General features: G+C 65.5%; 57 protein-coding genes and 2 tRNA genes (1 of these 59 only partly in view). 40 read left to right on the forward strand and 19 right to left on the reverse strand.

The genetic code is table 11. The features are described 5' to 3' along the window. Positions 1-147: 147 nt before the first annotated feature. Positions 148-1,935, reverse strand: coding sequence for an ATP-binding protein (locus NK214_RS14140; protein ID WP_253314804.1), 1,788 nt, complete (start codon positions 1,933-1,935; stop codon positions 148-150). A gap of 94 nt (positions 1,936-2,029) precedes the next feature. After that, positions 2,030-3,370: a CDP-diacylglycerol--serine O-phosphatidyltransferase gene (gene pssA / locus NK214_RS14145; RefSeq protein ID WP_253314805.1), complete on the reverse strand. Its 1,341-nt coding sequence runs from the start codon at positions 3,368-3,370 to the stop codon at positions 2,030-2,032. A 198-nt stretch (positions 3,371-3,568) separates the two neighbouring features. Between pssA and NK214_RS14150 the strand changes: the two genes are divergently transcribed. The 3 genes from NK214_RS14150 (at position 3,569) to NK214_RS14160 (ending at position 7,025) form a co-directional block, all read left to right on the forward strand. Continuing rightward, positions 3,569-4,096 carry an RNA pyrophosphohydrolase gene (locus NK214_RS14150; RefSeq protein ID WP_019103838.1) on the forward strand — a complete coding sequence of 176 codons (528 nt, stop codon included), beginning with the start codon at positions 3,569-3,571 and terminating at the stop codon, positions 4,094-4,096. A gap of 131 nt (positions 4,097-4,227) precedes the next feature. Beyond that, positions 4,228-6,192: a DNA topoisomerase IV subunit B gene (gene parE / locus NK214_RS14155; RefSeq protein ID WP_107800332.1), complete on the forward strand. Its 1,965-nt coding sequence runs from the start codon at positions 4,228-4,230 to the stop codon at positions 6,190-6,192. A 116-nt stretch (positions 6,193-6,308) separates the two neighbouring features. Continuing rightward, on the forward strand, positions 6,309-7,025 hold the full coding sequence (locus NK214_RS14160; protein ID WP_253314806.1) for an ABC transporter substrate-binding protein: 717 nt from the start codon (positions 6,309-6,311) through the stop codon (positions 7,023-7,025). A gap of 64 nt (positions 7,026-7,089) precedes the next feature. Here the strand turns inward: NK214_RS14160 and NK214_RS14165 are convergent, their stop codons facing one another. Next, a complete protein-coding gene (locus tag NK214_RS14165) occupies positions 7,090-7,689 on the reverse strand; it encodes a short chain dehydrogenase (protein ID WP_235087068.1) in 600 nt (199 codons plus the stop codon). A gap of 106 nt (positions 7,690-7,795) precedes the next feature. Here NK214_RS14165 and NK214_RS14170 point away from each other — a divergent pair, with 106 nt between their 5' ends. The 4 genes from NK214_RS14170 to NK214_RS14185 all read left to right on the forward strand — a co-directional run bounded on the left by NK214_RS14170 (position 7,796) and on the right by NK214_RS14185 (position 10,770). Beyond that, positions 7,796-8,674, forward strand: a complete 879-nt coding sequence (locus NK214_RS14170) for a LysR family transcriptional regulator (RefSeq protein ID WP_107801931.1) — start codon at positions 7,796-7,798, stop codon at positions 8,672-8,674. Positions 8,675-8,769: 95 nt separating this feature from the next. Beyond that, entirely contained in the window at positions 8,770-9,327 is a 558-nt protein-coding gene (locus NK214_RS14175; RefSeq protein ID WP_235087073.1) for a chromate transporter, read from the forward strand. Continuing rightward, on the forward strand, positions 9,324-9,839 hold the full coding sequence (locus NK214_RS14180) for a chromate transporter (protein ID WP_227104672.1): 516 nt from the start codon (positions 9,324-9,326) through the stop codon (positions 9,837-9,839). Before NK214_RS14175 ends, NK214_RS14180 begins: the two co-directional genes overlap by 4 nt. An 85-nt stretch (positions 9,840-9,924) precedes the next feature. Beyond that, entirely contained in the window at positions 9,925-10,770 is an 846-nt protein-coding gene (locus tag NK214_RS14185; protein WP_199225917.1) for an ABC transporter substrate-binding protein, read from the forward strand. Here the strand turns inward: NK214_RS14185 and NK214_RS14190 are convergent. Beyond that, positions 10,758-11,438, reverse strand: coding sequence for an ATP-binding protein (locus NK214_RS14190; protein ID WP_107800327.1), 681 nt, complete (start codon positions 11,436-11,438; stop codon positions 10,758-10,760). The genes NK214_RS14185 and NK214_RS14190 overlap by 13 nt on opposite strands. 108 nt (positions 11,439-11,546) lie before the next feature. Between NK214_RS14190 and hemE the strand changes: the two genes are divergently transcribed. The 28 genes from hemE (at position 11,547) to NK214_RS14330 (ending at position 36,930) form a co-directional block, all read left to right on the forward strand. Further along, a complete protein-coding gene (gene hemE / locus NK214_RS14195) occupies positions 11,547-12,614 on the forward strand; it encodes a uroporphyrinogen decarboxylase (protein ID WP_107800326.1) in 1,068 nt (355 codons plus the stop codon). A gap of 567 nt (positions 12,615-13,181) precedes the next feature. Continuing rightward, complete coding sequence (locus tag NK214_RS14200) at positions 13,182-15,356, forward strand: primosomal protein N' (protein ID WP_227104670.1); 2,175 nt, start codon at positions 13,182-13,184, stop codon at positions 15,354-15,356. 7 nt (positions 15,357-15,363) lie between these two features. After that, positions 15,364-16,755: a D-alanyl-D-alanine carboxypeptidase/D-alanyl-D-alanine-endopeptidase gene (gene dacB / locus NK214_RS14205; protein WP_253314807.1), complete on the forward strand. Its 1,392-nt coding sequence runs from the start codon at positions 15,364-15,366 to the stop codon at positions 16,753-16,755. A 98-nt stretch (positions 16,756-16,853) separates the two neighbouring features. Continuing rightward, positions 16,854-17,111: a glutaredoxin 3 gene (grxC, locus tag NK214_RS14210; protein WP_107800323.1), complete on the forward strand. Its 258-nt coding sequence runs from the start codon at positions 16,854-16,856 to the stop codon at positions 17,109-17,111. A gap of 132 nt (positions 17,112-17,243) precedes the next feature. Beyond that, the gene (gene secB, locus NK214_RS14215) at positions 17,244-17,696 is read left to right on the forward strand and encodes a protein-export chaperone SecB (protein ID WP_107800322.1); all 453 of its coding nucleotides are present in this window, start codon (positions 17,244-17,246) and stop codon (positions 17,694-17,696) included. Between the two features lie 13 nt (positions 17,697-17,709). After that, the gene (locus NK214_RS14220; RefSeq protein ID WP_107800321.1) at positions 17,710-18,153 is read left to right on the forward strand and encodes an SH3 domain-containing protein; all 444 of its coding nucleotides are present in this window, start codon (positions 17,710-17,712) and stop codon (positions 18,151-18,153) included. A 9-nt stretch (positions 18,154-18,162) separates the two neighbouring features. After that, positions 18,163-19,167: an NAD(P)H-dependent glycerol-3-phosphate dehydrogenase gene (locus NK214_RS14225; RefSeq protein WP_227104668.1), complete on the forward strand. Its 1,005-nt coding sequence runs from the start codon at positions 18,163-18,165 to the stop codon at positions 19,165-19,167. 199 nt (positions 19,168-19,366) lie between these two features. Continuing rightward, a complete protein-coding gene (locus tag NK214_RS14230) occupies positions 19,367-20,014 on the forward strand; it encodes a class I SAM-dependent methyltransferase (RefSeq protein ID WP_227104667.1) in 648 nt (215 codons plus the stop codon). Positions 20,015-20,155: 141 nt separating this feature from the next. Next, positions 20,156-20,884, forward strand: a complete 729-nt coding sequence (locus NK214_RS14235) for a beta-ketoacyl synthase chain length factor (protein WP_166451944.1) — start codon at positions 20,156-20,158, stop codon at positions 20,882-20,884. Next, positions 20,871-21,653 carry a 1-acyl-sn-glycerol-3-phosphate acyltransferase gene (locus NK214_RS14240; RefSeq protein ID WP_227104666.1) on the forward strand — a complete coding sequence of 261 codons (783 nt, stop codon included), beginning with the start codon at positions 20,871-20,873 and terminating at the stop codon, positions 21,651-21,653. Before NK214_RS14235 ends, NK214_RS14240 begins: the two co-directional genes overlap by 14 nt. Then, a complete protein-coding gene (locus NK214_RS14245) occupies positions 21,650-21,910 on the forward strand; it encodes a phosphopantetheine-binding protein (protein ID WP_166451945.1) in 261 nt (86 codons plus the stop codon). Before NK214_RS14240 ends, NK214_RS14245 begins: the two co-directional genes overlap by 4 nt. A gap of 2 nt (positions 21,911-21,912) precedes the next feature. After that, positions 21,913-22,158 carry an acyl carrier protein gene (locus tag NK214_RS14250; RefSeq protein ID WP_166451946.1) on the forward strand — a complete coding sequence of 82 codons (246 nt, stop codon included), beginning with the start codon at positions 21,913-21,915 and terminating at the stop codon, positions 22,156-22,158. A gap of 1 nt (position 22,159) precedes the next feature. After that, positions 22,160-22,726, forward strand: coding sequence for a hypothetical protein (locus tag NK214_RS14255; protein ID WP_253314808.1), 567 nt, complete (start codon positions 22,160-22,162; stop codon positions 22,724-22,726). Beyond that, on the forward strand, positions 22,723-24,054 hold the full coding sequence (locus NK214_RS14260) for an AMP-binding protein (protein WP_253314809.1): 1,332 nt from the start codon (positions 22,723-22,725) through the stop codon (positions 24,052-24,054). Before NK214_RS14255 ends, NK214_RS14260 begins: the two co-directional genes overlap by 4 nt. Positions 24,055-24,073: 19 nt before the next feature. Continuing rightward, positions 24,074-24,433 (forward strand): 3-hydroxyacyl-ACP dehydratase FabZ family protein, encoded by a 360-nt coding sequence (locus tag NK214_RS14265; protein WP_253314810.1) that lies wholly within the window; start codon positions 24,074-24,076, stop codon positions 24,431-24,433. Beyond that, complete coding sequence (locus NK214_RS14270; RefSeq protein ID WP_253314811.1) at positions 24,430-25,179, forward strand: glycosyltransferase family 2 protein; 750 nt, start codon at positions 24,430-24,432, stop codon at positions 25,177-25,179. Before NK214_RS14265 ends, NK214_RS14270 begins: the two co-directional genes overlap by 4 nt. Further along, complete coding sequence (locus NK214_RS14275; RefSeq protein ID WP_253314812.1) at positions 25,176-26,084, forward strand: acyltransferase; 909 nt, start codon at positions 25,176-25,178, stop codon at positions 26,082-26,084. The genes NK214_RS14270 and NK214_RS14275 overlap by 4 nt, the downstream gene beginning before the upstream one ends. 48 nt (positions 26,085-26,132) lie before the next feature. Next, positions 26,133-27,671, forward strand: coding sequence for a histidine ammonia-lyase (gene hutH / locus NK214_RS14280; RefSeq protein ID WP_227108604.1), 1,539 nt, complete (start codon positions 26,133-26,135; stop codon positions 27,669-27,671). Then, positions 27,671-28,117 (forward strand): thioesterase family protein, encoded by a 447-nt coding sequence (locus NK214_RS14285; RefSeq protein ID WP_253314813.1) that lies wholly within the window; start codon positions 27,671-27,673, stop codon positions 28,115-28,117. Before hutH ends, NK214_RS14285 begins: the two co-directional genes overlap by 1 nt. Positions 28,118-28,119: 2 nt before the next feature. After that, the gene (locus NK214_RS14290) at positions 28,120-28,749 is read left to right on the forward strand and encodes an outer membrane lipoprotein carrier protein LolA (protein ID WP_253314814.1); all 630 of its coding nucleotides are present in this window, start codon (positions 28,120-28,122) and stop codon (positions 28,747-28,749) included. Beyond that, complete coding sequence (locus NK214_RS14295; protein WP_253314815.1) at positions 28,749-31,094, forward strand: MMPL family transporter; 2,346 nt, start codon at positions 28,749-28,751, stop codon at positions 31,092-31,094. The genes NK214_RS14290 and NK214_RS14295 overlap by 1 nt, the downstream gene beginning before the upstream one ends. Further along, positions 31,088-31,639, forward strand: coding sequence for a DUF3261 domain-containing protein (locus NK214_RS14300; RefSeq protein ID WP_253314816.1), 552 nt, complete (start codon positions 31,088-31,090; stop codon positions 31,637-31,639). The genes NK214_RS14295 and NK214_RS14300 overlap by 7 nt, the downstream gene beginning before the upstream one ends. After that, positions 31,636-32,817 carry a beta-ketoacyl-[acyl-carrier-protein] synthase family protein gene (locus tag NK214_RS14305; protein ID WP_253314817.1) on the forward strand — a complete coding sequence of 394 codons (1,182 nt, stop codon included), beginning with the start codon at positions 31,636-31,638 and terminating at the stop codon, positions 32,815-32,817. Before NK214_RS14300 ends, NK214_RS14305 begins: the two co-directional genes overlap by 4 nt. Then, complete coding sequence (locus NK214_RS14310) at positions 32,814-33,272, forward strand: hypothetical protein (RefSeq protein WP_253314818.1); 459 nt, start codon at positions 32,814-32,816, stop codon at positions 33,270-33,272. Before NK214_RS14305 ends, NK214_RS14310 begins: the two co-directional genes overlap by 4 nt. Beyond that, positions 33,269-33,994: a 3-ketoacyl-ACP reductase FabG2 gene (locus NK214_RS14315; protein WP_227104645.1), complete on the forward strand. Its 726-nt coding sequence runs from the start codon at positions 33,269-33,271 to the stop codon at positions 33,992-33,994. Before NK214_RS14310 ends, NK214_RS14315 begins: the two co-directional genes overlap by 4 nt. Then, complete coding sequence (locus tag NK214_RS14320; protein WP_371926255.1) at positions 33,994-35,217, forward strand: beta-ketoacyl-ACP synthase; 1,224 nt, start codon at positions 33,994-33,996, stop codon at positions 35,215-35,217. Before NK214_RS14315 ends, NK214_RS14320 begins: the two co-directional genes overlap by 1 nt. 19 nt (positions 35,218-35,236) lie before the next feature. Continuing rightward, positions 35,237-35,704, forward strand: coding sequence for a hypothetical protein (locus NK214_RS14325; RefSeq protein ID WP_253314819.1), 468 nt, complete (start codon positions 35,237-35,239; stop codon positions 35,702-35,704). A gap of 2 nt (positions 35,705-35,706) precedes the next feature. After that, positions 35,707-36,930 carry a beta-ketoacyl synthase N-terminal-like domain-containing protein gene (locus NK214_RS14330; protein WP_166451959.1) on the forward strand — a complete coding sequence of 408 codons (1,224 nt, stop codon included), beginning with the start codon at positions 35,707-35,709 and terminating at the stop codon, positions 36,928-36,930. Positions 36,931-36,945: 15 nt separating this feature from the next. Here the strand turns inward: NK214_RS14330 and NK214_RS14335 are convergent, their stop codons facing one another. The 11 genes from NK214_RS14335 to NK214_RS14385 all read right to left on the reverse strand — a co-directional run bounded on the left by NK214_RS14335 (position 36,946) and on the right by NK214_RS14385 (position 46,044). Then, entirely contained in the window at positions 36,946-37,377 is a 432-nt protein-coding gene (locus NK214_RS14335; protein WP_253314820.1) for an excinuclease ATPase subunit, read from the reverse strand. A 198-nt stretch (positions 37,378-37,575) separates the two neighbouring features. Next, complete coding sequence (locus NK214_RS14340; protein WP_253314821.1) at positions 37,576-37,896, reverse strand: DUF1484 family protein; 321 nt, start codon at positions 37,894-37,896, stop codon at positions 37,576-37,578. Between the two features lie 232 nt (positions 37,897-38,128). Next, positions 38,129-38,506, reverse strand: a complete 378-nt coding sequence (locus NK214_RS14345) for a hypothetical protein (protein WP_253314822.1) — start codon at positions 38,504-38,506, stop codon at positions 38,129-38,131. A gap of 118 nt (positions 38,507-38,624) precedes the next feature. Continuing rightward, a tRNA-Ser gene (locus tag NK214_RS14350) sits at positions 38,625-38,714 on the reverse strand. 114 nt (positions 38,715-38,828) lie between these two features. Next, positions 38,829-40,061, reverse strand: coding sequence for a dicarboxylate/amino acid:cation symporter (locus NK214_RS14355; RefSeq protein ID WP_107800317.1), 1,233 nt, complete (start codon positions 40,059-40,061; stop codon positions 38,829-38,831). Positions 40,062-40,415: 354 nt separating this feature from the next. Beyond that, the gene (locus NK214_RS14360) at positions 40,416-40,694 is read right to left on the reverse strand and encodes a barstar family protein (protein WP_107800316.1); all 279 of its coding nucleotides are present in this window, start codon (positions 40,692-40,694) and stop codon (positions 40,416-40,418) included. Next, a complete protein-coding gene (locus NK214_RS14365; protein WP_227104634.1) occupies positions 40,685-41,137 on the reverse strand; it encodes a ribonuclease domain-containing protein in 453 nt (150 codons plus the stop codon). The genes NK214_RS14360 and NK214_RS14365 overlap by 10 nt, the downstream gene beginning before the upstream one ends. Further along, positions 41,134-41,916 (reverse strand): glutamate racemase, encoded by a 783-nt coding sequence (gene murI / locus NK214_RS14370; RefSeq protein WP_227104632.1) that lies wholly within the window; start codon positions 41,914-41,916, stop codon positions 41,134-41,136. Before murI ends, NK214_RS14365 begins: the two co-directional genes overlap by 4 nt. Before the next feature lie 10 nt (positions 41,917-41,926). After that, positions 41,927-43,018, reverse strand: a complete 1,092-nt coding sequence (apbC, locus tag NK214_RS14375) for an iron-sulfur cluster carrier protein ApbC (protein WP_253314823.1) — start codon at positions 43,016-43,018, stop codon at positions 41,927-41,929. A 150-nt stretch (positions 43,019-43,168) separates the two neighbouring features. Then, a complete protein-coding gene (locus NK214_RS14380; RefSeq protein WP_253314824.1) occupies positions 43,169-44,506 on the reverse strand; it encodes a CoA-disulfide reductase in 1,338 nt (445 codons plus the stop codon). Positions 44,507-44,649: 143 nt separating this feature from the next. Beyond that, entirely contained in the window at positions 44,650-46,044 is a 1,395-nt protein-coding gene (locus NK214_RS14385) for an L-cystine transporter (RefSeq protein WP_235087131.1), read from the reverse strand. A gap of 575 nt (positions 46,045-46,619) precedes the next feature. Here NK214_RS14385 and NK214_RS14390 point away from each other — a divergent pair. From NK214_RS14390 to NK214_RS14410, 5 genes are all read left to right on the forward strand, one after another. Continuing rightward, positions 46,620-47,882: an MFS transporter gene (locus tag NK214_RS14390; protein WP_107800310.1), complete on the forward strand. Its 1,263-nt coding sequence runs from the start codon at positions 46,620-46,622 to the stop codon at positions 47,880-47,882. Positions 47,883-48,033: 151 nt separating this feature from the next. Beyond that, complete coding sequence (gene metG / locus NK214_RS14395; RefSeq protein WP_253314825.1) at positions 48,034-50,094, forward strand: methionine--tRNA ligase; 2,061 nt, start codon at positions 48,034-48,036, stop codon at positions 50,092-50,094. A 255-nt stretch (positions 50,095-50,349) separates the two neighbouring features. Next, the gene (locus tag NK214_RS14400) at positions 50,350-50,535 is read left to right on the forward strand and encodes a hypothetical protein (RefSeq protein ID WP_019103612.1); all 186 of its coding nucleotides are present in this window, start codon (positions 50,350-50,352) and stop codon (positions 50,533-50,535) included. A 174-nt stretch (positions 50,536-50,709) separates the two neighbouring features. Then, positions 50,710-51,336: a VC0807 family protein gene (locus NK214_RS14405; RefSeq protein WP_253314826.1), complete on the forward strand. Its 627-nt coding sequence runs from the start codon at positions 50,710-50,712 to the stop codon at positions 51,334-51,336. 425 nt (positions 51,337-51,761) lie between these two features. Beyond that, positions 51,762-51,838: transfer RNA gene (locus NK214_RS14410), tRNA-Met, on the forward strand. A gap of 59 nt (positions 51,839-51,897) precedes the next feature. Here the strand turns inward: NK214_RS14410 and NK214_RS14415 are convergent. The 4 genes from NK214_RS14415 to NK214_RS14430 all read right to left on the reverse strand — a co-directional run. Beyond that, complete coding sequence (locus tag NK214_RS14415; RefSeq protein WP_253314827.1) at positions 51,898-52,170, reverse strand: DUF1484 family protein; 273 nt, start codon at positions 52,168-52,170, stop codon at positions 51,898-51,900. Between the two features lie 62 nt (positions 52,171-52,232). Then, positions 52,233-53,228: a LysR family transcriptional regulator gene (locus NK214_RS14420; protein ID WP_253314828.1), complete on the reverse strand. Its 996-nt coding sequence runs from the start codon at positions 53,226-53,228 to the stop codon at positions 52,233-52,235. Between the two features lie 16 nt (positions 53,229-53,244). Then, positions 53,245-54,267 carry a histone deacetylase family protein gene (locus tag NK214_RS14425; RefSeq protein ID WP_253314829.1) on the reverse strand — a complete coding sequence of 341 codons (1,023 nt, stop codon included), beginning with the start codon at positions 54,265-54,267 and terminating at the stop codon, positions 53,245-53,247. Further along, positions 54,264-55,074: the 3' portion of a Zn-dependent hydrolase gene (locus tag NK214_RS14430; RefSeq protein ID WP_253314830.1), read on the reverse strand. It continues 431 nt past the right edge of the window; 811 of the gene's 1,242 nt are visible here — the last part of the coding sequence; the start codon falls outside the window, past its right edge; it ends in the stop codon at positions 54,264-54,266. The genes NK214_RS14425 and NK214_RS14430 overlap by 4 nt, the downstream gene beginning before the upstream one ends.

The following is a 55,074-nucleotide window of genomic DNA, read 5'->3' on the forward strand; positions in this document are numbered from 1 at the left end:
TTCGCCATGTGAAAGTAGGACACCGCCAGACGCCCCATTGCAAAGCCCAGCTCAATCGAGCTGGGCTTTATGCATTGTGCTGTTGAACGGCGACACGGAAGCTTCCCCCAAAGGGAGGCTTTTTTTATGGATTTTCGCCTGGTGGCCTCAGCGTTGATTGGGCGGGAAGCGGATGGTGAAGCTAACGCCTTGTCCTGGCGCGCTGTCCAGCCGGATGTCGCCTTTCAGGATGGTGTGCACGATGTTGTGCACCATGGCCAGCCCCAGTCCCAAGCCGCTTTGTCCCATTTGCGTGGTGAAGAAGGGGTCGAACACCTTGTGTTGCAGCTCCGGCTCGATGCCCTTGCCGTTGTCTGAATAGCAGAGCAGCAGGGCATCTTCCTGCGCTTGCAGCCGGATGTCGATATGGCCGCGATCATGCCCGTCAAAGCCGTGGGCGAGGCTGTTGGCGATCAAGTGGGACAGGAGTTGCTCCAAAGCGCCTGGATAATTCTCGATTTGCAGGTCTTGCGGCGCTTCCAGCGTCAGTCGGATGTCCGGATAGTGCTCCGGCGGCAGCAAGGCTCGCGTTAGTTGGGCGAGGGTTTGAGCGGGCTTGAAGGCGCGCTTGGGCTGCGTGAGTTGATCGGAGGCGATCAGCTTGAAGCGGCCTATCAGGTCGCCGGCCAGCTCGCTGTTTCTTTGCAGCAGTTCGCTGGTTTCGACTGTCTTGCGCAGAAAATCTTGCAGATTGCCGCGCGAGAGCTGTTTGGCTTCATCGGCGCGAATGATGGACTTGAGGTCCGCGTGCAAGACCGAGGCGCTGAGCAGGATATTTCCTATCGGGGTGTTCAATTCGTGCGCCATGCCGGCGACCATGCGGGCGAGCGCCGTCTGTTTTTCCGCGATGCTGATTTGCTGCATGGCTTGCTTGAGCTCGGCGCTGCGCTTGGCGACGCGTTCTTCCAGGTGGCTGTTGAGTTGCTGCAGCTCGGATTCCGCCTGCTTGCGCCGGCTGATGTCGGAGTAGGTGCCTATCATGCGCGAGGGCCGTCCCTGCTCGTCGCGGCCCACTACCATGCCGCGGCTCAGCAGCCATATCCAGCCGTCTTGCGCGCGGAAACGGTGTTCCGAGGTGAAAGACCCTTCCGGCTGGCGCAGGTAGCGGCTGATCGCGGCCTCGACTTCGGGCAGGTCGTCGGGGTGAATGCCGGTTTGCCACAGCTTGAACGCCTCGCTGTCCCGCTCGTCCAGTCCCAGCAGTTGTCGGCAGCGGGAGGACAGAAAGACGGTGTCGCCGGCGATATTCCAGTCCCAGACGCCGTCGCCGGCGCCTTCCAGCGCGAAATGCCAGCGCTCCTCGCTTTCACGCAGCGCCTGCAGCGCTTTTTGCTCCCCGGCTCGCAAAGATTCGAACTCCCGCCTGACCCGCTCGGCCTCGTCCGCGCGCAGGATGGCGTCTTCCTGTTCCCTGGCCTGATCGTGATACACCTGGTGCAGATCGCGCTCCACCATGGCGCGGAATTGGCCGAGCAATTGTTTGTGGGTCTGGCTATAGGGGTTTTCGGCCCGGTCGAGCACGCAAATGGTGCCGAACACGTCCTGATTGGGCCAGATCAGCGGCATGCCCAGGTAGGAGATCATGCCCAGCTTGATGTCGGGATTGTGATCCCAGTCCGGGTCTTTCAAGGCGTTGGGCACCAGCAGATCCCTGCGGCTGCTCATCACGGTCTCGCAATACAGGCCGGTGTCGAGGTCGGCCAGCTCGTCTTCTTCGTAGGGGTTGCCCTGGCTATGGCTGGAGAGGAAGACCTTGATGCGCGGAGCCTGCTTTTGCATGATCAGCGCGGCGGGGATGTCGACGATTTTGGCCAGCAGATCCAGCACCTGCTGCCACTTTTCCGACAGATCGCGGCTGATGCTCAGGTTTTGGGTGTCGATCTTGATGGCCGGCATCGGGGGCTCCATGTTTTGCTAAGCGTTTTCATCTTTTTAGCATATGGGCCGATGCCGGCGGGGAACGGCGGCGTTTTAGCGCGCCTTGAACCGTTTACAGCATCAGGTTGAGCATGCGGTCGATGCGCACGCGGCTCAGGCGGGTCAGCAGCTTCTTGATTTGCTCGGGATAGGTGCGCACGTCTTCCAGTTCGCGGTAGTGCAGCAGCTGCCGGCTGTGGCGCAGGATGTTTTCCTGTTCCTGTTGGTTCTGGTGCTTGAGTTCGGCCTTGGGGTCGCTGATCAGCAAGGCGTTTTCCATGTCCAGGCGGAAGGCGCGCGGATTGAGGTTGTTGCCGGTCAGCAGCATGTGGCGCTGGTCGCTGAACATGCCTTTGAGGTGATAGGTGTTGTCCCCGTCCTTCCACTGGTGCACGCGCAACTGGCCGGTGCCGATGTAATGGCGTTGGCGCTTGGCGAAGCGGCGCAAATTCATTTCGTAGAGATAGGGCAGCGCGCCGATGACGCGGAAGGGCTCGCTGGGCGGAATGTAGAAGTCGTTGGCGGTCTTGTCGCCGACGACGATGTCGATCTGCACGCCGCGGCGCAGCGCCTTGCTGATGGCGAGCACCACCGGCCGCGGAAAGTTGAAATAGGGGGTGCAGATGAACAGCGAGCTGCGGGTGTTGGCAATCAGTTCCAGAATCACCCGGTTGAGCGCGTTGCCCTTGCCGATGCCGACAATCGGGCTGACGCTGAGCTCGTCTTCCGCGCCGGCCTGGTTTTCAATCCGGTATTGGCTATGGCTGATCTTGTCGCGGAAGACGCGGATTTCCTTGCGGATGCTGCGGGTGGCCGGCGCCGGCTTATCGAGCCGGAAGACGGCGGGGTCGTTGAAGAACTGCTCGTGCATATAGTCGGCCATGACGTCCGCCAGCGCCTGGTTGCGGATCAGGTGGTAGCGGTCGAAACGGTATTTGTCCAGCTTGTGCAAGTAGACGTTGTTGATGCTGGCGCCGCTGTACAGCACCTGGTCGTCGACAATCAGGCCTTTGAGGTGCAGCACGCCGAACAACTCGCGGGTTTGCACCGGAATGCCGTAGACGGGCACGTCAACGCTGTGCCGCATCGCCTGGGCCCGATACCAGGAGGCGTTGCAGCTGTCCTGGCTCTCGCCGATGCGCCCGCGCTGGGCGCGGTGCCAGTCCACCATCACGCGGATGTCCAGCTGGGGCTGGCGTTGTTTGGCGGCGAACAGCGCGTCCAGCACTTCCTGACCGGCCTCGTCGTGCTCCAGATAGAGCGCGGCGATATAAATGCGGTGCCGGGCCTGCGCGATCGCTTCCAGCAGGCTAAGACGGAAGTCGGCGGTCTGGTGCAGGGTGGTGATGGCGTCGGCTTGCAGGCGAAGCTTGGGCAGCTGGGCCAGCAACGATCTTTTTAGCAGAAATGCCATGTAAGCGTTGGGTTTGACGTTTAATCGTGGAATCGTAGCATCGTTTTCGCCTCTTGGGGGAGTCCGCGCCTGCGCAATCCTTGCGCCAGCGCAGTTCCGGACGAAGTCGGGCCTTTGCCGGGCCGGCGATAGAGTCCATGGCAAGGCGGGGCGAAATGTGCAAAAATTCGTTCAACTAGATGAATTGCAGGTTTTCCAATGCTGGACCGGGACGGATACCGCCCCAATGTCGGAATCATCCTCATCAACGGCAAAAATGAGGTGTTCTGGGGCAAGCGAGTGCGAGAGCATTCCTGGCAGTTTCCGCAAGGCGGAATCAAGCCAGGCGAAAGTCCGGAAGCCGCGATGTATCGCGAGCTGCTGGAAGAGGTGGGTTTGCTGCCGCAACATGTGAAAATACTGGGACGCACCCGCGACTGGATGCGCTACGAGGTGCCCACCAATTGGGTGCGTCGGGAGTGGCGCGGCAGTTACAAGGGGCAGAAGCAGATTTGGTTTCTGCTGAAGCTGGTGGGGCGCGAGTGCGATGTCTGCCTGCGCGCCAGCAGCCACCCGGAGTTTGACGGCTGGCGCTGGAACGAATACTGGGCGCCGGTGGACGCGGTGATCGAGTTCAAGCGCGAGGTGTACGAGCGCGCGCTGGCCGAGTTGTCGCGCTTCCTGCGCGGGGTGGAGAGTCGGGAGGCCTATCTGGCCCGGCTTGGCCGCGCCCAGGAGCCGCATTGACGCGCCGCCGGGCGGCGGCGTCTGCGCGCGCGGCCTCGAAGCGACACGGCGGGCCTGGCCCGCTGTCTTTTTTTGCGCCGCGGCCGTGGCCGCGGCGTTTGGCGTAATTTGCTGAGCAACAAGATTCAAACATGACGCAACAATACGATGAGTCGTCGGTACGGGTGCTGAAAGGCTTGGAGCCGGTCAAGGAACGGCCGGGGATGTATACCCGCACCACCGACCCCACCCATATTTGCCAGGAAGTGATAGACAACGCCGCCGACGAGGCGCTAGGCGGCTTTGCGCGCAAGATCGCGGTGACGGTGCATCAGGACGGCTCGCTGTCGGTGGAAGACGACGGCCGCGGCATTCCGGTCGGCCTGCATCCGCAAGAAGGCGTGCCGGTGCTGGAACTGGTGTTCACCCGCTTGCACGCCGGCGGCAAATTCAACAAGAAGGACGGCGGCGCCTACGCCTTCTCCGGCGGTTTGCACGGCGTCGGCGTATCGGTGACCAATGCGCTGTCCACCCGGCTGGAGGTGGAGGTCAAGCGCGAGGGCGGCGTGCACCGCCTGGTGTTTTCCGGCGGCGACGTCATCGAGCCGCTGGCTCGGGTGGCGGATTGCGGCCCGCGCACCAGCGGCACCCGGGTCAGGGTGTGGCCGGACGGCAAGTATTTTGAAAGCCCGCGCTACTCCTTGCCGGAGTTGGAGCGTCTGCTGCGCGCCAAGGCGGTGTTGCTGCCCGGCGTGGCGGTCACCCTGGTGGTGGAGCGCCCCAGCGGCGACGAAGTCAAGGTCTGGCAGTACCCGGAGGGCTTGAAGAGCTATCTGGCGGAACTGTGCAACGGCGACGAGCCGGTGGCGCCCTTGTTCGCCGGCGAAGCCTATATCGGCGACGATCACGAGCAGTTCGCCAAGGGCGAAGGCGCGCAGTGGGCCATGGCCTGGTTCGAAGACGGCGCCAGCGGCGAAAGCTACGTCAACCTGATTCCGACCCCGGTGGGGGGCACTCACGAGGCCGGCTTGCGCGCCGGCGTGTTCGACGCGGTGAAGAGCTTCATCGATCACCACAATCTGTTGCCGCGCGGCGTCAAGCTGATGGCCGAGGACGTGTGGAGCCGCGTGCGCTTCGTATTGTCCGCCCGCGTGCTGGACCCGCAGTTTCAGGGGCAGACCAAGGACAAGCTGACCAGCCGCGACGCCTTGAAGCTGATTTCCGGCCTGGCGCGAGATCCGGTGGAGCTGTGGCTGAACCAGAACGTGGAGTCCGGCAAGAAAATCGCCGAGCTGGCGATACGCCAGGCGCAGTCGCGCTTGAAGTCGGTGAAGAAGGTGGAAAAGAAAAAAGGCTCCGGCGTGGCGGTGCTGCCCGGCAAGCTGACCGATTGCGAGAGCGAGGACATTGATCGCAACGAGCTGTTCCTGGTGGAGGGCGATTCCGCCGGCGGTTCCGCCAAGCTGGCGCGCGACAAGGAATACCAGGCCATCCTGCCCTTGCGCGGCAAGGTGCTCAACAGCTGGGAAACCGACAAGGATCAGCTGTTTTCCAATGCCGAGATTCACGACATCTCGGTGGCCATCGGCGTGGATCCGCACGGCCCTAACGACCGTCCAGACCTGTCCGGCCAGCGTTACGGCAAGATCGCCATCCTGTCCGACGCCGACGTGGACGGCTCCCACATCCAGGTGCTGTTGCTGACGCTGTTCTTCCGCCATTTCCCGCGCTTGATCGAAAACGGCAACATCTACGTGGCCCAGCCGCCGCTGTTCCGCGTGGACGTGCCGGGGCAGGGCAAGCATCGTCCTCCGCGCAAGTTGTACGCGCTGGACGAAGGCGAGATGACGGCCATTCTGGACCGGCTGCGCAGCGAAGGCGTGCGAGAAAACGCCTGGAGCATTTCCCGCTTCAAGGGCCTGGGCGAGATGAACCCGGAGCAGTTGAAGGACACTACGATGAATCCGGACACCCGCCGGCTGTCGCAGGTGCGGGTGCGCGTCGGCGAACTGGAGCAGACCCTGTCCACTTTCGTCATGCTGATGGGCAAGGGCGAGGCGTCCAGCCGCCGCAGCTGGATGGAGGCCAACGGCAACGCGGTCGAGGCCGACATCTGAGCGGCCGCGCCGGCGGTTCCGCTTGAAGGAAAGCCCCTGCGAGCCTTGCTTGCGGGGGCTTTTTCATTGCGGGCTATAGTGAGGCTAGGCGCGGCGTCTCAATCAAGGGGAAAGGCATGGCCAAGCAATGGCGGGGACTGTTGGCGGGCTGGCTGGCGCTGCCCGCGCTGGCGTCCGGCTACCACTCTTCCAGCCAGGACATCGGGCCCTGGGGCGACGGCGCGAGCCAGGACGGCCTGGCGCCGCGTTTCATCCGCTTCGTCGCGCGGGAGGCGGGGTTGGCGCTGACCCAAGACGTCCGGCCTCTGCCGCGGGTGATAGAAGAACTGAAACAGGGCCGCAACGCCTTGGCGCTGGTGACCGCCTCGCCGGAGCGCTCGCGTTTCGCCGTGGAGTTGTGCCGGCCGGCGTCTATCCGCATCTCCGTGCTCTATCATCGCCGCGGCCTGGTGACGCCCATCGGCCCGTCTTGGTTCCGCCAGCGCAGCCTGGGCGTCCTGCGCGGCACCCATACCCTGGACGGCTTTATCGCCCAAAGCGGCGCAGCGCCGGTGGAGGTGTCGGACATGCCGCAGGGTTTTCGCATGCTGCAAGCCGGCCGGCTGGACGCGATGATGTGCGTGCGTCCCGGCTGCGGCCACGCGCTGCGGCAGATGGGCGGCAGCCTGCCCAATCTGACCGAATACGCGCAGGGCGACGAACCGATGGCGCTCTACGTGTCCAAGCGCAGCGAGCTGGCGCGCGACGCCGCGATGCTGGGCAAACTGAAGGCCGCCTGTCTGTCCGCCGCCGGCAGGCGCGAAATGGCCGAATTGCTGACGATTTACGACTAAGGCGCTGTTCAAGGCCGTAGCGCAGACGCGCTACCGACATTGAACGGTTTCTAAGGCGCCGGGCTTACCAGACGCGCAACGTCTGACCGGTCTGCACGCCTTCCACGCTGCGCACATAGGCCAGCGCCGCGCGCGCCGCCGGCACCGCCTCGAAGCCGGGGAAGAAGTCCCGGTACTGCTCCCAGGATTCTTGCAGCACATTGGGGCTGACCACATTGATGCGACGCCCGCCGTCCAGTTCCGCCGCCGCGCCGCGGACAAAGCCCTCCAGCGCCGAGTTCACCGCGCTGGCGTTGCTGCCGAAGCGGATGGGCTGCTCGCTGACGATGCCGCTGGTCAGCGTGATGGAGCCGCCGGCGTTCAGATAGTGCTGGCCGATCAAGGCCAGTTCCACCTGGCCCATCAGCTTGTCCTTGAGGCCGACGCGGAACTGCTCGGCGCTCATTTCCGCCAGGGGGCCGAAATGCAGTTTGCCGGTGGCGCTGATGATGGCGTCCACCTTGCCTATGCGTTCGAACAGCGCGCGAATGCTGTCGCCGTCGGTCAGGTTCACCAGCGCGTCGCCGCGGCGGCTGCCGGCCTTGATCAGCTGATGATGGGACAGCGCCTGGCTGACGGCCTGGCCCAGCGTGCCGTGGGCGCCGACGATGAGAATCTTTTTCATGGGGGATCTCCCGGACAAGTACAAGACCCGGCCATTCTGCGCCCGCGCGGCGTCTTGATTAATCCGCTAAGATGAACAAGATTGAAAACTGTGGGTTATGAATGGCATGGATCGCCTATTGAGCATGGAGCTGTTCGTGGCGGTGGTGGAACGCGGCAGCTTCACCGCGGCGGCGGAGGCGCATGGTTTGTCCCAGCCTATGGTGGGCAAGCATATCGCCAGCCTGGAGCAGCGGCTGGGCGGCCGGCTGCTGGCGCGCACCACCCGCCGTCAGCAACTGACCGAACTGGGCTCGCACTATTTCCAGCGCTGCCAGTCCATTCTGGCGGAAATCCGCGCGGCGGAAAGCGGGGCCGAACTGATCAGCGGCGCGCCGCGCGGCGTGCTGCGCGTCAACGCCTCGGTGACTTTCGGCTCTCTGCGCCTGGCCGGTCTGCTGGCCGAGTTCATGCAAACCTATCCGGACATCACCGTGGACCTGAGTTTGTCCGACGAGCTGGTCGACTTGGTGGCCGACGGCTACGACGCCGCTTTTCGCATCGGCCGGCTGCCGGACTCCGGCCTGGTGGCGCGGCCCTTGCAGCCCTATCGGATGATGGTGGCGGCGGCGCCCGCCTATCTGGCGCGCAAGGGCGTGCCGCGCACGCCGGCGGATCTGGCCGCGCATGATTGCCTGGGTTTCTCGCTGTGGCGCAAGGACGACGGCTGGGAATTGCTGGGCGCAGGCGAGTGGGCGCGCGCCAGCCGCTTTCAGTCCAATCACGGCCAGGCGCTGCGCATGGTGGCGCTGGCCGGCGGCGGCATCGTGCTGCAAGCCGAGGCCTTGCTGGGCGACGATGTGGCCGCCGGCCGGCTGGTGGAGGTGCTGCCGGGCTGTTTGCCGCCGCCCAAGCCCATGCATTTGATTTATCTGCAGGACCGCCGGCCTTTGCCCAAGCTGCGAGTGTTCATAGACTTCATTCTGGAGCGCCTGGGCGCGCTGTGAGTTTTATTGACAGGGCCTGTCAGCGATTTTCGTTTGAGCTGCGGCGCGCATCGGCGTAGCGTGGACGCATGGCTGATTTGACGAGAGGAAAGGGCATGGAAGCGGATGTGCGGACGCCCAGCCGGCGTGATTTGTTCGCCGGCTTTTTCTCGATCGGGCTGACCGGTTTCGGCGGCGTGTTGCCGCAGGCGCACCGGATGATGGTGCTGCGCCGTCGTTGGTTGAGCGAGGCGGATTTCGCCGTGGTGCTGGGCCTGGGGCAAGTGCTGCCGGGCCCCAATATCGTCAATGTCGCGGTGGCGGTGGGCAGCCGCTTTCACGGCGTGAGCGGAGCCTTGGCCGCCATCGCCGGCCTGTTGCTGGCGCCCATGGTCATCGTGCTGCTGCTGGCGTCCTTCTACGGCCATTATCGGCAACTGCCGCTGGTGCAGAATGTGTTGCACGGCCTGGCCTCCGCCGCCGCCGGCTTGATCGCGGCGATGGGGCTGCGGCTGCTGGCGCGCATCGAGCGCAAGTTGTGGTGCGCGCTGGTGGCGGCGCTGACTTTCTGCGCCTTGGGCGTCTTGCAACTGCCCTTGCTGTGGTCGCTGGCCTTGCTGGCGCCCGTCGCCATCGGCTTGGCCTGGCGCGACCGGCCGAAGGAGGGCGCGTGATACTGCTGACGCTGCTATGGCAGTTTTCCTTGTTGTCGCTGATGGCGGTGGGCGGCGCCAATGTGCTGATACCCGAGCTGCAACGCCTGGTGGTGGAGCAGGGCTGGATGAACGCGCGCGAGTTCGCCGCGCTGTTCGCCATCGCCCAGGCCGCGCCCGGCCCCAATGTGCTGGTGGTCAGTCTGATAGGCTGGCAGGTGGCCGGGGTGCCGGGCGCGCTGGTCAGCATGCTCGGCATTTGCGGCCCATCGTCGGTGTTGAGTTATTACGTGGCGCGCTGGTGGCAGCGTTATCAGCAGGCGCCGCTGACCCGGGCAATCCAACGGGGACTGGCGCCGCTGACCATAGGGCTGGTGGCGGCCAGCGCCTGGCTGTTGAGCCAGGCGGCCAATGCCGACGCGGGCGCTTGGCTGCTGTGCGGCGCGGTGGCGCTGACGGCGTGGCGCACTGCGATCAATCCCTTGTGGCTATTGTCGGCCGGCGCTTTGCTGGGCGGCTTGGGCTGGCTCTAAGCAGCGGCTCAATGAAGCGCGGCTGACTTTGAACAGCGTCTAAGCGGCGGCCATAATGAACAGGGTTTTCTCGGGAGGGCGCGCATTGACGCGAATCTTGATGCTGCTGCTGTGCGTACTGGCGCTGCCGGCGCAGGGGCAAACTTTGTCTATCCGCTACGCGCTGGTGTCCGGAGAGCAAGACCCGCATCTGCCCTATATGCAGGCTTTGCTGCAACTGGCGTGCAGCGAGGCCAAACTCAGTTGCGAGCTGAGCAGCGCGCTGGACATGAATCAGGGGCGGGCGCTGGAGCAGATGGCGCACGGCGACGCCGGCGTGGATCTGTTCTGGGGCATGAGCAGCCGCGAGCGCGAACAGAAGGCCCTGCCGGTGCGGATTCCCCTGTATAAGGGCTTGATCGGCTGGCGCGTGCCGCTGGTGTCGCAAAAGCGCGCCCGGCTGTTTGAAAAGGCGTTCACGCTGGCGGATTTGAAGACGCTGAGCGCCGGGCAAGGGCAGGATTGGCCGGATACGCAGATTCTGCGCGCCGCCGGTTTGCCGGTGGTGGCCAGCCCCTTGTACCTGCCGCTGTTCGCCATGCTGCGTCAGGGGCGTTTCGACTATTTCCCGCGCAGCGTGATCGAGGTGGGCCAGGAGCTGGAGTCCGACGCCGCCAAGGGCCTGGTATTGGACCCTTACATTGTGTTGCACTATCCGGCGGCTTTTTATTTCTTCGTGTCGCCGCGCCGGCCGGAGTTGGCCCGGGCGCTGACTCAGGGCCTGGAAGCCGCAATCAAGGACGGCAGCTTCGACAAGCTGTTCCTGCGCTTCAACGGTCCGCGCCTGCGCGCCTTGAACCTGGCGCAGCGGCGCATCATCGAGCTGCCCAACCCCCTGCTGCCCAAGGAGACGCCGCTGCAGCGCAAGGAGCTGTGGTTCTATCCGCGTTGAGGGTCCAGCGGCAGCAAGTCCGTGAATACAAATCCGTCCCGCTCCACCGTCTCGCCCACCGCGTGCGGCACCGGGCGCAGGAACATCGGGCCGTCCCAGGCGAAGGAGTGGAATTCGCCGTATTCGCCGCAAGGGTCGGCGTCGGGCGGCAGCGCGTCCAGCAAGGCCTGGCCGAACTCGCGGCCGGCCAGTTCGCGCGGCAGCTTGCGCGGGTCCAGGCAGGTCAGCCTGGCCTTGAGCCCGCTGCGCAGCATGGTTTGCGCCAACTCGGCGGTGGGCAGGCCCCACAGCGGGAAGAGCGGCGCGATGCCGCTGCCGGCCAGGTTCTGCTCGCGGTAGGCGCGCACGTCCTCCAGGAACAGATCGCCAAAGGCCATATGGCTGACGCCGTCTGCGCGGCAGGCGTTGACGAAGTCGGCCATCCGGCTGGCGTAATCCTCGTTGCCGCAAGGGTAGGGGATGGCCAGCTGGCGCAGCGGCAGACCCAGCGCCGCCGCCTGCGCCTGCAGCAGTTCCACCCGCACCGCGTGCATGGCCACGCGCTGGAAAGCCTGATTGACGGTGGTGAACAGGCCGACGACTTCGACGTCGGGATCTTGGCGCAGCACATGCAAGGCCCAGGCGCTGTCCTTGCCGCTGCTCCAGGACAAGAGTACGGTTTTCTTCATGGCGCACAGCTTAGCCGTGCGGAGGCGCGCCGCCAAGCGGGGGGACTGGGCCGGGGGACTCGGGTATAATGACGCTCTATTTTTTCGTCATTCAGGACTGATTGCCGCATGACCCAGCTCAAGAACGATACCTTCCTGCGCGCGCTGCTTGGCCAGCCCGTCGAATACACCCCGATCTGGATGATGCGCCAGGCCGGCCGCTATTTGCCGGAGTACCGCGCCACCCGCAGCCGGGCCGGCAGCTTCATGGGTTTGTGCACCAGTCCCGACTACGCCACCGAAGTCACCCTGCAGCCGCTGGAGCGTTTCCCGCTGGACGCCGCCATCCTGTTTTCCGACATCCTGACCGTGCCGGACGCCATGGGCCTGGGCCTGTACTTCGCCGAAGGCGAGGGCCCCAAGTTCGAGCGTCCTTTGCGCGATGAAGCCGCCGTCCGCGCGCTGACGGTGCCGGCGCTGGACAAGCTGGGCTACGTCTTCGACGCGGTGTCCAGCATCCGCAAGGCGCTGGACGGCCGCGTGCCGCTGATCGGCTTCTCCGGCAGCCCGTTCACCCTGGCCTGCTATATGATAGAAGGCGGCGGTTCCGACGATTTCCGCCACGTCAAGGCCATGCTCTACAGCCGTCCGGAACTGCTGCATCACATCCTGGACGTGAACGCCCGCACGGTGATCGACTATCTGAACGCCCAGATCGACGCCGGCGCGCAGGCGGTGCAGATTTTCGACACCTGGGGCGGGGCGCTGACCCAGGCGGCTTATCGAGAATTCTCGCTGGCCTATATGCGTCAGATCGTCGCCGGACTGAAGCGCGAGGCCGACGGCCGCCGCGTGCCGGTGATCGTGTTCACCAAGGGCGGCGGACAGTGGCTGGAAGAGATCGCGGCCATCGGCGCCGACTGCGTGGGCCTGGACTGGACCACGGATCTGGGCGCCGCGCGCGCCCGGGTGGGCGACAAGGTGGCCTTGCAGGGCAACTTCGATCCCAACGCGCTGTTCGCCGAGCCCGCCGCCATCGAGCGCGAAGTGGCGCGCATCCTGGCCAGCTACGGCGCCGGCAGCGGCCATGTCTTCAATCTGGGCCACGGCATCTCCCAGCACGTCAAACCGGAGCATGCCGGAGCCTTGGTGGACGCGGTGCACCGCTTGTCGCGCTCCTACCATGCCGCGGGCTGAAAAACCGCTTTTCAAGCCGGCGGCATGTTTCTGCCGTTCCGGCGCGATACCCCCCGGCGGGCGCACCAAGTTGGCGCGGGCCGGCGGGCATTAAAGCCGGCTTTATCAGTGTCTAAATCCGGCATCAAGCTGCTGTTAGCGCGGCCGGCGGAAAAGGATTTGTTTTTTCAACAGAAAATTTAACTTTTCCCCTGAGGCCATCCGCGCGTCGTCGGGGTATCCTTACCTGTCCGGCCAATGGTTCTCCTGCGGCCGGATTGTATTTTTACACTGGGATGAACAAGGATATTGACAAGGCGAACCGTAGTCGTTCTCGGAGTTATGCACATTTGCTAGTCAGAGTTCAGGTTCTTGTCAAGCCGATTGCTCATGTTTTTTTGATCAATTTAAGTCTTTGAAAACAAAGAGAAAAATAATTGATTAATTTTTGCGCAATCTAACGGAAATGTTGATCTGGGGCCGTTTCGACCTCAAGGCGACAGCTTGTTCACAAAGTTATCCACAGCATCTGTGCACAGTGGCCGCAAAGCCTTGTCACAACAGCATTTGTCTTCGGGGGCGCGCCGGATGGGGCAGCAAAGCATCGTGCAAGTGGCCGTGGACGTGCCGCTGCCAGGTACGTTCAGTTACCTGACCCAGTTGTCTGTCATGGCCGGGCAAAGAGTGGCGGTTTCCTTCGGGCCGCGCCGGCTGTGTGGCGTGGTTGTCACGGATATACCTCAGCAGGGTATCGACCCGGCCAAGCTCAAGCCGCTGGAGTCCGTGCTGAGCGGACTGCCGCCGCTGCCGGCGGACTTCATGGCCCTGGTCCGCTTCGCCGCCGATTACTACCACCATCCGCTGGGGCAGGCGCTGTTCACCGCCTTGCCCACCGGTCTGCGCGAGCCCCGGGACATCGCCTTGCCGGATGAACGGCCGTACGCGCTGACGCCGCAAGGCGAGGCGGAAGCGCCGCCGGCCCGCCAGCGCGCCCGCTTGGCGCTGTGGCAGGCGCTACAGGACGGCGCGTTGACGCTGGCCGCCGCCAAGGCGGTGACGCCGCAGGCGGGCAAGGTGCTGGCGGACTGGCTGGCGGACAAGAAGGTCCGCCGCGTGGAGCCGGAAGCCACGCCCTTGCGGGTGGCGGACAGTCCCGAACTGAACGAAGAACAACAGGCCGCGCTGGACGCCTTGCGCGGCCAGGCCGGCTACCAGCCCTGGTTGCTGCACGGCATTACCGGCAGCGGCAAGACCGAAGTCTATCTGCGGCTGATCGCCGACCAGCTGGCCGCCGGCCGCCAAGTGCTGGTGCTGGTGCCGGAAATCAATCTGACCCCGCAGCTGATCACGCGCTTCACCCAACGCTTTCCGGACAGCCGCATCGCGGTGCAGCACAGCCATCTGGCCGACGGCGAGCGTCTGAGGGGCTGGCTGGACGGCTGGCAGGGGCGCGCCGACGTGATGATAGGCACTCGCTTGTCGGTGTTCACGCCGCTGCCGCGCCTGGGCCTGATCGTGGTGGACGAGGAGCACGACGGCTCCTTCAAGCAGCAGGACGGCTTGCGCTACCATGCGCGCGATCTGGCGATCTGGCGCGCGCGCCAGGCCGGCGTGCCCATCCTGCTGGGCTCGGCCACGCCCAGCCTGGAAACCATGGCCAATGTCGAGGCCGGCCGCTATCGCCGGCTGTCCCTGAGCCGGCGCGCTCACGGCGCGGCGCGGCTGCCGGAGGTGAAACTGGTCGACGTGCGCCGGCAAAAGCTGGCCGAAGGCCTGTCCGAACCGGTGATCCAGGCGTTGCGCCAACGCCTGGCGCGCGGCGAGATGAGCCTGGTGTTCATCAACCGCCGCGGCTTCGCGCCGGTGGTGGCCTGCACCGATTGCGGCTGGACCAGCGGCTGTCCGCGCTGCTCCGCCAAGCTGGTGGTTCATCTGTTGGAGCGCAAGCTGCGTTGCCACCATTGCGGTTGGGAAGAGGCGGTGCCGCGCGCCTGCCCGGATTGCGGCAATCCCGACATCAAACCCTTGGGCGAAGGCACCCAGCGGCTGGAGTCCGCGCTGACGCGCTTGTTTCCCGAGGCGCGCATCCTGCGCATAGACCGCGACACCACCAGCCGCAAGGAAGCCTGGGACGAAATCTATCGCAAGGTCCATGCCGGCGAGGTGGACATGCTGGTAGGCACCCAGATGCTGGCCAAGGGGCACGACTTCGGCACCTTGTCGCTAGTGGTGGCGCTGGGCGCGGACGGCGGTCTGTACTCCGCGGACTTCCGCGCCTCCGAGCGCTTGTTCGCGCAACTGATGCAAGTGGCCGGCCGCGCCGGCCGCGCCGACGCTCCCGGCGAAGTGCTGATCCAGACTCAGTGGCCGGATCATGAGCTATACCAAGCGCTGACGCGCCACGATTTCGACGGCTACGCCAAGACCCTGCTGGACGAGAGACGCATCGCCGGCTTCCCGCCCTGCGCCTATCAAGCGCTGTTGCGCGCCGACAGTCCCAGTCTGGAACTGGCCACCGCCTTCCTGGCCGAAGTGCGCCGGCTGGCCGAGCCGCTGGCGGCTGAGGTGCTGATCGCCGGCCCGGCGCCGGCGCTGATGGCGCGGCTCGCCAATCGCGAACGCGCCCAGCTGGTGCTGGAAGCGCCGCAACGGCAGGCGCTGCACGCTTTTTTGAACCCATTGCTGCCGCAGGTGGAAGCGGCGGCCAAACGCCATGGACGCGGCCTGCGCTGGTCGCTGGACGTGGATCCGCAAGACATGTGATCGCCCAATGAAAGCAAAAACGAAACAAACCCTGACGGCGGCTTGTCTGCTGCTGTCGGCATGGCCGGCCTGCGCGCTGGACCTGCACGGCCTCAAGCCGGAGGAGGTGGCCGTCTGGGCCGCGCCGGTGGAAAGCGGCAAGACGCTGGCCGGCCACCGCGCCGACAGCGCGGTCAACCCGGCCTCCACCATGAAGCTGATCACCAGCTGGAGCGCGCTGAATCTGCTCAAGCCCGGTTATCGCTGGCATACCGGGCTGTGGTCCGCCGCTCCGCTGCGAGACGGCGCGCTGCAAGGCGACCTTTACTGGCTGGGCGCCGGCGACCCGCGCTTCAACAACGACAGCCTGCTCAATCTGCTGTACGGCCTGCGGCTGCGCGGCGTGCAACGGATAGACGGCAAGCTGGTGTTGGACAAGAGCGCCTTCAAGGGCGTGTCCAGCGCCCGCGACTTCGACGAAGACGCCGGCCGCGCCTTCACCGTGGAGCCGGACAGCCATCTGACCAATCTGAAAGTGGCCTGGCTCAATTTCTACGTCGACGCCGACGGCGCGCGCGTGGCGCTGGACCCGCCGCTGGCCGGCGTCAGCGTCAACGCCAAGCTGCAGGCCGGAGGCCAGAGCGGCGCGAACGATTGCTCCGACGTGCGCCGCTACGTCAGCATCGCCAACGACGTGCGCTCGGTCACCGTCAGCGGCACCTTGCCGCCCAGTTGCGACGGTGCCAAGACCTTCGTCAACGTGCTGGACCACGACGCCTTCGCCAGTCAGGATTTCGCCGCCCTGTGGCAGGCGCTGGGCGGCGCCGGGCCCAAGGGCGCGGGGCTGGGGCGGGTGCCGGCCGGCGCGCGCGAACTGGCCGGTCACGATTCCCAGCCGTTGACCGTGGCGATCAGCGACATCAACAAATACAGCAACAACACCATGGCGCGCACCTTGTTCCTGACCTTGGGCAAGGAGGGCGGCGGCGGAGAGGACACCCGCGCCAACGCCGAGCACGCGGTGCGGCGTCTGCTGGCGGCCAACGCCATTTCCGATGAAACCCTGGTGCTGGAAAACGGCTCCGGCCTGTCGCGGCGGGAGCGGGTGAGCGCGCGCCTGATGGGGCAAGTGCTGCTCAACGCCGCGCGCGGCCCCTACGCCAGCGAATTCCTGGCCAGCCTGCCCATCGCCGGCGAGGACGGCACCTTGCGCAAGCGCTTCGCCGAGCAAGGGCCGCGGCTGCGGATGAAGACCGGCACCCTCAAGGACGTCAAGGCGCTGGCCGGCTACTGGCTGGGCGCGGACGGCCGCCGGCTGGCGCTGGCGGTGATCGTCAACAGCCCGCGCGCGCCGGAGATGGGCAAGGCGATGGACCAGATCGTCGCCGATCTGATCGACCGCTTCGAGGCGTCCAAGTAAGAACATGGCGGATTGACGGTTTCGGCGCGCGCGGCGGGAGTATACTATCGGGTTTTGCGCGCTCCTCGCCGGAGCGCCCGATTCCGCGAGAGCCATCGATGAAACCCGTAACCATGTATACCACCGCGGTGTGCCCCTATTGCATCCGCGCCAAGCAAATCCTCTCCGCCAAAGGCGTGGCCGAGATCAAGGAAATCCGCATCGATCTGGACCCGGTCGAGCGCGACAAGATGATGGATCTGACCGGCCGCCGCACCGTGCCGCAGATCTTCATCGGCGACGCCCACGTCGGCGGCTGCGACGACCTGGTGGCGCTGAACCAGGCCGGCAAGCTGGACCTGCTGCTGGCCGATTGAGCCGGCTTGCCCGCGATCAAACCGCGCGCTTGCGGGCGGTTGGCCCTGAACCGCTTTCGTGCGATGATGCAGGCCTGTTTTAACCATTCCAAAACCGGCCGCTTGCGAGCGGCCTCCGTGTGAGACAAAGAGATGAGCGAACAACAAGAGCTGCAGCCGGCGTTTTCCATCGAGAAAATTTATGTGAAGGACATGTCCCTGGAAGTGCCTAGCGCGCCGCAGGTGTTCCTGGAGCAAGAACAGCCGGAAATCGACATGCAGCTGGCCAGCGAAGGCAAACAGCTGGACGACGGTTTCTACGAAGTGACCCTGACCGTGACCGTGACCGCCAAACTGCCGGAAAAAACCATGTTCCTGTGCGAAGTGGGCCAGTCCGGCATCTTCCAGATCCGCAACGTGCCGGCCGAAGACATCGACCCCATCCTGGGCGTGGCTTGCCCCAACATCCTGTTCCCCTACGCGCGCGAAGCCGTGTCCAGCGTAGTGAACCGCGCAGGCTTCCCGCCGGTGCTGTTGTCCCCGATCAACTTCGAAGCCCTGTACATGCAGCAACGCGCGCAACAGGCCGAAGCCGGCAACGCCTGAGGCGACGCAAGCAATGAAACGCCTCGTATATCCGCTGGCGCTGAGCCTGGGCCTGCTGTCCCACGGCGCCGCCGCACTTGAGTTTCGCTCGGTGAAGGAAACCGGCGTGGCGCTGTACGAGGCGCCGACGCTCACCTCGAAGAAACTGTTCGTGGTGAGCCGCTATTACCCGGTGGAAGTGCTGAGCAGCCAGAAGGAATGGTCGCGGGTGCGCGACGCCACCGGCGGCATCGCCTGGATTCCGGCCGCCGCGCTGTCCAAGCAGCGCTGGTTGCTGATCACCGCCGACAAGGCGGAAGTGCGCGCCGCGCCGGCCAACGACGGCCCGCTGGCCTACACCGTGCCCAAGGACGGCGTGGTGGAGCTGCAAGAGCCGCCCAAGGGCGGCTGGGTCAAAGTGCGCCACCGCGACGGCAGCATCGGCTATGCTCGTATTACCGACCTCTGGGGCTTGTAAGGGCTACGCATGAAACTGGCCATCCTGGGCGCTGGCGCATGGGGCACCGCCCTGGCCATCGCCTTCGCCCGTCACCATCAAGTCACGCTCTGGGCGCGCGACGCCAACCAGGTGGCCGAGCTGGCCGCCAAGCGCGTCAATCAGCGCTATCTTCCCGATTGCCCGTTTCCGGACGCGCTCAAGCTGTCCGCGGAACTGCCGCGCGCCATCCACGACGCTGAACTCATCCTCATCGTCACGCCGATGGCCGGTTTGCGGCCCACCTTGCGGGCGCTGACCGCGCTGTCTTCGCAACTGCCGCCGCTGCTGTGGGCCTGCAAGGGCTTCGAGGCCGGCTCCAGTCTGCTGCCGCATCAAGTTGTGGCCGAGGAGTTGCCGGCCAACCACCGCTGCGGCGTGCTGTCCGGCCCCAGCTTCGCCCGCGAAGTGGCCCAGGGCTTGCCGGCGGCGGCGGCCGTCGCCTCCGACGACGAAGCCTTCGCCCGGCAAGTGGCGCGCGATCTGCACAGCCCCTTGTTGCGTCTGTACGCCAACGCCGATCTGGTGGGGGTGGAAGTGGGCGGCGCGGTCAAGAACGTGATGGCCATCGCCACCGGCGTGGCCGACGGCCTGGAATACGGCATGAACGCCCGCGCCGCGCTGATCACCCGCGGGCTGGCGGAAATCACCCGCCTGGCCACCGCGCTGGGCGCTAGCCAGCACACCATGATGGGCCTGGCCGGCATGGGAGATTTGATACTCACCTGCACCGGCGCGCTGTCGCGCAACCGCCAGGTGGGCCTGAAGCTGGCCGAGGGCAAGCCCTTGCAGCAAGCGCTGCAGGAGCTGGGCCATGTCGCCGAAGGCGTGGCCACCGCCCGCGAAGTGCTGACCATGGCGGAGCGGCTGGAAGTGGACATGCCGATCACCGCCGCGGTCTGCGGCCTGCTCTACCAGGGGCATGATCCGCAGCGGGTGGTGCAGGAGTTGCTGAGCCGTTCGCCCAAGTCGGAGGCGGGCGACTTGTTGCAGTAGTTCCCCCGGTTTGATTGAGTGTGACAACAGCCGCCTTGGCGGCTGTTTTTTGTCTTTGCGGCGAGCGCGCCCTTCCTTTGGCCCGAGTCGATGGGGCCTGGGGCGAGAGGCTGGCTGCTTTTGTTGGATACCTTGCTTGAATCTGAGAATGCAGAATACTTTTCCGTTTGTTGAAGAAACGCGTTTTGGCAATTGGTTCTTGAATACGGCCACCTGGAAAGTGCATGTGCTGCGGCGCGCGCTGAACGATCTGGAGCGGATGATGCCGCCGCGGCGCGCGTTTGCCCGGGTGCTGGACGTGGGGTGCGGGTTTGGACATTCCTTTGACGAACTGGCCCGCAGATTCGCGCCGGACGAGATCGTGGCGCTGGACGCGGACCCGGACATCGAGAAGCGGGCGCGTCCGGCCGCCGATCGTTGCTCGAGCGCAGTGACGCTGGCCTTCGGCAACGCTTCGCGTATGGAGTACGCCGACGAGAGCTTCGACATGGTGTATTGCCATCAAAGCTTCCATCATCTGGTGGAGCAGGAGGCGGCGATGCGGGAGTTTTTCCGGGTACTGAAGCCGGGCGGGGTGCTGCTGTTCGCCGAATCGACCAAGCGCTACATCCACTCGCTGCCTATCCGCTTGTTGTTCCGTCATCCGATGGACATCCAGAAAACCGCGGACGAATACCTGGGCTTGTTGCGCGGAGCCGGTTTCGAGCTGCCGGCCGCGCGCGTGTCCATGCCCTATCTGTGGTGGAGCCGGCCGGACTTGGGGGCGCTGGAGTGGTTTGGCTTCAAAGTGCCACAGAAGCGCGAGGAAACGCTGGTCAACGCGGTGGCGATCAAACCGGCCGTTTAATTCCGCGGGTGCGTTTTTGTTGCGCTTGCGACAAAATGGGACGGATTCGTAACCATTGTTTAATGCCGTATGCTTGTTTGCTTGTTGGCTGAGTGTGAACAATTTAGAATACGCTCCTTTTTTTGATTGACAGGCTTGTGGATGGCGGAAGTGACAATGAGCGGCGAACCGACGTTGGCGATACAGCGTTGGGCGGCTTGGATGCCGGGCCGCGAGTCGGCCGCCGACTGGGCGCAACGGCCGTTGCAGGCGGCCGAGGCGCCCATTGCGTATCCGGACTGCCGTTTCGTCGACGCGGCGCAGCGGCGGCGCTTGAGTCCGCTGGCGCGCATCTGTCTGCATTTGGCCCAAGCGTGCGCGGCGGACGCGCCGGCGGCGAAGCTGGTGTTCGCCTCTCGCCACGGCGAGGTCAACCGCACGCATTTGATGCTGGAAGACATCGCGGCGGACTCTCCGGTTTCCCCCACGGTGTTCGGGCTTTCCGTGCATAACGCGATTGCCGGCACGCTGTCCTTGTTGCGGCGCGACGAGTCGGCGGCGACGGCGGTGGCCGCCGGAGAACGCACATTGGGCTACGGCCTGCTGGAGGCGGCGCTGACGGCGGCGGAAGACCCCGCGCAACCGGTGCTGCTGCTGTTCGCGGATCTGCCCCTGCTTCCGTTCTATCAAGGCGCCGACGACGCACTGGACCAACCCCAGGGCTTGGCCTTGCTGCTGCGGGCCGGCGCGCCGCGCTGGAGTTTGCGGCAGGACGCGCGCGCGCGCGCGCCGGAAGGCTGGCCGCAGCCGGCCTGGCTGGCGCACGGGCTGGCCGGCGGACGGACGCAGCTGGAACTGAACGGCTGGAGGCTGAGCCGTGAGGGGGCTTAGTTACGGCTGGCGCTTGCTGATGACGGCCTTGGCCTTCTCCTTGTTCAGCGAGGGCGCTTTGCTGCTGACGCTGGTGGTGTTTCCGGCCTTGCGTCTGGTGCCCAATCGCAACGGCCGCCGCCAGCGGCTGGCGCGGGCCATCATCCAGCGCGCTTTCGCCTTGTTCATCGGCTTCATGCGCCTCAGCGGCATCATGAGGCTGAGCATGAGCGGCGAGGGGCGGCTGGAACAGGCGCGGGGCACGCTGGTGCTGGCCAATCATCCGACGCTGATCGATGTGGTGGCGATCATCGCCCGCATGCCCAACGCCAATTGCGTGGTCAAGGCCGCGCTGTGGGACAGCCCCTTTCTGGGCGGCGTGGTGCGCGCCGCCGGCTATATCCGCAACGACGATTCCGGGAGCTTGATCGCGGATTGCGCCGCCTCGCTGCGACGAGGCGACAATCTGCTCATCTTCCCGGAGGGAACGCGCACCGTGCCCGGGCGCGAACTCAAGTTTCAACGCGGCGCCGCCCATATCGCGCTGGCGGCTCAGGCTCCCATTCTGCCGGTGACGCTGAGTTGCAGCCCGTCCACGCTGACCAAGGACAAGCGTTGGCATCAGATCCCGCCGCGGCGTTTCGACTTCGGCCTGGACGCCGGCCGGCCGCTGGCCCTGGCGGAACTGTTGCCGGCCGAGACGCAGCCGTCGCTGGCCTCCCGCCGTTTGAGCGAGGCCTTGCAAGATTATTTCAGCCAAACATTGGCAAGGAAGGAAAGCTGGACATGAGTGCGCTGGAACATGAAATCAAGTTGTTGATCATTTCGGCCCTGGAACTGGAAGACATGGGCGCCGAGGATATCGACGCCGAAGCGCCGTTGTTTGGCGAAGGACTGGGCTTGGATTCCATCGACGCGCTGGAATTGGGCGTGGCATTGAAAAAGACATACAAGGTGAAGCTGGAAGCCAACGATCCCGCCACCAAGGCGCATTTCGCCTCGGTGGCCAGCCTGGCTCGCTTTGTCGCAACGCAACAGGAAGCATGAGAATGACCCGTGAGCAAATTCTGAATGAACTGAGGATCATTCTGCAGGACACTTTCGAAATCGAGCCGGAGCGCGTGACGGCGGAGGCCAATCTGTTCGTCGATCTGGAGCTGGACTCGATCGACGCGGTGGACCTGGCGATCAAGCTGCAGCAACTGACCGGCAAACGCATCAAGCCGGATGGCTTCAAAACGGTGCGGACCGTGGATGACGTGATCACCGCGGTCGAGCAGCTGCTGGCCGCCTGAGATGCCGGCGACGCGCCTGTTGGCGGCGCTGGGCGCTTGTTGTTATCCGCTCGCCGTTTTTCTGGGCCTACAATATTTTCCGCCCCGCGCGGTGGGCGCCGCCTTGCTGCTGCTGTTCTTGCTGCGCTACCGGCGGCAAAGCCGCGCGCTGTGGCGAGACCTGGCCGCGGCCCAGCGCGGCGCCTTGCTGGGCATGATCGTCTTGTCCGCCCTGGTGGCCCTGACCGGCAGCGCCTTGCTATTGCGTTTGACGCCGGCGTTCATCAGCCTGTCCATGCTGTGGGTGTTCGCCCACTCGCTGCGTCATCCGCCCACGATGATTGAGCGCTTCGCCCGTCAGATCACGCCGGACTTGCCGCCGGAAGGCGTGGCCTACACCCGGCGCGTGACCCGCGTCTGGTGCGGGTTTTTCGTTTTCAACGCCGCGGCGGCCCTGTACACCGCCTTGCCGGCGGGGCAGGACTTCTGGCTCTGGTACAACGGCCTGGCGTCCTATCTGTTGATGGGCGCCTTGTTCGCCGTCGAATGGCTGTATCGGCGCTGGCGCTTTCCCGAGGCGCGGGCATGAGCGCGCTGGCTCTGGAGGGCGTGTTGATCAGCGGCCGCGACCCGGACAGGGTGGCGGCTTTGCGCGACGGGCGGCCCTTGACGTGGCGCGACTTCAGCGACGCGGTGGCCGGCGTGGCCGCCACGCTGGAGCCCGGCCGGCGTTATGCGCTGATCGCCGCGGACGCCTGGCTGTTCGCCGTCGCGCTGTTTGCGGTTTGGCGCGCGGACGCAGAGGCGATGGTGCCCAACAACGCCTTGCCCGCCACCTTGAGCGGGCTGGCGGAGTCTTTCGACGAGGCGCTGGACGACGCCGCGCTGCGGGCGCGGATGGCTTCGCCGGGCGCGCCCGCAGCGGCGCGCCTACTGGACGGCGAGCGCTGCCGGCTGACCTTGTTCACCTCCGGCTCCACCGGCGAGCCCAAGTCCATCGTCAAGCGCCTGCGGCAGCTCTCGGCCGAGGTGGCGGTGCTGGAGCGCAGTTTCGGCGCGCAAGCCGGCGACGCCTGCGTGCTGGCGACGGTGCCGCATCATCATATTTACGGGCTGCTGTTCCGTCTGCTGTGGCCGTTGAGCGCCGGCCGGGTCTTCGAAGTGTCGCCGCATTTCCTGCCAGAGGATTTGCTGGAGGCCGCCGCGGGCTTGGGCGAGGTGACCCTGATCGGCAGCCCGGCGCAGCTGTCGCGGCTGCCCGAGCTGATCGATCTGCCGGCCTTGCTGTCCCGCACGCGGCTGTGTGTGTCTTCGGGCGGCCCGCTGCCGGCCGACGCCGCCGCGGCGTTTGCCGCGGCCGGGGGCCAGGCGCCGCTGGAGATCTTCGGCAGCACCGAGACCGGCGGCGTGGCCTGGCGCCGTCAAAGCGACGGCGACCGCGCCTGGACGCCGCTGTCCTCGGTGCGCTGCTCCGTCGGCGAGGAAGGCGCGTTGCGGATCGTGTCGCCCTTCCTGCCCGACGACGCGCCCTGGCTGGCGTCGGACGCCGCCGAGTTTTTGCCGGACGGCCGCTTTCTCTTGCAAGGCCGGCGCGATCGCGTGGTGAAACTGGCGGAAAAAAGGCTGTCGCTGGGCGAGCAGGAACAAAGACTGGCCGATCATCCGTGGCTGGACGCCGCCGCGCTGCTGGTGCTGCCGGCGCGGCGCGACACGCTGTGCGCCGTCGTCGCGCTGTCGGCGCAGGGGAGGGCGCAACTCGCCACCCTGGGCAAGTTGGCGACGCAGCAGGCGCTGCGGCGCTATCTGGCGGCCTGGTACGAGCCGGTGCTGTTGCCGCGTCGCTGGCGCTTTGTCGACGTTCTGCCGCAGACCGAACGCGGCAAGCCGGACCGAGCGGCGATGCCGGGATTGTTTTGAATTGGAAGGTATTGGCGCAATGACCCCCTCGCAGGCTTTCACGCCCTCTTATTCCGTGTTGGAACAGACGGAGGACGCCTGCCGCGTGTCCATCCCGCTGGCGGCGGACGCGGCCTGCTTTGACGGCCATTTTCCCGGCTTCCCGGTATTGCCCGGCGTGGTGCAGCTGCATTGGGCGGCGCGCATCGCCGCCCGGACCCTGGGCAGCGCCGGCGTTTTCGCCGGCATGGATCAGATCAAATTCACCGGCATCGTCCGGCCGGGCGACGCCTTGGAACTGGTGTTGCAACTGGACGCGGCCAATGGCCGCCTGAATTTTGTCTATGAAGTGGCGGGCCGGAAAATGTCTTCCGGCCGGCTGCGGATGCAAGCGCAATGAGCTTCCGTCCCTGTCTGATCATTCCCTGCTACAACCACGGCTCCACCATGGGCGGAGTCTTGGAGCGGCTGCGGCCTTACGGCGTGCCTGCCTGGGTGGTGGACGACGGCAGCGACGAACCCACCCGGCAGACGCTGGAGGCGCTGGCGCGCGCGGAGCCCTGGGTGCGTCTGCTGCGTTTGCCGCGCAACGGCGGCAAGGGCGCCGCGGTCATGCATGCGATGCGGCTGGCCTACCGAGAAGGCTACAGCCACGCTTTGCAAGTGGACGCGGACGGTCAGCACGCGTTGAGCGACGTGCCGCGTTTTTTGGCGCGGGCGGCGGAGCGGCCCGACGCGGTGATCGCCGGCCGTCCCTTGTACGACGCCAGCGTGCCCAAAGCTCGTCTATACGGCCGCTATCTGACCCATTTCTGGGTCTGGATTGAAACGCTGTCCTTCGATATCGCCGATTCCATGTGCGGCTTCCGCTGCTACCCGCTGGCGGCGACGGAGGCCTTGCTGCGGCGAACCCGCATTCCGCGGCGGATGGATTTCGACATCGAGATCATCGTACGTCTGCATTGGGCCGGCGCGCCGGTGCTCAATCTGCCGACCAGGGTGACGTATCCGAGCGGCGGCCTCTCCCATTTCGACGCCCTGCGCGACAATGCCCGCATCAGCCTGATGCACACCCGGCTGGCCTTGGGCATGCTGCCGCGCGCGCCGCGCTTGCTGCGCCGTCGCTGGCGCGAGGCGCGCGCATGAGCTGGGCGGCCACCGCGGAGCGCGGCTCGCTGCTGGGCATGAAAATCCTGCTGGGCTTCTACCGCCTGCTGGGCGCGCGCTCGGTGCGGCTGCTGCTCTATCCCATCGTCGCCTATTTCTTTCTCACCGGCCGCGCCGCGCGCGCCGCCTCAAGGGATTTTTTGCGGCGCGCGCGCGCCGCCGACGGCGATCCGTCACCCGTCCGCGCGCTGGACGTCTACCGCCATCTCTACAGCTTCGCCGAAGCCGCCGCCGACAAAATGGCGGCTTGGGCCGGAGGCCTGCCGCCGGAGGCGGTGGCGGCGCCGGGCAGCGACGATATGCGGGCGCTGTTGGCGAGCGGGCGCGGGGCGCTGCTGGTGGGCTCGCACCTGGGCAATCTGGAAATGTGCCGGGCGCTGGGACACGCGGCCGGCGCGCGCCGGGTCAACGCCGTGGTCTACACCCGGCATGCCGCGCGGTTTTCCCGTTTGCTGGCGGCGGCCAGCGGCGACTACGCTGTCAACCTGATCCAGGTGCAGGACATGGGCGTGGACACCGCCATCCTGCTCAAGGACAAGATAGACAACGGCGAGTGGGTGGTGATCGTCGGCGACCGCACCCCGGCCAGCGACAACGGACGAGTGCAGCGCGCCGAGTTCCTGGGCGGCTCCGCCGCCTTCGCGGAAGGGCCGTGGATTTTGGCCAGCCTGCTGGAGTGTCCGGTCTATTTGCTGTTCTGCCTCAAACGGCAGCGGCGTTACCACATTACGCTGGAGCCGTTCGAGGAACGGCTCCGCCTGCCGCGCCGCGAGCGCGGCGAGGCCCTGCGGCGGACGATTCAGCGTTACGCCGATCGCCTGGCCTGGCATGCGCGGCGCTCGCCGCTGCAATGGTTCAATTTTTACGATTTCTGGCGCGCTTAGCCGGAAGCGACAGCTGCCGCGTGGCGCGGCGAGAAAGAGTCCGTAGTGATGAAGAGCAAGGAGGCGCTCAGCGTGGGCGCCGGACGTTTGACGATTGAAGACGTGTGCGCGGCGGCGCAGGGACAAGTGCAAGTGGAGTTGGCCGGCGGCGCGTTTCCGGAACGCATCGAACGCGGCGCCGCCTTCCTGGCCGGCCTGCTGGCCGAGGGCGGCGAAGTCTACGGCGTCAACACCGGTTACGGCGACAACTGCACGGTGACGATTCCCGCCGCGCTGGTGGCGGAGCTGCCGCTGCATCTGACGCGCTACCACGGCTGCGGCCTGGGCGACTACCTGGATGAAGCGTCCACGCGCGCGGTGCTGCTGGCCCGGCTCAACTCCCTGTCCCAGGGCGTGTCCGGCGTACGCTGGCTATTGCTGCAAAGACTGGCCGCCTTGCTGCGGCACGATGTGCTGCCGCTGATTCCGGCCGAGGGCTCGGTGGGCGCCAGCGGCGATTTGACGCCGCTGTCCTATGTGGCCGCCGTCTTGTGCGGCGAGCGCGAAGTGCGCTACCGGGGCCAAGTGCGGCCGGCGGCGGCGGTGTTGGCCGAGCTGGACCTGCCGCCGTTGACGCTGGCGCCGAAAGAAGGGCTGGCCTTGATGAACGGCACGGCGGTGATGACCGGCCTGGCCTGCCTGGCCTTCGCCCGCGCCGAATACCTGACCCGGCTGAGCGCGCGGCTGACCGCGCTGTCCTGCCTGGCCTTGAAAGGCAATCGCGGCCATTTCGCGCCGGAGCTGTTCGCGGTCAAGCCGCATGAAGGCCAGAACCAGGTGGCCGCCTGGATCTACGCCGATCTGGACGACGGCGGCGAAGCGCGCGAACAGATCCGCCTGCAAGACCGTTACTCCATCCGTTGCGCGCCGCACGTCATCGGCGTGCTGCGCGACGCCTTGCCCTGGTTGCGCCGCGACATCGAGAACGAACTGAACAGCGCCAACGACAACCCCATCATCGATCCGGACCTGGAGCGGGTGTTGCACGGCGGCCATTTCTACGGCGGCCATATCGCTTTCGCCATGGACGGCATGAAGAACGCGGTGGCCAATCTGGCCGACCTGATGGACCGGCAACTGGCGCTGCTGGTGGACACCCGCTACAACCACGGCCTGCCGCAGAATCTGTCCGGATCGCGCGGCGAACGGGCGGCGATCAACCACGGCTTCAAGGCGGTGCAGATCACCGCCTCGGCCTGCGCGGCGGAAGCCTTGAAGCTGACCATGCCGGCCTCGGTGTTCTCCCGCTCCACCGAATGCCACAACCAGGACAAGGTCAGCATGGGCACCATCGCCGCGCGCGACGCGCTGCGCGTGTTGCAGCTGACCGAACAAGTGGCGGCCTGCCTGACGCTTGCGGCGGCGCAGGGCGTGCGCTTGCGGCGGCAATCCGGCGAACTGGATATCAGCCGGCTGCCGCCGGCGCTGGGCGATTTCGTGGCCGAACTGGAGACGCTGTCCCCCTTCCTGGACGAGGACCGCCGTCAGGACGGCGAACTGCGCCTGGCGATAGAGCGGATTCAGCAACGCGCCTGGAGCCTGTACTGATGGCGGCGGAAGCCAAGGCGGCCGCGTGCTTGCCGGCGGCGGAGATCGAAATCGAGATTCCCTTCCACGACGTGGACGTGCTGCACGTGGCCTGGCACGGTCATTACGTGAAGTACTTCGAGCTGGCGCGCACCGCGCTGCTGCGCAGCTTCGACTACGACTACCCGCAGATGAGCGATTCCGGCTACGCCTGGCCGGTGACCGAGTGCTATCTGAAATACGTGCGCCCGGCCCGCTACGGCCAGCGGGTGATCGCGCGCGCGCAACTGACGGAATACGAAAACCGCCTCAAGGTGGTTTACCAACTGCGCGACGCCCTCAGCGGCGAAAAACTGACTCAGGGCCACACCGTGCAAGTGGCCTTGGACCTGGCCGACGACATGGCGCTGCAGTTCGTCACGCCGGCGGTGTTGTGGAACAAACTGGGTATCCCATGCGAGGAATGACGATGTTGAAACCGTGGACGCGCCGCGCAGGCGGCTTGCTGGCGCTCTTGCTGGCCGGGCTTGCGCCGCTGGCGCAGGCCGAGGATTTGCTGAGCCAGATTTCCAGAAAGCTGGCGGCGAACTCGGTCTTGCACGCGGATTTTGCGCAGAGCCGGCAGATGGCCGCCTTGAAAAAGCCGCTGCAGTTGTCCGGACGCATGGTGTTGTCGCGTGAAAACGGCGTGATCTGGTCCATCGTCAAACCGTATCAACTGGGCTATGTGATGACGCCCAAGGGCGTGAGCGAACTGCTGTCCGACGGCAGCCGCCGCGAGCGGGCCAGCCGCGACATCCCCGGCATCGGCTCGGTGGAAGGCTTGTTCCGCGGCTTGCTGGCCGGGGACAGGAATTTGCTGCAACAGCACTTCGCGGTGGAGGCCAAGGGCAGTCCCGCCGCCTGGACCCTGTTGCTGAAGCCCAAGCCGGGGCCTTTGCAAAAAGGACTGGGCGCGGTGGAGCTTTCCGGCGCCGCGCAGCTGGAACGCGTGTCGCTGACCGAGCCCGGCGGCGACAGCACGCAGATCCGCTTCAGCCGGATTGATGCGCAAAGCCCGTTGAGCGCTGAGGAAAGCCGCTTGCTGGGAGGGCGTTGATGCGCAAGCGCTTTTATGGCTGGCTGGCGCTGATGCTGCTGTGCCTGGCCTCGCTGCTGCCCTATCTGGGGCGGCCCTTGCCGGTGCAGACCAATATGCTGGCGATGCTGCCGGACGACGCGCGCCAACCCGAGGTGGAGCGCGCCTTGACGCAACTGGCGGCCAAGGCGGGCGAGCGCCTGGTGGTGATGGTGGGGCATCGCGATCCGGCCCAGGCCAGCCGCCTGGCGGAACAGGCGGCCGCCAGGCTGCGCGTCCTGCCGGCCTTGCGCTCGGTGCAAGGGAAAATCGGCGACCTTGACCCGGCGCGCCTGTTGCGGCCTTACGCCCCTTACCGCCACGGCCTGTTGACCGACGCCGACCGCGAGGGGCTGAGGCAAAACCCGCAAGCGTATCTGGAAACCCTGTTGCTGCGTCGCTTGAGCCTGCCGGGACAGGGCGCTTTCGGCCTGCCGCTGGCGGAGGATCCCTTCGGCCTGTTCGGCAATGTGTTGGCCGCGCTGCCTATGGCCAAGTCGTCGTTGCAGATCAAGGACGGCTGGCTGGCGACGGAGCGAGACGGCGTGTCCTGGCGCTTGCTGAGCGCGCCCTTGAACGGCGACGCTTACGATCCGGCGCTGCAGCAAGTCCTGAGCCGCGAAGTGGCGGAACTGCGCACGCTGGCGGAGGCCGGCGGCGGCCAGCTGGCCGCCACCGGCGCGGTGCTGTTCGCCGGCGAGGCGCGCGGCGGCGCCGAAGCGGAAATGAACAGGATAGGCAGCGTGTCGATGGCGGCCGTCATCGGCCTGATGTTGCTGGTGTTCCGCCGGCTGCGCCATCTGGCCTTGTCCGGCGCGGTGATCGCCGCGGGCACGCTGACGGCAGTGGCCGCCACCCTGGCGGTGTACGGCCAGTTGCACTTGCTGACCCTGGTGATGGGCGCCAGCCTGATCGGCGTGGCGATAGACTACTCGACCCATCTGTTCGCCAGCCAGTTGCAAGACGGGCCGGATTGGGACGTGGAGCGAGCGCTGGCCGCCATTCATCCGGCCATCCGCATGGGGCTGCTGACCACCTTGCTGGGCTACGGCGCGCTGGCTCTGCTGCCGTTTCCGGGGCTGCGCCAGATCGCCTTCTTCTCCAGCGCCGGCCTGGTCGGCGCCTATCTGACCGTGCTGTGGTGCGTGCCTTGCTTTGTGCGTCAGGCCGCGCCGGCGTCGGCGCGGGGCATTCTGCCGCCGATAGGCCGCGCTTTCGACCGTTACTGCCAATTCATGCGCGGCCGCCGCCTGGCCGCGCTCTTGCTGGCGCTGGGCGCGCTGTCGCTGCCGGGGCTGGCCCGATTGCAGGCGGACGACGATGTGCATCAGTTGATTCGGCCCTCGGTTGAACTGCTGGCGCAGGAACACTTGATTCGAGAGCTGGCGGGGCAGGGCAATAGCCGCCAGTTCTTCCTGCTGGAAGCGCCCAGCGAAGCCGCCTTGCTGCGCCTGGGCCGGCAGTTGGACGGCCGCCTAGACGCCTTGGTGAGCGCCGGTCAGCTGCAAGGCTATCAATCCTTGTCCAGCTTGCTGCCGCCGCCGGAGCGGCAACAGGCCGACCATGCGCTGCTGCAAGACGCGATGCGACGCGCCGGCCGGCAAGTGCTGCAGGACGCCGGCGTGCGCGACGAGATCGCCGGCGGCTATCTGGCCGGCCTGGCGCGGCCGGGGCCGTCCTTGACGGCGGAAACGCTGCTGGCTCAGCCGCTGGCCGCGCCGCTGCGCCACCTGTGGCTGGGGCGGCACGACGGAGCCTGGCGCATGGCGGTGATGCCGGGCGACTTCCGCAAGCTGGACGCTTTGCGGCAAGCGGCGCAAGGGCTGGACGGCGTCACGCTGGTGGACAAGGCCGCCAGCGTGTCCGAACTGTTCCGCCAGTTTCGCGAAGCCTCCACGCTGATGTTCGCGCTGTCGCTGCTGGCCATCGTGGCGCTGATGCAGCGCCGTTACGGCTGGCGGCGCGCGCTGCTCTTGGCCGCTCCGGTCAGCCTGGCGGTGCTGTTCACCCTGGGCGCGCTGGGCTGGCTGGGCGTGAGCGCCAATCTTTTCGTCGTGCTCGGCTTCCTGATGGTGCTGGGCGTGGGCGTGGACTACGCGATCTTCGTGGAAGAGGGCCGCCGTCATCATCAGCAGGCGGCGTTGCTGGCGGTGGGGCTGTCGGCCTTGACCACCTTGCTGTCCTTCGGCTTGCTGGCCGCGAGCGCCACCCCCGCGGTCAGCAGCTTTGGTTTGACTCAATTGATCGGGGTGGGCCTGGCGGTGCTGCTGGCGCCTATGGTGACCCTGTTCAAGACCGGGGACGCGGGAAGGGCCGAGCCATGTTGAAACTGCTGCCCCTGCTGTTCTTGCTCGCCGCTTGCGCCGGCGGCGGCCATTGCGTCCGCCTGCCGCAAACCCCGGCCTACTGTCTGCGGCAACCCGCCGAGACTTATAACGCCAGCCAGTTGGTGACGGCGAGCGGCAGCGGTTTTCGCGAACTGTCCTTGCTGCAGCTGGAGGCCGATGGGCAGCGGCTGTCGCTGGCGGCCTTGTCGCCGTTGGGCCAGCCCTTGCTGAGCGCCGGCTGGGACGGCCGACGCTGGAGCGCGAGCTCGCCGTTCGGCCGCCGGGTCAGCGACCAGGGGCCGGCGATGCTGGCCCTGGCGCAATGGCTGCACCTGCCCGAGGTCGCCGTTCTGGACGGCTTCGGCCGCGCGCCCGCCTGGTGGCTGCACGCGGCGGACGGCCAGCGTCGGCTGATGAACGGCGACCAAACCCTGCTGATCGACGCGCCGACACCCAAGGGACGGCGCGTCCGGCTGCCGCAGCTGGGCATGACGCTGGAGATCGAATCCTTGGCGGCGATGGCGCCGGAGGCGGAGGCTCAATGACGGTTTATCTGAACGAATTGGCGATGATCAACGCGCTGGGCCGCGAGCTGCCGGAGATCCACCGGCGCTTGCTGGCCGGCGACTGCGGCGGCATGTGCGAGGAGACTGGCGCGGTGGTGGGCCGGGTGGCGGGCGCGCTGCCGGAGATCCCGGCTGAGCTGGCCCGCTACGACAGCCGCAACAACCGGCTGCTCCTGGCCGCACTGGAGCCCTTGCGCGCTCGCGTGGAGGCGCTGGCCGCGCGCTACGGGCGTCATCGGATCGGCGTGGTGTTGGGCACCAGCACCTCGGGCATCCTGGAGACGGAACTGGCGGTCGCCGCCGAGGCGGCCGGGCAGGCGCGGCCGGAGCGCTACGATTACGCACAGCAGGAAATGGGCAGCCCGGCCTTGTTCCTGGCCGAGCTGTTGCGGCTGGACGGCGTCGCCTATGTGGTCTCCACCGCCTGTTCCTCCAGCGCCAAGGCGGTGGCCGCCGCAGCGCGGCTATTGTCGCAAGGGCTGTGCGACGCGGTGATTTGCGGCGGGGCGGACAGCCTGTGCCAGCTGACCCGGCAGGGCTTCGCCGCCCTGGAATCCGTCAGTCCCGTCTTGTGCCAGCCGATGAGCGCGCGACGCCGCGGCATCAATATCGGCGAGGGCGCCGCCTTGTTCATCGCCAGCCGCGAGCCGGGCCCGGTGGCCTTGCTGGGCTACGGCGAAAGCAGCGACGCCTGGCATATGTCGTCGCCGCACCCGGAAGGCCGCGGCGCGGAGGAGGCGATGCGGCGGGCCTTGCGAATGGCCGGCGCGGAGGCGGCCCAGGTGGGGTACGTGAATCTGCACGGTACGGCCACCGTCAAGAATGATGAAATGGAAAGTCTGGCGATGCGGCGGGTGTTTCCCGACGGCGTGCCGGCCAGTTCCACCAAGCCCTTGGTCGGCCACCTGCTGGGGGCCGCCGGCGCCACCGAGCTGGGCTTCGGCTGGCTGGTGCTGAGCGACAGCCGGCGCCGGTTGCCGCCGCATGTCTGGGACGGCGCGGCGGACCCGGCCCTGCCGGCGCTGAAACTGACGCAAGCCGGCGCTGCGCTGCCCGCGGGGCGGCCGCTGGTGATGAGCAACTCTTACGCCTTTGGCGGCAATAACGTGTCGCTGTTGCTGGCGGCAACAGCGACGGACGAGAACGAACACGCATGATGTTACCGGCTATCACCGAAGTCTTGCCGCACCGCGGCGGCATGTTGCTGCTGGAGGCGGTGCAACGCTACGACAGCGCGGGCCTGGAGGCGCGCGCCACGCCGGACGCGGCGGCATGGTACGCGGACGCCGCCGGCGATATGCCGGCCTACATCGGCATCGAACTGATGGCCCAGACGGTGGCCGCCTGGGTGGGCCTGACGGCGCGCCAGGCGGGGCTGCCGGTCAAGCAGGGCGTGTTGTTGGGCACGCGTCGTTACCAGCCGGCCTGCGCGGCGTTCGCCGCCGGGCGGCCGCTGCGGGTGACCGCCAGCCCGGTCTATCGCGACGAGTCCGGCATGGGGTCCTTCCTGTGCGAGATCGCCTGCGGCGAAGACCGGCTGGCCGAGGCCACCATCAATGTGTTCGAACCGGAAGATTTCGCCTTATTTCTGCAGGAAAGCAGCGCACAATGAAAAAAAGAATCCTGATCACCGGATCCAGCCGGGGCATAGGCCGGGCAGTGGCCTTGCAACTGGCGAGAGACGGCTTCGACGTGGCCATCCACTGTCGCAGCCGCCGTGAAGAAGCGGAGGCCGTGGCAGCGGCCGCCCGCGCGGAGGGCGCGGCGGCGACGCTGATGCAATTCGACGTCAACGACCGCGAGGCCGCGCGCGCGGCCATCGAAGCGGACATCGCCGCCAACGGCGCGTTCTGGGGCGTGGTGCTGAACGCGGGCGTGACCCGCGACAACGCCTTCCCGGCGCTGGAGGGCGAAGACTGGGACCTGGTGGTGAACACCTCGCTGGCCGGTTTCTACAATGTGACCCATCCGCTGATCATGCCCATGGTCCGCGCCCGCAGCGGCGGCCGCGTCGTCACCCTGTCCTCCGTCTCCGGCGTGATGGGCAACCGCGGGCAAGTGAATTACAGCGCGGCCAAGGCGGGCCTGATCGGCGCCACCAAGGCGCTGGCGGTGGAGCTGGCCAGCCGCAAGATCACGGTGAACTGCGTGGCGCCGGGCCTGATCGACACCGATATCCTGGAGGGCGCTCCGGTGGAAGAGGCCCTGAAGATGGTGCCGATGAACCGGGTGGGGCGGCCGGAGGAAGTGGCCGCCCTGGTGGCCTTCCTGATGTCCGACGGCGCCGCCTACATCACCCGCCAGGTGATAGGCGTGAACGGAGGCATTGTCTGATGCGCCGCGTCGTGATCACCGGCATGGCGGGCATCACCAGCCTGGGCCATGACTGGCCCGCCATCGCGGCCAAGATCCGGGCCGGCCGCAACGGCGTGCGCGCCATGCCGGAGTGGGACGGCTTTCCGGATTTGAACACCCGCCTGGGCGCGCCGGTGGACGACTTCGCGCTGCCGGCCCACTATCCGCGCAAGATGTCCCGCGCGATGGGACGAGTGGCGCAAATGGCAGTGTGCGCCACCGAACGCGCCCTGCTGGACGCCGGCCTGCTGCAAGACCCCTGCATCAAGGACGGCCGCATGGGCGTGGCCTACGGCTCCTCGTCCGGCAGCGTGGCGCCGATACAGGCCTTCGGCCAGATGTTGGCCACCGGCTCCATGGCCGGCGTCACCTCCACCAGCTACATCCAGATGATGAGCCACACCGCTGCGGTCAATATCGGCTTGTACTTCGGTCTGACCGGGCGGGTGATTCCCACCGCCAGCGCCTGTACTTCCGGCAGCCAGGCCTTGGGCTACGCTTACGAAACCATACGTTTCGGCCGCTGCGACATGATGATAGCCGGCGGCGCGGAGGAAATGTCGGCCGGCGGCGCGGCGGTGTTCGACACCTTGTACGCCACCAGCCAGCGCAACGACGAGCCGGCGCATACGCCGCGGCCCTTCGACCGCGACCGAGACGGCCTGGTGGTGGGCGAGGGCGCTTGCACCCTGGTGCTGGAGGAGCGTGAGCACGCGCTGGCGCGCGGCGCCGCCATCTATGCCGAAATCTGCGGCTTCGGCACCAATTCCGACGGCAGCCACATCACCCAGCCGGAAGCGCCGACCATGGCGCGCGCGATGCGGCTGGCGCTGGACGACGCCGGCCTGTCCGCCAGCGCGATAGGCTACGTCAACGCCCACGGTACCGCCACCGACCGCGGCGACATCGCGGAAACCCAGGCCACCGCCGCCGTGCTTGGGCGGGCGCCGATCAGCTCGCTGAAAAGCTATTTCGGCCACACCCTGGGCGCCTGCGGCGCGCTGGAAGTGTGGCTGACGGTGGAAATGCTGCGCGAAGGCTGGCTGGCGCCCACGCTGAACCTGGACCGGGTGGACCCCGCCTGCGGCGAACTGGACTACCTGGCCGGGGCCATCCGCCGGGCTGATGTCGAATATGCGATGAGCAACAACTTCGCCTTCGGCGGCATCAACACATCCCTGATTTTGAAACAGGCCGGTTAAAGCGGCCAGGAGAGAAAACATGCGTCAACTACGCGCTTATATTGCAGCCCTGCTTTTGGCGATGACCGCCGTTTCCGCGCAGGCCGCGCCGGCCAGCGTGCCGGTGCGCGACGTGACCGACCAGCTGGTGGCGCGCATGGACGGTAAGCCGCTGACCGCGGACATGCTGCGTCGCGCCATCATCGCCGGCGCCGGCAGCAAGGGCTGGGTGGTGGTGGCCGACGGCGAAGGCAAGCTGCTGGCCAGCCTGGACGTGCGCGGCAAGCATCAGGCCAAGGTGGCCATCAGCTACGGCGCGGACCGCTACAGCGTCAAATACCTGTCCGCCAACAACCTGAACGTGGAAACCAAGAGCGAGAACAAAAACTATAGCGGCGCCGCGGAAAAAGCGCCGGTAGGCACCGTGCTGATCCACCCCAACTACAACCGCTGGGTCTCCATCATGGTGCAAGAGATCCAGGCGTCGGCTAACCAGATCGCGCCTTGAACATGAAGCGTCGCGTCGTCGTCAGCGGCTATGGTCTGGCCAGCCCCATCGGCAACGATGAGGCAACGGCGCTGACGGCCTTGCGCAACGGCCGCAGCGGCGTCGCCGCGCGGCCGGATTTCGCCGAGCTTGGCATGAACAGCCGGGCGGCCGGCGCGCCGCGCCGCGACGACATCGCCTTGCCGCCGCGCAAGCTGCAACGCTTCATGGCAGACGCGGCCCTGTACGGCTGGCACGCCGCCCAGCAGGCGATTGCCCATGCGCGGCTGCCGGCTTCCGTCCTGCAACACCCGCGCACCGGCCTGGTCGTCGGTTCCGGCGTGGGCTCCACGGCCAAGCTGAGCGAGGCGATGGCGATTCTGGCCAGCCGCGGCATTCACCGGCTGACGCCTTATTACGTGCCGCAGATCATGGGCAACACCGTATCCGCCAATCTGGCCACCCATCTGGGTGTCCAGGGGCTCAGCCTGGGCGTGACCTCCGCCTGCGCCACCTCCGCGCACGCCATCGGCTACGCTTTCGAACAGATTCAGTTCGGCAAACAGGATGTGATGCTGGCGGGCGGAGCGGAAGAAGTGAGCTGGCAATCCGCGGTGCTGTTCGACGTGATGGGCGTGCTGGCCGACGGCGACGCGTCGACGCCGGACACCGCGTCTCGTCCTTATCACGCGGACCGCGACGGCTTCGTCATCGCCGGCGGCGCGGGCGTGCTGGTGTTGGAGGCGCTGGAACACGCGCTGGCGCGCAAAGCCCCCATCATCGCCGAACTGTCCGGTTACGCCGCCTGCAGCGACGGACACAGCATGGTGGCACCCAGCGGCGCGGGCGCAGAGCGCTGCATGCGGCTGGCGCTGGCGGACGCCGGTCTGGAACGGGTGGACTATATCAATACCCACGCCACCGGCACGCCGCAAGGGGACCGCGTCGAAATCGAGGCCGTCCGGGCCGTGTTCGGCGCCGAGGCCGTGCCCGCCTTCTCCTCCACCAAGGGCCTGACCGGCCACGCGATCGCGGCGGCCGGCGCAATGGAAGCCATCTTCAGCTTGCAGATGATGCGCCATGGCTTTGTCGCCGCCTCGCCGCAATACGGCGAGCTGGACGATTGCCTGGCCGGCCTGCCGTTCGTTCGGCACGCTCGGCCGGCCCAGTTGGACAGCGTGCTGTGCAACAGCTTTGGTTTCGGCGGCGCCAACGCCTGTCTGGTGTTCTCCCGCGCGGGGCTTTGAGGCCCCGCTTCAGGCTTACTTGAGCACCTGCGCCTTCAGCGCCACGCCCGCCATCAAGAAGCCGCTGCCGCACATATACTCCTTGGCGTTGCTGATCTCCTCAGACTTGTAATAACTGCGGATATTGACCACGGCGGAGCCGCCTTCCTTGCGCGCGCGCTCCTGGAGCTCCAGCAGCGCGGAAATGAAGGCGCGCTGGCAGGCGGCGGCGTTGTCCTTGCCGAAGCTATTGGTCTTTTTATTGCTCACCCATTCGCCCAGCACCTTGCCTTTGCCGCCGCGGGCAAAGCGGAAGGCGATGTTCGGGTCCAGCTTTTCCTTGGCCAGATCGCTGTTCAGCGCGTCTTCGATGGACAGCATCAGTTTTTCATCCGCGGCGTGGGCGACGGCGGGCAGCGCCAGCGCGCAGGCCAGCAGCAGAGGGGCGATTCGTTTGTGCAGAGTCATGGGTTTGGCGATTCGGCTGTTAAGAGGCTGATAAACGACGCCGGCGGCGCGTCTGCCGCGCCGCCGCGTCGAATCGAGGCCCCGCAGTGTACTCGCGCGCGCAGCCCATTCCAAAGACAGTATTAACATTGAAACGGCGCGTTTCCGGATGTGGCCTTACGCGCGCGCTGCCGCGGCGTCAGTCCTGCGCGGGCACTTTCAAGGCCGCGCCTGCAGCGCGTCCAGGCCGTGTTGCAACCACTGCTGCGCCGGCTCCAGCGTCAGATGCAGCACATTGCAGGGGCAGGGCTGTTCCTTGGCCTGCTCCAGCAGCGCCAATATCGCGCGCAGGCTTTCGTGGCCCTTGCGCAGATCGCGTATGGCGCTGCGCAGGCTTTGCTCGCGGGCGTACAGCCGGCTTTCCAGCCGTTTCAGCGAGGCCGGTGCCACGCTGTTGAACGGACGCAATTCGGAGAGCAGCGTATTCAGGGGAAGAGAGGGAGACAGCAGGGCGCGATAGCGCCGGGTTTGGTGCGTCATCGGAAGGCTCCTATGGCTGGGCCTGCCTTCGCTGCTACGCGGGTACGGCAGGCGAATGACGAGGGTAGCAGACCGGCCATAGCTCCGGCAGGCGCACGAATGCACCTCCCCGCCAGCGCCTGCCTTTGATAAGGCGGGGACTATGGCGAGGCTATGGCTTTATGAGCTGCTACACCCAAATACCGCGGAATGAGGCGGCACGCGGCGATTGTTACTGATTGGGGATGGAGGGTCAAGCCAGCGGCTTTGGCGGGGGGCAAAGCCTGCAAGCAGGCGCGGCCGGCGGCTCCGGAGAGAAGTAGCGCCGCCAGAAAGCTTCGCGGCAGGTGCTGTTGAAGCTGATATGGCCGGGCTGGATGGCGTCGCCGGACGGCTGGCGGACGACTTCGTAACGAATCCAGCACTCGGCGCAGGCGGCCTCGGCCGGGTAATCGTCCTGTTCCGTCGTCCGCTGGATCATTGCGCCATCGTCGAAAACATAGGTGGACTGCTCTGCAACGACCGTATAGCCCTGATCCGTCCAACGGTTCCGGCTTGAGCCGTCCAGGCGCGCGCGGCGCGGGGAGGGCGCGTTCAGGATGGCGTTGACGTAGTTGACCAGATGATTCATGCGGCGGCGGCTTGGACAGGTGCGGAAGGCTGTAATGGTAGGCGTAAACGGGACGGGGGAGAAGCGGAAGAACAAAACAAAAAAGCCCTTGATTTCTCAAGGACTTAATTGCTTGGTCTGGCGGAGAGGGAGGGATTCGAACCCTCGGTACGCTCGCACGTACGCCTGATTTCGAGTCAGGTACATTCGACCACTCTGCCACCTCTCCGACTCAGAGTGGGGCATTCTATTGGGCAAGGGATTACCTGTCAATAGCCTTGTCGCAGCTAGCCATAAAAAACGCCGCCCGGAGGGGCGGCGCGTTCAACGGAGCAGACCATGCTCAGTGTTTTTTCAGCTCGCCTTCCCACTTGGCCACCACCGCGGTGGCGATGGAGTTGCCCACCACATTGGTGGCGGAGCGGCCCATGTCCAGGAAGTGGTCGATGCCCAGCAAGAGCAGCAGGCCGGCTTCCGGAATGTTGAACTGGGCCAGGGTGGCGGCGATCACCACCAGCGAGGCGCGCGGCACGCCGGCCATGCCCTTGGAGGTGAGCATCAGGATCAGCAGCATGGAGATTTCCTGCGCCAGCGTCAGATCGATGCCGTAAGCCTGGGCGATGAAGATGACGGCGAAAGTGCAGTACATCATCGAGCCGTCCAGGTTGAAGGAGTAGCCCATCGGCAGCACGAAGCTGGCGATCTTGTTGGAGCAGCCGAAGCGCTCCAGCTGTTCCAGGGTCTTGGGGTAGGCGGCTTCGGAACTGGCGGTGGTGAAGGACAGCAGCAGCGGTTCGCGCATCATGCCCATCAGCTTGAGCACGCGCGGGCCGATGAACATCGCGCCGGCCAGGATCAGCAGGCCCCACAGGATGCCGATGGACAGGTAGAACTCCGCCATGAACTTGCCGTAGGTGGCGAGGATGCTCAGGCCTTCCTTGGCCACGGTGGCGGCGATGGCGCCGAACACGGCCAGCGGCGCGAACAGCATCACGTAGCTGGTCACTTTCAGCATCACGTGGGCCACCACGTCAATGGTGTCGATCAGCAGCTTGGCGCGGTCGCCCAAAGCGGCCATCGCGCAGCCGAAGAACACCGAGAACACCACGATCTGCAGAATCTCATTGGTGGCCATCGCTTCAAACACGCTCTTGGGAATGGCGTGGGTGACGAAGTCCTTCACCGACAGCGCGCCGGCTTGGATGCCGCTGGTGGCGTGGGTGTCCGGCAGCGGCAGGTTGAGCGCCAAACCCGGCTTGAGCAGGTTGACCATGATCAGGCCCAGGGTCAGGGACATCAAGGACGCGCTGATGAACCAGAGCATGGTCTTGCCGCCGATGCGGCCCACGGTCTTGGCGTCGCCCATCTTGGCGATGCCAACGATCAGGGTGGACACCACCAAGGGTGCGATGATCATCTTGATCAGGCGCAGGAAGATGTCGGTCAGGATGGAGATATTGCTGGCGAAGGCTTTGATGTCGGCTTCGCTGGCGGCGTTCTCGCGATAGAGATAGCCGGTGATGATGCCCAGCACCAGGCCGATGAGGATCAGCCCTGTGAGTTTTTTCGACTGCATTGAGAAGTTCCTACCTGTATTTGAGAGCGTTTTGATAACAACACGGCAAGTTCGCAATGAAACAATGCCGGCGCCGGTCCGGTGGAGGGAGCAGCCGCTTCGTGTGTGTCAAGGTTGCCGATGTAGTGGCCTGCCTACGTTATTGTTGTTTGATTTTATTGGCATTGCTGCCAGTTGTAGGACAGTTGTTGACCTATTTAGGGGTGGGATTATAGTGAATTAGCGAACGCTTGTCTTTGTTGTATTTCGAGTCTTGAATTTCGCAGCGGAGTGTGTGTTGCGGAAACGAATGATGATGAACTTGCCATCGGGATGAAGGGCCGCCCCGGCGCCTTGCGGCGGCGGCCCGGTGTTTCAGTGGTGGATGTCCAGCGTGACGTCGCCGCGTTCCTCGGCCACGGTTTCCAGAATTTCCAGAATGGTGGCGTAAAGGTCCACGCCCAGCGCCTTGCGCGCTTCCTCGGTTTCGCGCCAGACGATCTCGAAGGGGCCCGTCACGTCTTTGGCCAGGCTGTCGTACAGCGCGTCCAGATTGCGGCCGAAGTGGGCCGGCAGGAGCAACTGGCGGCTCAGCTCGTCAAACAGCTGGTCCAGGCTCTTGATGTGGTGCAGTTCGCAAACTTTCACTGGCATGGTGGCACCTCGATGAAGCGGTTGTAGTGGTCTACGGTGACGAAACGCTGGCCGGAACCGGAGAACACGATGCGGTAAGCGCCGCGCTTGCCCCCTTTATAGTTCAGATCGGCTTCCTGCCATTGCCCCTTGGGCAGACGTTTTTCGTAATTGCCGAAACGGTCGCCGCCTATGGATTTGCCGTTGAGGCCGGGCACGCCCCACAGGCTGCGGCCGGGCTGCCAGCCGGCGTTCTTGGCCTGGCGCTTGTTGATGAATTGCGGCGGCAGCTGGCCGTTCTTGCCCAACTGGCTCAGCACCGCGCTCAGCTCGTTCTGGTTGAGCTTGTTGCCGGCTTGCTGATTGACTTGGACCGCCACCAGCGAGCATTGCGGCAAGGCCCAGGCGGCGGGGGCGGCGATCAGACAGGCCAGCGCCAACAGGCGCGATAGACGTGGAATCATTGGGCTTGCTCCAGAGGCAGGGATTCAACCGGGTGGTCGGCGCCTATCAGCAGCGGCAGGATGCGGCGCATGCCGGCGCTGTCGGCGTCGGTGGTGATGAAGCGGTAGGCCGGGGCGACGGCGGGCGCGGCGTCCGGCAGCAAGGAGGCCACGCGCCGGGCGATGGCCTCGGCCGGGTCGTACAAGGCGATGCCGTCGCCGGTCAGTTCGCGGATCAGCGGCTCCAGAAACGGGTAATGGGTGCAGCCCAGCGCGATGTGGTCGATGCGCTCGTCAAGTAGCGGCCGCACTACGGCCGCCACCAGTTCGCGCGTGCGCGGGCTGTCCAGCTCGCCGGCCTCCACTTGCTCCACCCAGCCCGTGCCCACGCGGCGCAGCACTTCAACGTGGCCGGCGTGGGTGTCCAGCAGTTTGCGCACCCGCTCGCTTTGCAGCGTGGCCTGGGTGGCCAGCACGGCGATGCGGCCGGTGCGGCTCATGGCCGCCGCCGGCTTGATCGCCGGCTCTATGCCCACCAGCGGGATGGAAAGCTCGCGGCGCATGGCGGCGATGCCGGCGGTGGTGGCGGTGTTGCAGGCCACCACCAGCAGGGTGGCGCCTTGTTCTTGCAGATAGCGGCCCATTCTGACGCTGCGCTCGGCGATGTCGCTGTGGCTGCGTTGGCCGTAGGGGCAGTAGGCCTGATCGGCCAGATAGGTGATGCCCCTGCCGGGCAGCGCGGCGCGCACGGCCTTCCATACCGAAAGGCCGCCGAGGCCGGAGTCGAACATCGCGATCATGATGCGTTTGTCAGTTGTTCTGGATGACGATCTTGGGGAATTTGCCGGAGAAGTCCTGGGCTTTCTCGCCCACCTTCACCGCCACTTTGCGGGCGATGGCCTTGTACAGTTCCGCCACCTTGCCGTCCGGGTCGGCCGCCACCGTGGGGGTGCCGCCGTCCGCCGCCAGGCGGATGCCCATGTCCAGCGGCAGGGAGCCCAGCACGTCCACGCCGAAGTCCGCCGCCATCCTCGCCGCGCCGCCTTCGCCGAAGATGTGTTCGGCGTGGCCGCAGTGGGAGCAGACGTGGATGGCCATGTTCTCCACCATGCCCAGGATGGGGATGCCCACTTTCTGGAACATGGTGACGCCCTTGCGCGCGTCCAGCAGCGCGATGTCTTGCGGAGTGGTGACGATGACGGCGCCGGTGACTGGCACTTTTTGAGACAGCGTCAGCTGGATGTCGCCGGTGCCCGGCGGCATGTCGATCACCAGATAGTCCAGATTGTCCCAGCGGGTGTCGTTGAGCAGCTGTTGCAGCGCCTGGCTGACCATGGGGCCGCGCCAGACCATGGCCTGGTCCGCGTCCACCAGATAGCCGATGGACATGGTCTGCACGCCGTGGCTTTCCAGCGGCTTCAGGCTTTTGCCGTCCGGGGTTTCCGGACGCTGGCCCTGCAAGCCCATCATCAGCGGCTGGGACGGGCCGTAGATGTCGGCGTCCAGGATGCCGACGCGCGCGCCTTCCGCGGACAGCGCCAGCGCCAGGTTGGCCGCGGTGGTGGATTTGCCCACCCCGCCCTTGCCGGAGGCGACGGCGATCACGTTCTTGACGCCGGAGAGCAGCGGCACGCCGCGCTGGGCGGAGTGGCTGGTGATCAGGCTGCCCACGCGCACGCTGAGTGTGCGTTGCTCGGCCAGCGGCGCCAGCGCGGCTTCAAAGCGCAGGCGAACCGGTTCGTGCTGGCTGTTGGCCGGATAGGCCAACACCACGTCCAGCGACAGTTCGGCGTCGCTGATCTTGATGTTTTTCACCGCCTTGGCGGCGACGAAGGGTTTGCCGGTGTTGTCGTCGATCAGGCTGGACACGGCTTCCAGCACTTGAGCATCGCTGAGTGACATGCTGTTTTCGGTTCCCGGTGAGGACTGGAAAAGGCGGGTGAGCTTGGAGAGCATGGGGAGGACATCCGTTGAATCTTTGGCTGTCCGGCAGTTTACCCCAACTTGCCCGCGCTGGCATCGGCGCGGGCGGGCGGGGGCTGCCGGCCTGGCTTATTTGACCACGTTGCCGGCGACGTTGAGCACGTCCCAGGTGCGGGCGAAGGGCGGCGCGTAGCAGAAGTCCATCATGCCCAGTTCGCGCGCGCTGACGCCCTTGGCGATGGCTACCGCCAGCGCGTCCAGCCGATGCACCACATCGCCGTTGCGGCCTATCATCTGCGCGCCCAGCAGCCGCCGGCTGCCGGTTTCGTAGCAGAGTTTGACGTGGACTTCCGCCTGGCCCGGCACGTAGTTGGTGTGGTTCTTGTCCTTGACCAGCACGCTTTGGCAATCAAAGCCGGCGGCGCGCGCCTGGGCTTCGGACAAGCCGGTGCGCGCGGCGTCCAGCGACAGCACCCGCACCGCGGCGGAGCCCAGGGTGCCCGGATAGGCCTGGCGGCCGCCGGCCAGGTTCTCGCCCACCAGCCGGCCCAGCTTGTTGGCCCCGGTGGCCAGCGCCACGTAGACCGGTTGGCCGGTCAGCTGATGCGGCGCGGCGGCGCAGTCGCCGGCGGCGTAGATGTCCGGCAGGCTGGTTTCGCCGTAGGCGTTGACCACGATGGCGCCGTTGCCCAGGCGCTGCAGGCCGGCGTCGGCGGCGAAGGCGGTGTTGGGGCGTATGCCTATGCTCAGCACCACCAGATCGGCCGGGTATTCGCCGCGCTCGGTGAGCACGCTTTGCACCGCGCCGTCGCCGCGCAGCGCGGTGACGGCCTCGGACAGGTGCAAGGCCACGCCGTGTTCGCGCAGCTCCTGCTCCATCAGGCCGGTGATTTCGGCGTCGAAGGCGTCCGGCATCACCCGTTCCGCCAGCTGGATCAGCCGCACGCGCTTGCCCAGGCGGACCATGGCTTCGGCCAACTCCAGGCCGATGAAGCCGGCGCCGATGATGGCGACTTCGCGCACTTCCTCGCGGGCCGCGGCCGCGCGCAGCGCCAGGCCGTCTTCCATCACCCGCAGCGTATGCACGCCCGGCAAGTCCAGGCCCGGCAGCGGGGGGCGGATTTCGCTGGCGCCGGTGGCGATCATCAGTTTGTCGTAAGTGGCGTCGAAGGCTTCGCCGTCCGCCAGCCGGCGCACGCGCACCCGCTTGGAGGCGGGGTCTATGCTCAGCGCCTGGTGGCCGGTGTGCACGCGGATATTGCGCTTGGCGAAGTCTTCCACGCTGAATTCGGCCATATAGCCGGGCTCGTCGAACTCGCCGCCGACGAAGTAGGGCAGGCCGCAAGCGCCGAAAGAGATGATGTCGGACATCTCGTAGACGTCGATTTCGGCTTGAGGCGCGCTGCGGCGCGCCTTGGCCGCCGCGCTCATGCCGGCGGCTTCGCCGCCGATGATGACGATTTTCATAGTGTGTTCCCGTCCGGGTTGTTGCTGTGCCGCATTGTGGGGCAGTTGGCGGCTTTAATGGAAAAACCGCCTAGTATGCTGGATTTACAGGTTGTAAATAGGCATTCCCAGGCGGTTTTCAAGGCGGAGTCTCGCGCAGCTTGTTAAGCCATTTCTTCGTCCAGATTGATCTCGCGGTCGCTATTGAACACCTGCATATCGGTCTGGCCCAGCAGGCGGCTGGTCACGGTGCCGGCGGTGATGGAGCCGCTGACATTGAGCGCGGTGCGGCCCATGTCGATCAAGGGCTCGATCGAGATCAGCAGGCCGGCCAGCGCCACCGGGAAGTCCAGCGCGGACAGCACGATCAGCGCGGCGAAGGTGGCGCCGCCGCCAACGCCGGCCACGCCGAAGGAACTGATGGTGATGATGGCGATTAGCGGCACGATGAAGTGCAGATCCATCGGATTGACGCCCACGGTGGGGGCGATCATCACCGCCAGCATGGCCGGGTAGATGCCGGCGCAGCCGTTCTGACCGATGGTGGCGCCAAAGGAGGCGGCGAAGTTGGCGATGCCGTCCGGAATGCCCAGCAGCTTGTTCTGGGTGGCCACGTTCATCGGGATGGAGCCGGCGCTGGTGCGCGAGGTGAAGGCGAAGGTCAGCACCGGGATCACTTTTTTAGTCCAGCGCAGCGGATTGACGCCGGCCAGGCCCACCAGCAGCAGGTGCACGGCGAACATCAGCAGCATCGCGCCGTAGGAAGCCAGCACGAAGTTGATCAGGTTGACGATGTCGGCCCAGCTGGAACCGGACACCACCTTGGTCATCAGCGCGAATACGCCGTAAGGGGTCAGGCGCAGCACCAGGGTCACCATGCGCATCACGATGGCCTGGGCCACGGCGATGAAATGGCTGAAGCTGGCGAACAGCTCGGGTTTTTTGCGGGCGATGCCGGTGGCGGACAGGCCGATCAGCACGGAGAAGATCACCACCGCGATGGTGGAGGTCTTGCGCGCGCCGGTCATGTCAAGGAAGGGGTTGGCCGGCAGGAAGTCCAGCACCAGCTTGCTGAAGGACAAGTCCTCCACCGTGCTCAGGTTCTTCACCAGCGATTCGCCGCGCGCCACCTCGGCGGCGCCGGCGGTCAGGCCCTCGGCGCTGAGGCCGAACAGATTGGCCATCAGAATGCCGGCGCCGGCGGCGAGCATGGTGGTGAACAAGAGCACGCCCAGAGTGGCGGCGCTGATCTTGCCCAGCGAGGAGCCGCCTTCCAGCTTCAGCAGCGCGGCGATGATGGACACCATGATCAGCGGGATCACGATCATCTGCAGCAGCTTGACGTAGCCGGAGCCGATGATTTCGCACAGTTCCAGGCAGGCGGCCAGCGCCGGCGAGCCGGGTTGGGCCAGCCATTGCAGCGCGGCGCCGAAGGCGACGCCCAGCGCCAGGCCGGTGAAGACCCGCTTGGTGAAGGAGACGTGAGTGCGTTGCTGCTGCCACAGCAGCGCCAACAAGGCCAGCGTGACGGCTAGCGTGGCGATGACGGTCAAGGTCATGGGAAACCCCTTAATCTATTGGTTTTGTCGTCCGGTTCCGCTGGCCGCCCGGGCCGGCTTGGCGTCAAAGCGCAGGGGCGGGTTTTGGGGTGGGGCGGCGAGCTGGGCTCAGCGTAGCGACGGCGCAGCGTCGGCATTTTGAGCGAGGTCAGACGAGCTTGGAATCCTGATAAAAAAGCTTCGCCCGGCGGGGCGCCGCTGGCGGGAGCCCGCACGGCCGCGCCGGGGAATACGGCGAAAAGCGGCGATTTTACCGATATTCCCCGCGCTTTACTCATATTAATAAGCATAAGCTTATTGATTGTTTTTCTATCAATCGCGCCGTGGCGCCGAGCCGGAGCGATCGACGATGGCTTGGCCGGCGCCTGCGCGCTCGTCTCGCTTCTCTTGGCGGGGGCGTGGGGTGTTTGAGTTGCAAATTGCTGTTTTTATTGTGTTTGTGGCAAAAATTGCTTTGCGCGCTAGGCTTTCTGCAGGTACAATTGCGCCCCTTTTTCGCTTTATTTGGCCCTTGTCCGTCCGGCCGCATGGGCAAGCGCGCCGCTTGCCGGTCTCAGAAAGGCTGCATCTCCCTAATGTCCGCTCTACACGCAAAGCTTAGCCGTTCCAATCTATTGTTTCCGCTGGCCCTGGTTCTGTTCGAATTCGCCGTCTACATCTGCAACGACATGGTGCAGCCGGCCATGTTGGCGGTCACCCGGGAATTCCTGGTCGACGCCTCCTGGGTGCCGGCGTCCATGACCGCCTTCCTGCTGGGCGGCGCGCTGCTGTCCTGGCTGACCGGCCCTCTGTCCGACCGCATCGGCCGCCGGCCGGTGCTGCTGTTCGGCGTCGCCTACTTCACCGTGACCTGCCTGGCCACCTATCTGGTGAACTCCATCGAGGCCTTCATCGCGCTGCGTCTGCTGCAGGGCATTGGCCTGTGCTTCATCAACGCCGTCGGTTACGCCGCGGTGCAGGAAGCCTTTGAAGAAAAAGCCGCGGTCAAGGTCACCGCCTTGATGGCCAATGTGGCGCTGATCGCGCCGCTGGCCGGCCCGCTGGCCGGCGCCGCGCTGATGGAGCTGGCGCCGTGGCGCACCAGCTTCCTGCTGATCGCCGCGCTGTCCTTCCTGGCCTTGCTGGGCCTGATCTGGAAAATGCCGGAAACCACCCAGCCCAGCCACGAGAAGCTGCCGCTGGCGCAGATGGGCCGCGATTATCTGAAAGTGTTCGGCAACGGCCGCTTCGTGCTGTCCGCGCTGTGCATCCCGCTGCTGGCGCTGCCGCTGATGGGCTGGATCGCCATGTCGCCGGTGCTGCTGGTGAATGATCTGCACATGAGCGCGCTGGAATACGGCCTGATGCAGCTGCCGGTGTTCGGCGGCCTGATCGCCGGCAATCTGGCGCTGGTGCTGGTGGCCGGCCGCTGGCCGCTGGGCCGTTCCGCGCTGATCGGCATGTGGCCCATCGTGATCGGCCTCAGCCTGATGCTGTCCGGCGTGCTGTTGTCCGCGCATCCGCAATACTTCATGGTGGCCGGCATGACGCTGATGGCTTTCGGCGAAGGCCTGGCGTTTGGCGTGCTCTACCGTTTTGCGCTGATGTCCTGCGACGCCGCCGGCAAGGGCACGGTGTCCGCCAGCATGAGCATGTTGTCCATGGCCGGCTACGCGCTGGGCGTGGAGCTGTTCCGCATCGCTTACCAGCAGGCCGGCATGCTCGGCTTCGCCTGCCTGTCGCTGGCCTTCTCGCTGGCCTATGTGCAGGTGGCGCGCCGCACCGTGCGCGGGGCCATGCTGGAGCGCGCGCAACAGGCCGAGGCCAAGCAGCCGGAACTGGCCAATCAGGCTTCCTGAGCCCGAACCCGTCCCCGCTGGCACAGCCCGGCCCGCATGCGCGGCCGGGCTTTGTCTTGATGGCCGCTGTTTCCCGGATATCCGTCGTGACCGCCGGGGGCGACTGCCTCTATAATCGATCGTTTCAGATCGCACCTTTGGAACAATCCTAATGAGCAAACGCAAGATTCTGGTGACCAGCGCACTGCCTTACGCCAACGCGGGGCTGCATCTGGGTCACATGCTGGAACAGATTCAGACCGATATCTGGGTGCGCTTCCAGAAGATGCGCGGCCACGAATGCTATTACGTCTGCGCCGACGACACCCACGGCGCCCCCATCATGCTGGCGGCGGAAAAACAGGGCATCACCCCGGAGCAGTTGGTGGACAGCGTGCGCGAACTGCACCTGGCGGATTCTCAGGGCTTCCTGATCGGCCACGACAACTACTACAGCACCAATAGCCCGGAGAACAAGGCGCTGGCGGAGCAGGTGTATCTGGCCTTGAAAGCCGACGACAAGATCGCCTGCCGCACCATTGAGCAGTTGTTCGACCCGGAAAAGCAGATGTTCCTGCCGGACCGCTTCGTCAAGGGCGAATGCCCCAAGTGCAGCGCCAAGGATCAATACGGCGACAACTGTGAAGTCTGCGGCGCCACTTACAACCCCACCGAACTGAAGAACCCGTACTCGGCGGTGTCCGGCGCCAAGCCGGTGCTGAAAACCTCCGAGCACTATTTCTTCCGTCTGGGCGAGTGCGCCGACTTCCTCAAGCAATGGACCGGCGGCAGCAGCGTGCGCGCCGACGGCGCGACCCAGCCGCATTTGCAGCCGGAATCGCTGAACAAGATGAACGAGTGGATTTCCGGCGGCCTGCAGGACTGGGACATCAGCCGCGACGCGCCGTACTTCGGCTTTGAAATCCCCGGCGCGCCGGGCAAGTACTTCTATGTGTGGCTGGACGCGCCCATCGGCTACATGGCCAGCTTCAAGAACCTGTGCGATCGCAGCGGCCTGAATTTCGACGAGTGGTTCGGCAAGGACAGCCGTACCGAGATGTACCATTTCATCGGCAAGGACATCCTGTACTTCCACGCGCTGTTCTGGCCGGCGATGCTGAACTACTCCGGCCTGCGCGCGCCCACCGGCGTGTTCGCCCACGGCTTCCTCACCGTGGACGGGCAGAAGATGTCCAAGTCGCGCGGCACCTTCATCCAGGCCAAGAGCTATCTGGATTGCGGCCTGAATCCGGAATGGATGCGCTATTACATCGCCGCCAAACTGAACGGCCGCATCGAAGACATCGATCTGAACCTGAACGACTTCGTCGCGCGGGTGAATTCCGACTTGGTGGGCAAGTTCGTCAACATCGCCAGCCGCTCCGCCGGCTTCATCGCCAAGCGCTTTGACGGCATGCTGGCCAGCCAGGTTAGCGACGGCGACATCCTCGCCAAGCTGCAGGCCGCCGCCGATGAGCTGGCCGCCGCCTTCGAAGCGCGCGAATACGCCAAGGCGCTGCGCGACGTGATGGCGCTGGCGGACGTGGTCAACGCCTACGTGGACGCCAACAAGCCGTGGGAACTGGCCAAGCAGGAAGGCCAGGACGCGCGCTTGCAGGAAGTCTGCACCGTATTAATCAACGCCTTCCGCCTGCTCACCATTTACCTGAAGCCGGTACTGCCCAAGCTGGCCGAAGGCGTGGAAGCCTTCCTCGACGTGGCGCCGCTCGCCTGGAGCGACGCCGCCAACCTGCTGCTGGGCAAGAAGATCCACGCCTACCAGCACCTGATGCAGCGCATCGACCCGGTGCTGATCGACAAACTGATAGAAGCGAACAAACAGAATATGCAAGCCACCGCAGACACCCCGGCCGCCGCTCAATACGAGCCGCTGGCCGAAACCATCAAGATCGACGACTTTGCCAAGCTGGACCTGCGCATCGGCAAGGTGCTGGAGTGCAACTTCGTCGAAGGCTCGGACAAACTGCTGCAGTTCACAGTGGATATGGGCTTTGAGAAGCGCAACATCTTCTCCGGCATCCGCAAGGCTTATCAGGAGCCGGAAAAACTGGTGGGCCGCAATGTGGTGGTGGTGGCCAATCTGGCCGAGCGCAAGATGCGCTTCGGCGTATCGCAGGGCATGATCGTCTGCGCTTCCGGCCAGGACGACAGCGAAGGCCTGTTCCTGCTGGACGCCGATCAAGGCGCCAAGCCGGGCATGCGCATAGGCTGAGCCGGTAGTTCCTAATCCTGACTGTTCTTTTTACTAGTTGGGTCCCGCGGCCCCTGCTGTCATATTGGCATGCAGGGGCCGCGTCATTTCGCGGCCCCGAAACCTTCACCGGGCTGTCATCTGAGGCTGTTACATTCACTGCAAGCCAAATGCGAAACATTCTCGTCCGGCTGGCGGAACTTTTGAAAATATGGTATGTCTCTAGATGAAATGAATTTTGAACAACCCAAAAAAAAGAAAAAGGAATGAACCATCATGAAAATTTCTCAACTGAAACCCGGCTACAAAATCCTTGAGCACAAGGACAGCGGCTCTACCATGCATTACGAAGTGGTCAGCATTCGACAGGTTGGCAAGATGTTTGAAGTGACTTTCAAGTCCGCCTTGGGCTTGGCCAGCGCCTTGTATCCCGCCAACGCCTTCATTCAGGCGGCCGCCTGATGCCACTCCCCTGCGTTTGTCCATTCCATTGCGCAGATTACAGATGAAGCCCCGCAAAATGCGGGGCTTTGTTTTTGGCCCGTCCTTTTTCTCCCCCTGCGAAAAACTCAAGTCAGGCAGTTGACGTTTCGATGCAAATTGTTCATGCTTTTTGCATTTGAAGGCGGAGGCGCCGTGCCGAAACGCGCAAAACTGATACTGGAAATCATCGTCAATTTCCTGCTGCCCTGGTTGTGCTACCGCTATGGCGAGCCGCGCTGGGGCGAAGCCGGCGCGCTGATGTTTTCCGCCTTGCCGCCGGTGCTGTGGAGCGTGATCGAGCTGTTGCGCTTCCGGCGCGTGGACGCTTTGAGCCTGCTGGTGTTGTTGGGCATAGGCTTGTCCTTGCTGGCCATGCTGCTGGGCGGCGACGTGCGCCTGCTGTTGCTGCGCGAGTCCCTGATCACCGGTTTGATCGGCTGCGGCTTTCTGCTGTCCTTGGCGCTGCGTCGGCCGCTGGTGTTCTATCTGGCGCGGGCGACCTTGGCGCGGGAATCGGAGCAGGGGCGGGAGCGGTTCGAACAACTATGGCGCGCGGATGGCTTCAGGCGCGCCATCCAGCGGATGACGTTGTGGTGGGGCTTGGGCTTGAGCCTGGAGGCGGGCGGGCGCGCTTATCTGGCCTGGACCTGGCCGGTGGAGCGTTTTCTGCTGGTGGCGCCCTTCATCAGCTACGGCGTGATGGGTGGGCTGTGCCTGATGACCTTGCTGTATAGGCGGAAGATGCGCCGCGAAGCCGCCGTGGCCATGGCCGCGCTTTGAAGCGGATCTCGGGCGAATAGACAAAAAAAAGGGCCGCAAAAGCGGCCCTGAAGTTCCGTGATGAACACTTAGGAGGAAAGACACGGCTGCTTGTTTTGCGGCTTCGCTGGCAGTCGAAACCGCAGCGGCAATGTCTTCCAAAATGCACAAGATCGCGCCCGCATCGGCAGCGCCTGTTGGCAGACAGGCATCTGACTTCTCGGGCCGCAATCGCTCGGGGAGAACGACTGCGCTGACCTTGAGTTCACTTTAGACGGTCTTTGTTGATCAGGTGTGTGGTAGTAAAGATCAACTGTTAACAAGTATGAATCGTCTTGGTGCGAACTTTCCCCGCATCAGAAATCTTTTTTTCCAAAACGCTTGACCAGAAAAACGGGGCGGGGTATAGTTCGCTCCTCTGCACGAAACACAGCAGACAGATCAGACGCGGGGTGGAGCAGTCTGGTAGCTCGTCGGGCTCATAACCCGAAGGTCGTAGGTTCAAATCCTGCCCCCGCAACCAAGTTAAAAAACCCGAAGCCAAACGGCTTCGGGTTTTTTGCGTTTTACTTTCCTTCTCGATTAAGCCAGTTCGTTCAACTGCCGGAAAATATCTTCCAGCTTCAGTTGCAAGGGTTCCAGCAGCGCCTGCACTCCGGGGCCGGACAGCGCCCGGTCTTCATGATGGCTTAGCAGGCCGGCCAAGGTGGCCAGCGCGGCGTTGACTCCGCTCAGTTCCACCAGATTTTGCTCCAGCGTCTTTTCCACTTGCGCCAACGCGTGTTCCAATTGCGGCCATTCCGGCTGCGGCTCCCGCCGCAGCTGCTCCAGGTTCTGGCGGAGCAGTGTCAGCATCGGAATCGTCGCCGGCATGCTTGGGGATGGGCGTAAGGCGGCTTGGTCCATGAGTTTGCCTTTCAAATGCCGCTGACGGCGCCCAGTCGTTCACAGGGCGGGTAGGCCAGCATGAATGTCCGGAAAAATTTCAGGAAGGCGGTTTCCGCGGCGCTGAGGCTGCGCTCGCGATGCCACATCAGGTAGATGTCGATATCGGCGACGCCTTGTTCCGGCGGCAGCCGCCATAAGCGCTGCTGCACAATGTCGTTGGCGACGCTATGTTCCGGCAACGCGCCGATGCCGTAGCCGGCGAAGATCATGCGGCGAATCTCGTCCAGGCTGGGAGAACTGGCGACGATGCGGCCGGTGAAGCCGGCTTGTTCGCGGAAAATGGTCAGCGGAGACAGGCAGTCGCCCAGTTGATCGCTGGAAAAACTGACGAAGTTTTCCGTCAGCAGATCGGTCAGTTGCAAGTCCATTTCGCCAAACAGCCTGTGATGTCGGCCGCAATACAGCGCAAAGCGCTGCGGGAAAATACAGACTTGCTCCAGTTTGTCCACGGCGAAGCGGGACAGGCTCAGGCCCAGGCCGGCTGTTTTCTGCTGCAGCGAGTTGATGATGTCGGCGCTGCGCATCACGTCAATGCGCAAGTCCACGCGTGGATGGCAGCGATGGAATTCGGCCAGACATTTGTCGTAGACGGCTGATTCGATGCGGCTGATGGTCAGCAGGACCATCAGGCCGGCGACATCGTGGTGATGGGGCGTTTGCTGCAAGCCAAGTTGCAGCCGGGACACCGCTCCGCGCACTTCGCCGGCGATGCGATAAACCTCCTCCCCGGCCTTGGTCAAGGCGAAGTGCTGCGGCGAGCGCTGGCTGATCAGGCGCATGTTCAGATGTTCTTCCAGTCTTTGCAAGGAACGGCTGATCGCCGGCTGAGTCAGGTGCAGGCGGACGGCGGCGCGGCTGATGCCGCGCTCTTCGACGATGACCAGATAGGTGCGCAGCAGGTTCCAGTCCAGGGTGTCGTTAAGCCGGCCGAAGACGGCTTCCACAGTGTTGGCGCGCTTTTCCATGCGAAGCCTCTCGCGCTCAGGGCCGCAGCAGGCCGGAGAAGAACTGTCCGGCGTTGCGGCCCAGGCTGTCCAGGTGATAGCCGCCTTCCTGCACGATGACGGTGGGAAGGCGCAATTGAGCGATCCGCCGACCCAGGCGGGCGAAGCCGGGGCTGCTGAAGGCGATTTTGGATTGCGGGTCCTCCTGGTAGATGTCGAAGCCCAGCGACAGCACCAGAGCGTCGGCCTGGAAGTGGTGGATTGCGGCACAGGCCGGTTCCAGTTGTCGGAAGAAGGCCTCTTCATCGCTGCCATGGGGCAGGGGCAGGTTCAGATTGTGACCCTGGCCGGCGCCTGCGCCGCATTCGTCGGCGAAGCCGGCCACCACCGGGTAGAAATTGGTGGGATCGCCGTGGATGGAGACGAATAGTGTGCCGTCGCGCGCATAGAAGATGTCCTGAGTGCCTTGGCCGTGGTGCATGTCGGTGTCCAGGATGGCGATGCGAGGGCAGGCGGGGCGCAGGCTTTCCGCGGCGATGGCGGCATTGTTCAGATAACAGAAACCGCCGGCGCCGTCGGGACGGGCATGATGGCCGGGCGGGCGACACAAGGCGTAGGCGAAGCGTTCTCCCGCCTGGACGGCCGCCGCGGCCGAAACCGCGCTCTGGGCCGACCAATATGCGGCCAGCCAGGTGTCGGCGCCAATCGGGCAGCTGCCGTCCAGCTGGTGTTTGGCGGCTTGGGCCAGGATGCCGCGACCGGCGTTGGGCGAACGCACAAAGATATTGGATATCAGTTCATCGCCCCATTCGCCTTGGCCGGCGGCAAGCCAGGCCTCGTGCCCGTGCTGGAGGAATTCAAGGTAGTCGCGCTGATGCACCGCTTCGAGGGGGGCCATGCCGTGGTCGGCGGGCTCGTGGAGCGGGAATTGCAATTGACGCACCGCGGACAATAGGGCGTCGATGCGCTGCGGCACTTCCTGCGCTTGGCGCATTTGGCCGCGAGACAGATAGCTTTGCGGTTGATGCCGGCGTTGCAGCGGATGGAAAAAAGTTTTCATGAGGCGTTGTCCTGTGCGTTGGCGCGAGCCAGCACGGCGTGGAGCAGCACATTGGCGCCCATGGCCGCATGCTCGGGTTCGATGGATTCGGCTTCGTTATGACTGATGCCGTCGAGGCAGGGGATGAAGACCATGGCGCTGGGACAGTGGCGAGCCAGCACGATGGCGTCGTGGCCGGCGCCGCTGACGATGTCTTGGTGGGGATAGCCCAGCCGGGCGGCGGCCTCGGCCAGCAAGCGCTGGCAGCCGGCGTCGAACGGGGTGGGCGGGGCATGCCATAGCGTTTCGATGCGGGCGGCGATGCCGCGCGCCTGCGCGACGCTGCGGATCCGCTCGCAGATGTCGTTGGCCATGAGCTGCAGGCCGGCGGCGTCCGGATGGCGCAAGTCCAGGCTGAATTGAACCTTGCCCGGCACGGTGTTGCGCGAAGGTTTGCTTATCGTCAGCTGGCCGCAAGTCCACAAGGCTTGTGGGTAGCGGCTGGGCGCGTCGTTCTCCCATTGCGTCAGGATGGCGGCCGCCGCCTGCAGCGCGTCCCTGCGGTATGCCCGCGGCGTGGTTCCGGCGTGGGCGCCGGCGCCTTCAAGCTCCGCCTCCAGCCACAAGATGCCTTGTCCGCCGCTGACCACGCCGATCGGCAGCCGCCGCGATTCAAGAACAGGGCCTTGTTCGATGTGCGCTTCGAAATAGGCGTCCGGCATGGGGCCGGGCGTTGCGCGGGGGCCCTGACAGCCGCTGGCCTGCAAGGCGGCGGCCAGCGTGACGCCCTGGCTGTCGGCGGCGCGCAGCGCCTGTTCCAGCGGCAAT

It is taken from the genome of Chromobacterium sp. S0633 (genome assembly GCF_024158805.1).
In the GTDB taxonomy this organism is placed as follows: Bacteria; Pseudomonadota; Gammaproteobacteria; order Burkholderiales; family Chromobacteriaceae; genus Chromobacterium.

Excerpts from the sequence above, each read along its gene's own strand:
- NK214_RS14140 (WP_253314804.1), bottom strand. The coding sequence starts at position 1,935 with ATGCCGGCCATCAAGATCGACACCCAAAACCTGAGCATCAGCCGCGAT.
- pssA (WP_253314805.1), bottom strand. The coding sequence starts at position 3,370 with ATGGCATTTCTGCTAAAAAGATCGTTGCTGGCCCAGCTGCCCAAGCTT.
- NK214_RS14150 (WP_019103838.1), top strand. The coding sequence starts at position 3,569 with ATGCTGGACCGGGACGGATACCGCCCCAATGTCGGAATCATCCTCATC.
- parE (WP_107800332.1), top strand. The coding sequence starts at position 4,228 with ATGACGCAACAATACGATGAGTCGTCGGTACGGGTGCTGAAAGGCTTG.
- NK214_RS14160 (WP_253314806.1), top strand. The coding sequence starts at position 6,309 with ATGGCCAAGCAATGGCGGGGACTGTTGGCGGGCTGGCTGGCGCTGCCC.
- NK214_RS14165 (WP_235087068.1), bottom strand. The coding sequence starts at position 7,689 with ATGAAAAAGATTCTCATCGTCGGCGCCCACGGCACGCTGGGCCAGGCC.
- NK214_RS14170 (WP_107801931.1), top strand. The coding sequence starts at position 7,796 with ATGGATCGCCTATTGAGCATGGAGCTGTTCGTGGCGGTGGTGGAACGC.
- NK214_RS14175 (WP_235087073.1), top strand. The coding sequence starts at position 8,770 with ATGGAAGCGGATGTGCGGACGCCCAGCCGGCGTGATTTGTTCGCCGGC.
- NK214_RS14190 (WP_107800327.1), bottom strand. The coding sequence starts at position 11,438 with ATGAAGAAAACCGTACTCTTGTCCTGGAGCAGCGGCAAGGACAGCGCC.
- hemE (WP_107800326.1), top strand. The coding sequence starts at position 11,547 with ATGACCCAGCTCAAGAACGATACCTTCCTGCGCGCGCTGCTTGGCCAG.
- NK214_RS14200 (WP_227104670.1), top strand. The coding sequence starts at position 13,182 with ATGGGGCAGCAAAGCATCGTGCAAGTGGCCGTGGACGTGCCGCTGCCA.
- dacB (WP_253314807.1), top strand. The coding sequence starts at position 15,364 with ATGAAAGCAAAAACGAAACAAACCCTGACGGCGGCTTGTCTGCTGCTG.
- grxC (WP_107800323.1), top strand. The coding sequence starts at position 16,854 with ATGAAACCCGTAACCATGTATACCACCGCGGTGTGCCCCTATTGCATC.
- secB (WP_107800322.1), top strand. The coding sequence starts at position 17,244 with ATGAGCGAACAACAAGAGCTGCAGCCGGCGTTTTCCATCGAGAAAATT.
- NK214_RS14220 (WP_107800321.1), top strand. The coding sequence starts at position 17,710 with ATGAAACGCCTCGTATATCCGCTGGCGCTGAGCCTGGGCCTGCTGTCC.
- NK214_RS14225 (WP_227104668.1), top strand. The coding sequence starts at position 18,163 with ATGAAACTGGCCATCCTGGGCGCTGGCGCATGGGGCACCGCCCTGGCC.
- NK214_RS14235 (WP_166451944.1), top strand. The coding sequence starts at position 20,156 with ATGGCGGAAGTGACAATGAGCGGCGAACCGACGTTGGCGATACAGCGT.
- NK214_RS14245 (WP_166451945.1), top strand. The coding sequence starts at position 21,650 with ATGAGTGCGCTGGAACATGAAATCAAGTTGTTGATCATTTCGGCCCTG.
- NK214_RS14250 (WP_166451946.1), top strand. The coding sequence starts at position 21,913 with ATGACCCGTGAGCAAATTCTGAATGAACTGAGGATCATTCTGCAGGAC.
- NK214_RS14255 (WP_253314808.1), top strand. The coding sequence starts at position 22,160 with ATGCCGGCGACGCGCCTGTTGGCGGCGCTGGGCGCTTGTTGTTATCCG.
- NK214_RS14260 (WP_253314809.1), top strand. The coding sequence starts at position 22,723 with ATGAGCGCGCTGGCTCTGGAGGGCGTGTTGATCAGCGGCCGCGACCCG.
- NK214_RS14265 (WP_253314810.1), top strand. The coding sequence starts at position 24,074 with ATGACCCCCTCGCAGGCTTTCACGCCCTCTTATTCCGTGTTGGAACAG.
- NK214_RS14270 (WP_253314811.1), top strand. The coding sequence starts at position 24,430 with ATGAGCTTCCGTCCCTGTCTGATCATTCCCTGCTACAACCACGGCTCC.
- NK214_RS14275 (WP_253314812.1), top strand. The coding sequence starts at position 25,176 with ATGAGCTGGGCGGCCACCGCGGAGCGCGGCTCGCTGCTGGGCATGAAA.
- hutH (WP_227108604.1), top strand. The coding sequence starts at position 26,133 with ATGAAGAGCAAGGAGGCGCTCAGCGTGGGCGCCGGACGTTTGACGATT.
- NK214_RS14285 (WP_253314813.1), top strand. The coding sequence starts at position 27,671 with ATGGCGGCGGAAGCCAAGGCGGCCGCGTGCTTGCCGGCGGCGGAGATC.
- NK214_RS14290 (WP_253314814.1), top strand. The coding sequence starts at position 28,120 with ATGTTGAAACCGTGGACGCGCCGCGCAGGCGGCTTGCTGGCGCTCTTG.
- NK214_RS14295 (WP_253314815.1), top strand. The coding sequence starts at position 28,749 with ATGCGCAAGCGCTTTTATGGCTGGCTGGCGCTGATGCTGCTGTGCCTG.
- NK214_RS14300 (WP_253314816.1), top strand. The coding sequence starts at position 31,088 with ATGTTGAAACTGCTGCCCCTGCTGTTCTTGCTCGCCGCTTGCGCCGGC.
- NK214_RS14305 (WP_253314817.1), top strand. The coding sequence starts at position 31,636 with ATGACGGTTTATCTGAACGAATTGGCGATGATCAACGCGCTGGGCCGC.
- NK214_RS14310 (WP_253314818.1), top strand. The coding sequence starts at position 32,814 with ATGATGTTACCGGCTATCACCGAAGTCTTGCCGCACCGCGGCGGCATG.
- NK214_RS14315 (WP_227104645.1), top strand. The coding sequence starts at position 33,269 with ATGAAAAAAAGAATCCTGATCACCGGATCCAGCCGGGGCATAGGCCGG.
- NK214_RS14320 (WP_371926255.1), top strand. The coding sequence starts at position 33,994 with ATGCGCCGCGTCGTGATCACCGGCATGGCGGGCATCACCAGCCTGGGC.
- NK214_RS14325 (WP_253314819.1), top strand. The coding sequence starts at position 35,237 with ATGCGTCAACTACGCGCTTATATTGCAGCCCTGCTTTTGGCGATGACC.
- NK214_RS14330 (WP_166451959.1), top strand. The coding sequence starts at position 35,707 with ATGAAGCGTCGCGTCGTCGTCAGCGGCTATGGTCTGGCCAGCCCCATC.
- NK214_RS14335 (WP_253314820.1), bottom strand. The coding sequence starts at position 37,377 with ATGACTCTGCACAAACGAATCGCCCCTCTGCTGCTGGCCTGCGCGCTG.
- NK214_RS14340 (WP_253314821.1), bottom strand. The coding sequence starts at position 37,896 with ATGACGCACCAAACCCGGCGCTATCGCGCCCTGCTGTCTCCCTCTCTT.
- NK214_RS14345 (WP_253314822.1), bottom strand. The coding sequence starts at position 38,506 with ATGAATCATCTGGTCAACTACGTCAACGCCATCCTGAACGCGCCCTCC.
- NK214_RS14355 (WP_107800317.1), bottom strand. The coding sequence starts at position 40,061 with ATGCAGTCGAAAAAACTCACAGGGCTGATCCTCATCGGCCTGGTGCTG.
- NK214_RS14360 (WP_107800316.1), bottom strand. The coding sequence starts at position 40,694 with ATGCCAGTGAAAGTTTGCGAACTGCACCACATCAAGAGCCTGGACCAG.
- NK214_RS14365 (WP_227104634.1), bottom strand. The coding sequence starts at position 41,137 with ATGATTCCACGTCTATCGCGCCTGTTGGCGCTGGCCTGTCTGATCGCC.
- murI (WP_227104632.1), bottom strand. The coding sequence starts at position 41,916 with ATGATCGCGATGTTCGACTCCGGCCTCGGCGGCCTTTCGGTATGGAAG.
- apbC (WP_253314823.1), bottom strand. The coding sequence starts at position 43,018 with ATGTCACTCAGCGATGCTCAAGTGCTGGAAGCCGTGTCCAGCCTGATC.
- NK214_RS14380 (WP_253314824.1), bottom strand. The coding sequence starts at position 44,506 with ATGAAAATCGTCATCATCGGCGGCGAAGCCGCCGGCATGAGCGCGGCG.
- NK214_RS14385 (WP_235087131.1), bottom strand. The coding sequence starts at position 46,044 with ATGACCTTGACCGTCATCGCCACGCTAGCCGTCACGCTGGCCTTGTTG.
- NK214_RS14390 (WP_107800310.1), top strand. The coding sequence starts at position 46,620 with ATGTCCGCTCTACACGCAAAGCTTAGCCGTTCCAATCTATTGTTTCCG.
- metG (WP_253314825.1), top strand. The coding sequence starts at position 48,034 with ATGAGCAAACGCAAGATTCTGGTGACCAGCGCACTGCCTTACGCCAAC.
- NK214_RS14400 (WP_019103612.1), top strand. The coding sequence starts at position 50,350 with ATGAAAATTTCTCAACTGAAACCCGGCTACAAAATCCTTGAGCACAAG.
- NK214_RS14415 (WP_253314827.1), bottom strand. The coding sequence starts at position 52,170 with ATGCTGACACTGCTCCGCCAGAACCTGGAGCAGCTGCGGCGGGAGCCG.
- NK214_RS14420 (WP_253314828.1), bottom strand. The coding sequence starts at position 53,228 with ATGGAAAAGCGCGCCAACACTGTGGAAGCCGTCTTCGGCCGGCTTAAC.
- NK214_RS14425 (WP_253314829.1), bottom strand. The coding sequence starts at position 54,267 with ATGAAAACTTTTTTCCATCCGCTGCAACGCCGGCATCAACCGCAAAGC.